This window comes from Ferrovibrio xuzhouensis (assembly GCF_042648965.1).
Taxonomy (GTDB): Bacteria; Pseudomonadota; Alphaproteobacteria; order Ferrovibrionales; family Ferrovibrionaceae; genus Ferrovibrio; species Ferrovibrio xuzhouensis.
This window is the reverse complement of sequence record NZ_JBHRYJ010000005.1, coordinates 168,547-223,861: the sequence shown is the minus strand read 5'-3', so window position 1 is coordinate 223,861 and position 55,315 is coordinate 168,547. Positions and strand designations below refer to the sequence as shown.

Genomic DNA, 55,315 nt, shown 5'->3' with positions numbered 1-55,315 from the left:
GCTGGCCCCGCCGGGCCCGCTCCGGCGCGGCCCTGTGGTGGTGCTGGTCGAACCGCAGCTCGGCGAGAATATCGGCGCCGCGGCGCGCGCCATGCTGAACTGCGGGATTACCGAACTGCGGCTGGTCAACCCGCGTGACGGCTGGCCCAACCCGGCGGCCTATGTGCTGGCCAGCAAGGCCGATCCGGTGCTCGATGCGGTCAGCGTGTTCGGCAGTACGGCCGAGGCCGTCGCCGACCTGCACCGGATCTATGCCACCACGGCGCGTCACCGCGACATGGTGAAAGAGGTCGTCACCCCGCGTGAGGCGGCGGCCCGCATGCGGGCGGAAGAGGCGGACGGCTTCCGCGTCGGGATTCTGTTCGGTCGTGAGCGCACCGGGCTGGACAACGAGGATGTCGCGCTGGCCCATACGGCGATTTCCGTGCCGCTCAATCCGGGTTTCTCGTCGCTCAACCTCGCCCAGGCCGTGCTGCTGCTCGGCTATGAATGGTTCACGGCCACCGACGACACGGCGCCGAGCCGCATGGACACGGTGCGCGGCGGCTTTGCCACCCAGGAGGAGCTGCAGGGTCTCTACGACCACCTGGCGGCGGAACTCGAGGCTTCGGGCTTTTTCCACAATGTCGAGCCGAAGCGCACCGCCATCCTGCGCAACCTGCGCAGCGTGCTGCAGCGGGTGCCGCTGGCGGCCCAGGAAGTGAACACCTTCCGCGGCATGCTGAAAGCCATTGCGCAGGGCCGGCCGTTGCGCGCACCATATTCGAAAAAGCGACAGCAGCCCCAGCCAACGGAGACGACAGATGTGCCAGTCAGATCAGAGTCCGGCAAATCACGGTCAGGCCGTGCCGACCCAGCAGGCGGATGACGAGCGGGTGCGCATCACCCGCTGGGATTTCGCGCCGGACGCCGCCACCGGCTTCCATGTCCACGAATACCCCTATGCGGTGACCTACCTGACCGATGCGACCATGAAGCTGATCGACAAGGACGGCCAGGAAAGCATCATCGAGATGAAGGCCGGCGGCAGCTATTCGCGGCCCAAGGGCGTGGCGCATGACGTGATCAACGCCGGCACGGCCGCCATGGCCTTCGTCGAGGTTGAGATCAAGCTGTAAGCTCTGTCATGCCCGGGCCTGACCCGGGCATCCCATTTAAATGGGGCCCGCGGATCAAGCCCGCGGGTGACACGGAACGGACTAACTCTTCCTCGCCAGCCCGATGCTGCGGCCGGCCTGTGCCGGCTGCGGCAGCCGGCCGTGGCCCGCCATCATGCGGGTGAACAGCGCCTGGTGTCCGGCCCCGAAGGGGCAGGAGCGGCGGGTGGCGAGATCGACATGCACCAGCACCTGCTCGGACGTCGCGGCAAGATAGCCTTTCGCCGCGTGATGCATTGCCATGAAATAATGGATGCGCTTGGCATCATGGCCGAGCAGCCGGAAGGTGAAGCGCAAGGCATCGCCCTCGACCACCTCCTGCAGATAGCAGACATGAGTCTCCAGCACGAAGGTCGACAGGTTGGTGCGCTGCACGTAAGACCAGTCGAGATCGAAGGGCTTGAAGAAGGCGTCGAGCGCCTGGTCGAAGATCACGTTGTAATAGCCGACATTCATATGCCCGTTGGCATCGATGAAGGCGGGCAGCACCGTCATGCCGGTCAGTTCCAGCGGGCGGCTGTAGTCGGCTTGAGACGCCTGATCTTGAGCAGGGTGCAAGGGGCTTTGAGAAGAATTCATCATTCCGGCCTTTGTCGTTGGCGGTTCTCCCGCTAGCCTTCCTTCCATGAGCTGGGACCCGACGCAATACCTGAAATTCGCCGGCGAACGCCTGCGGCCTGCCATCGACCTGCTGGGCCGGGTGCCGCTGGCCGATCCGGCCACCGTGGTCGACCTTGGCTGCGGCGCCGGCAACCTCTCGCCCCTGATCCTGCAGCGCTGGCCGGGCGCGACGCTCACCGGTGTCGATTCATCGCCCGCCATGCTGGCGAAGGCCCGTGCCGGGTATCCGCAGGCCGAATTCATCGAGGCCGATATCGCGACCTGGCGCCCGCCAGAAGAGATGGGTGGGCCCGTGGACCTGCTCTACACCAATGCCGCCCTGCACTGGCTGGATCATCACGAGACGCTGATCCCCGGCCTGCTGGATAGCGTGACGCCCGGCGGCTGGCTCGCCATCCAGATGCCGTGCAATTTCGCCGCCCCGTCGCATACCTGCATCGTCGACGCCATCGAGCAGGGGCCGTGGCGGGCGAAGCTGGAGCCCTACCTGCGCCGCCGGCCGGTCGCCGAACCCGGCGTCTACTGGCGCCTGCTGCAGGACCGCACGGCGGCGCTGGACATCTGGGAGACCGAATACCTGCAGGTATTGTCCGGCGACAACCCGGTGGCGGAATATACCAAGGGCACCTGGCTGAAGCAGTTCCTCGACCGCCTGGACGGCGCGGAGCGCGACGCCTTCGAGGCCGATTACCGGGCCCGCGTCGGCGCGGCTTACCCCAAGGAAGCCGACGGACGAACCTTGTTCCCGTTCCGCCGGCTGTTCATCCTGGCGCAGCGCAAGGCCTGATCACCCGCCCTTCGGCCTGAGCCCCAGCAGCCGGAAGGTCAGCGGCGCCAGCAGCACGACGATGGCGATGCGCAGCACATGCATGGTCGAGATGATGGCGACATCGACGCCGAGCGCCAGCGCGATCAGGCTCATCTCGGCCAGGCCACCCGGTGACAGGGTCAGCGCCAGCGTCTCGAACCGTGTGCCGATCAGGCCGGCAAAGGCAAACGTGCAGGCCACCGTGCAGCCGACCATGATCAGCGCCGAGACGACGCTGAGCCCGGCGATGCGGCGGATCTCGATGAGCGGCGTGCCGGCGAAGCGGGTGCCCAATGCCGCGCCCATCACCACCTGGGCGATGGCGACGATCTCCGGCGGCGGCTTGGCTTCGGAGAAGCCGGCCAGATGCACGGCGGCCGAGACCACCATCGGGCCGATCAGCCGTGAGGCCGGCATGCGCAGGAAATGCGCGCCGATCCAGCCGACCACGCCGCAGCCGGCCAGCAGGGCGAGTTCATGCAGCGGCATCTGGGTGACATGCAGGCCGGGTGCCATCGAGGGGACGTGATAGCCGGCGATGTAGCGGAAATAGACCGGGATGGTCATCACCGCGACGAAAATGCGGATCGCGTGGGTCAGCACGATATGGCGCGCATCGCCGCCATAATGCTCGCCGATCACCGTCATTTCCTGCAGGCCGCCCGGTGTCGCCGAGAAGAAGCTGGTGACCGGATCGAACTTGCCGACCTTGCGGAACAGCAGGTAGCCGAGCAGGGTGACGAAGGGGATATAGGCGAGCAGCAGGGCGACCAGGCCGGCCCATTCGACCAGGCGGTCGAGCATCGCCGGGCGGAAGGCACTGCCGAGCAGCACGCCGATCACCGTGACCATCAGCTCGCGCAGGCGACCCTCGATCTTCACCGGCAGGCTGTGGCGCAGGATGCGGCCGGTCTGGCCGCCGCTGTCGCTCATCAGGGCGAAGGCGGCGACGAAGACCATGCTGCCGAGCATCCAGGCCAGCGGCATATGCAGCAGGAAGAAGATGAAGCCGCCCAGCGTGCCGATCAGCAGCGCCGGCAGGTTGCCGGCAGCCTGGCGCAGCAGCGGACCGGCCATCGCCGCGCGCGCCTTTCGCTGCTCAGGCGGCGATGTAACGGCCGAGCCGGACCGCGGTCTGGCCGGGCTTGAGCCGCTTGGTCGGCATGATCAGCACGCAGTTGTCATAGGGCGTCAGCACCGGCTTGCCGCCGTCCCGCGCGATCTCGGTGCCGGCGGCCGGGATGCATTCGAGGCCGGTATAGGTCTGGGCGAAGACGAAGTCGTCGCTCTCGATGGTCACCGCATCGGTCACCGTGACGAATTTCTGTGCCGGCGGCGCGCCCGCGATTCCATGGGTGGCCAGCAGCGCGTCATCGGCCAGATGGGTGGCTTTCAGAAAGCGGAACATGGTCTCGATGGCGACCTTGCGGCTCGCCTGTTCCCAGTGCTGGCCGCATTCGACCAGCAGGGCGTTCTTCTGGCTCGACGGATCGCCGAAGCCGGCATAGTCGCGCATCCGCACGCCGGCCTTGTGGCCCTCGTCGGCGACCACGGTGGCCGGCACGCCGACCTTCGCCGCCAGTTCGCGGCCCTTCGCCAGCGGGCCCGACAGCATCAGCGGCGGCGAGAACTGCTGCATCGAATGCAGGTCGAGCAGCAGGTCGATCTCGCCGATCAGCGGCTCGATCTCGCGGGCGCGTTCCAGCTCGATGCTGTGGCGCTCGCCGTCCAGCGCGTTGGAGCCCCAGACGCGGTTCATGTCCTCGTCGACGAAGCGGGACGCGGTCGGCTCGTTCGGGTCGAAGCGCGAATAGGCGGCGACATTGCCGAAGATCAGGGTCAGCTTGCCGCGGGCAGGGCGGAATTTCTCGCGCAGCAGCAGGTCGAGTGCATGGGCGCCGCAGACCTCGTTGCCGTGGACCAGCGCGGTGATGCCGACGGTCGGGCCCGGCTTGCCGGAGTCGAACTGGAAGGCGTAGGGGACGCCGGTATTGCCTTCGCGGTACTGGTGGATCGGGATCGGCAGCAGGGGATTCTCGGGCAGGGCGCTCATCGTCGGATGCTGACTCTCTGTCTGGTGCTGTGGGCGGGGCTTGCAGGTTACCGGATACAGGCTGTCGTCCTGTGTCGCACCGACATCCTGTGTCGCCGTTTTTTGTCACAGGCGCCGGTGACTCGCGCGAATCAGGGAAAAGCGCGGAAATCGCCGACCGCACGGTTATATCCGGTCCGGCGCCCCGCGGGCCAGCCACAGGACGGCCATAATCGCGCCCATGATCGACCCCATGATCGACCCCATGATCGACAGTGGGATGCCGCAGGATTCGCCGGCCGCGCCCGTGACCGAGATATAGCCAGCCGGAGAATCCGCCATGCTGCCCAGCAGTCCAGTGTCCGGGGCCCCGCTGCCGAAGGATGCGGTGATCGCCGCCAACCGCTTCGGCTTCGGCGCGCGGCCGCAGGATGTCACGGCCATCGGTCCCGATCCGCAGGGCTGGCTGCGCCGCCAGCTGCCACCGCCGGGTCAGGCCGCACCGCTGCCGGCCGCCCTGCAGGGCCTGCCGCGCGCCGAGGATTACGCCGCGCGGTTTTTCGCCGCCCGCCAGGCCATGAAGCAGGGCGATGCCGGCGCGGCACAGGCGGCCCGCGAGATGCTGCAGCCTGCGATCCGCGAAGAGGCCGCCGCGCTGTTCCGCGCCCAGGCCGAGAGCGACACGCCCTTCGTCGAGCGCTGGGTGCAGTTCTGGGCCAACCATTTCACCGTGGCCGGGCGCCAGCAGATCGTCGCCGCCATGGCCGGCGCCTATGAGCGCGAGGCGATCCGTCCCCACGCCTTCGGCCGCTTCGGCGACATGCTGCTGGCGGCGACCCGGCATCCGGCCATGCTGCTGTATCTCGACAATGCCGCCTCGATCGGGCCGAATTCGCGCGCCGGCCAGCGCCGCCATGTCGGACTGAACGAGAATCACGGCCGCGAACTGCTTGAACTGCACACCGTCACCCCGGCCGCCGGCTATACCCAGGCCGATGTAATCGCGCTGGCGAAGCTGCTGACCGGCTGGTCGCTCGGCCGCACCGCTGCCGACGACTGCACCATCGGCGCCTTCTGCTTCCGGCCGGCCATCCACGAGCCGGGCCCGCAGGTGCTGCTCGGCCATGTCTTCGAGCCGCAGAATGGTGCAGGTCAGGGCGAGGCGGCGCTCGCCATGCTGGCGGTCCATCCGGCCACCGCGCAGCACATTGCCGAAAAGCTGGCCCGCCAGTTCATTGCCGACGATCCGCCGCCGGCCGCGGTGGCTGCGCTGGCCGATACCTTTCGTGACAGCGGCGGCGACCTGCGTGCCATGGCGCTCGCCGTGATCGCCCGGCCCGAGGCCTGGCAGCCGCAGAACCGCAAGCTGCGCACGCCGCGCGACTTTCTCGTTGCCGCCGCGCGGCTGACCGGGCTGGAGATGCAGCCGCAGCGTCTGCTGGCCCTGCTGCGCCAGTTCGGCCAGCCCGCCTTCATGCCGCCGTCGCCGGCCGGCTGGCCCGACCGCGCCAATGACTGGATGGCGCCCGATGCTTTGCGCCAGCGCATCGAGCTCGCCTATATCGCCGGCCAGAAGCTGCGGCCGCCGGAAGAGCCCGCTGAGCTGCTCGACGTCGCGCTCGGCGTCAGTGCCGGCAGCGACACGCGGCAGGCGGTAGCCCGTGCCGAAAGCCGCCAGGCCGCCGTTGCCACCGTGCTGGCGGCGCCGGAATTCCAATGGCGCTGATCGGGGCGCCGATATGAGACGCGGAGACATGCCATGACCGATCCGCACAATCTGCTCTCGCGCCGCCGCGCCCTGCATCTGCTGGGCGGTGCCGCCGCCGCCGGCAGCCTGGCGCCGCGCCTGAGCTTCGCCCGCACGAGTCCGGCCACTGCGCAGGGCGAGAAGCGCTTCGTGTTCCTGATCCTGCGCGGCGGTATGGACGGGCTGGCCGCGCTGCTGCCGGTCGGCGATCCGGCCTTTGCGGCCCTGCGGGAAGATTTCGCCGATGCCGGCGATGCCGTGCAACTGGACGGCACTTTCGCGCTGCATCGCGAGCTGGCGCCGCTGAAGGCGTATTACGACGCCGGCGAGTTGCTGCCGGTGCATGCGGTGGCGACCAGCCATCGCGGGCGCTCGCATTTCGAGGCGCAGGACGTGCTGGAGGCCGGCCTCGATCGGCCCACCGCGCATAGTGCCGGCTGGGTCAGCCGGCTGGCCGGTGCCGTCGAGCGCCGCAACGGTGCCAGCCGGCTCGGCCTCTCGGTCGGGCCGACGATCCCCTTTGCGCTGCGCGGGTCTGTGCCGGTGGCCTCGGTCGCCCCCGACCTGCTGCCCGGCGCGCCGGCGGTGTTCCTCGACCGCATGGCCGGCCTGTGGAACGACGACGCGCAGCTCGGGCCGGCACTGCATACCGCGCTCGGCGCGGGCGATGACGGCGACGAGATGATGCACGGCCTCGGCGGCGGCATCAAAGCCGCCACCGCGCTGGCCGGTCTGGCGGCCGACCGGCTGGTGCAGCCGATGGGCCCGCGCATCGCCGTGCTCGACCTCAACGGCTTCGACACCCACAGCGCCGAGACCAACCGCCTCGACCAGCAGTTCCGGGCACTGGCCGCCGTGCTGACCACGCTGGCCGAGGGGTTGCGACCGGTCTGGCACGATACGGCCATTCTCGCTGTCAGCGAGTTCGGCCGCACCGCGCGGCCGAACGGCTCGGGCGGCACGGATCATGGCACGGCGGGCGCCGCCTTCCTGCTCGGCGGCGCGGTCCAGGGCGGCCGCGTGCTGGCCGACTGGCCCGGCCTCGGCCAGTCACAGCTGTTCGAGGGCCGCGATGTCGCGCCGACCCTGCATGTGGCGGCCTTGTACAAGGGCATCGCCGCGCAGCATTTCGGCCTCGACGGCCGCGCCGGGCTGGCGACGCTGTTCCCCGACCAGGGCGCGCTGCCGCCGGCTGCCGTCATTCGCGCTTAGGAGACGAGTTCCCGCCGCATCGCCACCCGGTCGGCCATCGGGAAGCCGGCGGCCTGCTGGCGGGCCAGTTCCATGCGCAGGTCGGGGCCGTATTCGCCCGGCAGCATCTCGCGGAAGCCGAGCCGGGCGTAGTAGGGCGCGTTCCACGGCACGCTGCGAAACGTGGTCAGCGACAGCGCCGGCAGGCCGCGCGTCCGCGCGATGTCACCGGCGGCATCGAGCAGCCGGGCACCGAGGCGCCGGCCGGCATGGTCGGGGTGGACGTCGAGTTCCTGCACATGCAGGTCGCCGTCGAGGTCGCGGCACAGGATGAAACCTGCCGGGTGGTCCGCCGCGTCGATGATGACCAGCAGCCGGCCCGCCACGGCGGCGGCGCGCAGGGCCGGTACGGTCGTGTCCTCCTGTTCCGCGATATCGCCATAGCCGACCGCGACGAAAGCCTGGCCGGCGGCACTCTCGATGGCGCGCAGGATATCGGCCTCGGCAGGGCGGGCGGCGCGGATGCGATAGGTCGGTTGTTCGATCATGGCAGGCCTGACAAACGAAAACGGCCGGGAGTATGTCCCGGCCGCTGTGGCTTGTCCCGTCACGCCTGCGTTACGCGAAGGCGTCTTCCCATGACCCCTGCGTCGAGGCCTTGGAATATTCGGTGGCGCGGTTCTCGAAGAAGTTGGTGTGTTCGACGCCGTTCAGGATGGCATCGAGCCACGGCAGCGGGTTCTTCTCGATGCGGTACATCGGCTGCAGGCCGAGCTGCAGCAGGCGGCGGTCGGCGGTCCAGCGGATGTAGTCCTTCACTTCCTGACCGGTCAGTCCCTGCACGCCCTCGATCTCGAAGGCGAGGTCGATGAAGGCATCCTCGTGGTCGACGATGGTCGAGCAGGCGACATAAAGGTCGCGCTGGAACTCGTCGTTCCAGACTTCCGGATTCTCCTCGACGAAGGTGCGGAACAGCTTGATGATCGAATTGGTGTGCAGGCTCTCGTCGCGCACGCTCCACGAGATGATCTGGCCCATGCCCTTCATCTTGTTGAAGCGCGGGAAGTTCAGCAGGATGGCGAAGGAGGCGAAGAGCTGCAGGCCTTCGGTGAACGCGCCGAACACGGCCAGCGTCTTGGCGATGTCCGCCTTGGTCTCGACGCCGAACTGCTGCATGTAGTCGTATTTGTCCTTCATCTCCTTGTAGCGGAGGAAGGCGGAATACTCTTCTTCGGGCATGCCGATGGTGTCGAGCAGGTGCGAATAGGCGGCGATATGCACCGTCTCCATGTTGGAGAAGGCGGCCAGCATCATCTGCACTTCGGTCGGCTTGAACACCCGCGCATAGTGCTTCATGTAGCAGTTGTTCACTTCGACGTCGGCCTGGACGAAGAAGCGGAAGATCTGCGTCAGCAGGTTCTTCTCGCCGGGCGTCAGCTTCTTCTGCCAGTCCTTGACGTCGTCGGCCAAGGGCACTTCCTCGGGCAGCCAGTGGACGCGCTGCTGGGTCATCCAGGCTTCGTAGGCCCACGGATACTTGAAGGGCTTGTAGACCGGCTTGGAATCCAGAAGCGACATGACAGTTCCCCGCAGCAGAGCGATTCAATCAGGGGAGACTATCGCAACATCTGGTGGATGCAGCAAGCGTAAACCCCAGATTTGGGGTCGGAAGCCTGTGGATTATTCCGCCTGGCCGCCAGTCGCCTGGCCGGCATTCAGCCCGGCGGCCAGGCCCTGCAGTTCGCCGCGCAGCCGCACGATATCGGCCAGCGGCAGCGGCAGCCGGCAGGCCAGCTCCGCCTGCATGCGGGCGGCGGCCGGACGCATCGCCTGGCCGGCTTCGGTCAGGCTGACTGCGAGCTGGCGCTCGTCGGCCGGGTCGCGGCGGCGGCTGACCAGTCCGGCCTGCTCCATGCGCTTGAGCATGGGGGTCAGCGTGCCGGAATCGAGCTGCAGCCGGTCGCCCAGCGTCTTCACGTTGACCGGCGCCTGCTCCCACAGCACCAGCATGGCGAGATACTGCGGATAGGTGAGGCCGAGCGGCTCCAGCAGCTCGCGGTAGATGCGCGTCATCGCGTTCGACGCCGCATAGAGCGCGAAGCAGAGCTGGTCATCAAGGCCGCGAGGTGTGGTCTGGTCGGTCATGGTGATTCCGAGGGTAGGCGGCGCCGGAGGGACTGTCCATCCGGCGCCGCGAGCCTTGCCTCAGAGCGGATCAGACCACCGTCTCGAGGGCGACGTCGATATTGCCGCGGGTCGCCTTGGAATACGGGCAGACCTGGTGGGCGGCGGCGACCAGCGCCTCGGCGGCGGCCTTGTCCATGCCCGGCAGCTTGACCGAGATCCTGGCGTTGAGGCCGAAGCTGGTCTCGTCCTTGCCGATGCCGATGGTCACCGTGACGGTGTTGCCCTCGGGCAGGGTGACCTTCTGGTTGCGGGCGACGAGGCCGAGCGCGCCCTGGAAGCAGGCCGAATAGCCGCTGGCGAAGAAGGTCTCCGGATTGGCCGCATTGCCCGGGCCGCCCAGTTCCTTCGGCATCGCCAGCACGAGGTCGATGATGCCGTCGGCCGAGCTGACGCGGCCCGAACGGCCGCCGGTGGCGGTGGCGGTGGTGCTGTAGAGCGGGGTGATCGACATGGGAAACTCCGTTGGTTGGTTGGTTAGGGTGGTGAATTCGCTTACAGGCAAATAGATATCGCACGATCTAATTTGACACAAGCTAAATATTTGTGACGGGGGTCACCAGCAGCCGGGAAGTGCTGTGTAGTTCGCCACGGGGTTCGGATTTCCGCCACGAACATGGTCGTCTTTTGCCACAAAGTCTGACATCTCGGCAAAAAATCCTGATTTCAAATCAATGGCTTACGAACAGGGCAAATCGGCCCGCACGTAAAATGCCGGAAATCGGCCGTTTTCCTTGGCGCCCAATTTGTCTCCCTTGCCAGCCGATCAGCCATCCTCGGGCATCGCACACCGCAAGGACCGCGCCCATGTTCCAAGTAGACCAGTACCTGCTGCTAGCCAGCCCGGATGCCCCCATGGTGCCCGTCGAGTGCCTCAGGCTGCCAATGGTCTCGGGCGCCATCCGGAACGCCCTTGCAGCCTCTCTCGCTGCCGCGGCGGCCGAAGCGGCCAAGCCGGACGTCAGGGTCTATGGGGCTGTGGTTCCGGTCGTCTCGAAGGGGCCGCCCGACCCGAAGTTGGTTGGCGCGGTTGCCTGGCTGGCCGCCCAAGGGCGGTACCGCCCACTCGAGATGTTCGAGGTGATGCCAGGTGAGGACATCGAGCCGGTCATCCGGCTGATTGCGGCCATCCAGGCGGCCAATGCGGATCCGGGCGAAGCGGCACCTGAGTTGATGGCGGGCGGAATGAACATACAGATGTAGTCGCCCTGGCACGATTTCCGAGACGACAAGGTGCTGAGCGCCGAGCCAAGCTTGTGCCTGTTCTCTACGCGCAGGTAGGGGCGCGCGATGCCAAGACAGACCAAGGATTCGGACAGTGCGCGAGATTTTTGTATCGGTCGACATCGAGACATCGGGCCCGGTCCCGGCTGAATACAGCTTGCTCTCGATTGGGGCCTGTGCCGTCACCGACATCGACAACGGCTTCTACTGCGAGCTGAAGCCTACCGGCCTGAAGAACAAGAAAGCCTCGATGAAGGTCGCCAAGCCGACCCTCGATCACCTGGAAAAGAATGGTTTATAGCCGAAGGATGCGGCTGCACGTACTAGGTGATATCACGCGAAGGTTCAAGTGAAGAGCAGCTTTCCGCTTCGTCGGCCGATTGCGTCTGAAACTGTCACGCCACCGTTCCACTTGCCGCGGGGGTCTTGGTATCGGAACTGTAGATTACGGAGTGCGGTTCCGTATCGAATCTTCAGGTCTGCAAATTTTTCCTGCACGTGCACATTATCAATGTGACCCGAGCAGTATACGTGGCTGCTCATCGGGAACAGGAGGGCCGAACACAAGGTGTCGCACAGCTGAATACCAGCATGATTATCGCTATGCGCAAAAGTAGGCAGCTCGTAGATTCTGTCGTAAGAGTCGCCTACTGAGCGGAATTTTTGAGTAAAGATGGAATGCGAAACTGGAACGTTCAGACCCTTGGTTCGGCTATCGGCGATGACCATGCCGAATGACTGCCTTTGAGTTAGAAACGCTTGAAAGTAGGTATAAATCGCTTGAATTGACGAGGTATAGACCGGCAGGCCATCGAACGGCTCGCCGACACCTTTTATCCAGACGCGGGAAACCATGCTTGTGTAATGGGACTGCATGAGCCTGACCGACTCATCGAGAAAACGGATACCATGACGGTACTGCCGCGAATTTCCGCGCCCGACGTTGCGCCGGATTTCGGCTCCTTTAATTTCGGGAAGAATTCGGCTTAAATAGCGACTGCCCAAGCCTGTCATTAGCTTTGGGAAAAGACTTGCTTTCATTGCCATATAATCTTGGGTAAAAGCTTGCAAGCGGCTGTATTCTATGAATATCGCTGAAATCACCAATATCGGCTGCGTGCTGTCCGTTGCAGCTTTCACCGCGCCTGTATCACCTGCTTCATCAATATAGCAAATATACATTGTTTGGGTCCCCTCCCAAACAACTACGGCCGCCTTGCGGGCGGCCGTAGGATCTGCCGCCCAGTTTCCCGGTACGGCGTTTAGCTTTGCTATCAGCAATATGTCGTGCAGTGCGACGAAAATCAACAGGAGATGGACATTTTATTTTGATTACATTGAATTCGAATTTTATAGATTTTTAAATAACTTAGGTTCACATCGGCGCCTTCAAAGCAGAAAATACCTTCACATCGCCATAGCTCCCAAATCACTGATTTTATTGGAATAAACCGGTATGCTTCGAATTTGATAATTGACGGAGTGAGTCGAACGAAGTATGCTGTAAAGCACCCAAAGGGGTTTCGATCGGATGTTTGTGGCACAGCGATCATATCGCGCCGCCGTAAATAGAACCCGCCCGCCAGCCGTCAAAAAGTTGGTTCCCACCCGGAGTGGCCATACCTAGCAAACTAGGGAAGAGGTTCCGAGAAATTCCAGGAGAGATCCAAGGCCCCTCAAATTGAGGGGCCTTTTTTCTATAGCGATTTCCTTGCGAATACCATGAAGCGCATCGGATTGCCCCTCGGGAACCTGTCGGACGGTCGCATGTGAGCCGTTTCAACAATCATGCGCAGGCTGGTTGCGTCGATCCGCTTAAGACTGACGCATACCGCCAACACCGGTGCAGTTGACTTTGGCAAGGGCTGTGGATCGCCGGTCATCAGGTTACCGGATTTTTGCATGAAGCATCGACGGCGGTCGAGCGAGCGAACAATATCTCGAATTCTGAGCGACGTGTTCCACCTCAGTGGGTCGAACATTCGCGTATAACCATTCGCATCTGGAACTTTGTGTGACTGTAGTTGCGCGGGCCATGCAGCCGGATTGCGCCCGCTCAAGTGGGGATGAATCTTTGCGATGTCGACTGTGAAGCAGTGGCAGCTGAAGACAACATTTATCTTCCGTTGAAATTCAGGATAGGGACCTGAAGCGGGAATAGTGTAGTCGAAGGAGAAGGGCTGGACGTGCGCAAGAGAGTGCGTCGTACCATTGATAATAATATCGGGCCAATTCATCGGTCGCCAGCGCAGGGCGACAATACGCCCGAGATCAAGTTTAGCTGAAGGTTCAAATAAACAATATCTATTCTCAAGACTTAGCCAAGAGCTTTGCGAATTTTTTACTGGAATACAGATGTATTCGGTTCGATTTACTTGAGTTTAAATGAAATCGGCACCCGGCCACCCCACCACCGCCTCCCGATCGACCCCGATAACCCGGACACCGCCCGCGGTCTGGCCCTCATAGGCTTCGTGATGGTGGCCATGGATGATCACCGAGACCCCCATCGCCTCGGCCAGCTCACCCAGAGCCCTGAAGCCATGCCGGTGTGAGTCCGGTGCCTCGTGTGTCACCAGGATGTCGGCCCGCTGGTCCCACAGGGCCTCGTAGTCGGACCAGAAGATGGCCGATCGGTGCCGAAGCGGGATGCCGTTCCGGACGGGCCCTGGACTGGTCGACGGGCGCCAGCTCAATGCCTCAGCCAGGGCGTCAGGGGAACGGTGGGTTGGCTCGCCGTTGTTCAGGCCCGGGTGCCAGACCTTCGGGTCGAACACACCGCCCAGGCCAGCGATCCGCAGGCCACCGATGTCGATGACCCGGCCATTGAGGTCGAAGTCTGCCAATGCGGACCCGAACAGGAAATCGTGCCAGCTCCCGCGGTCCGCGTCGTGGTTGCCGCGGATCCACCAGACTTCGATGCCAGCCTCGATGACAGGCTTCATCTCCTGGTCGAGCGGCATCGCCAGGTCGTAGTCGCCGAGAAGGACGACAGCCTTCGGCTTATCCTTCAGGGCCGCGGTGACGATTGGGCGGAAGTTGCCGTGCGGGTCGCCAGCGAAAAGGAAGGATGACACGGTCTGAATACGATATCAGTCCGGGATGACCACGATGCCTTCGAGATCGGCCGAAATGCCGCCGGGCACGCTGGCAATCACGCAGTACACGTCGTCCTCGTTCAACCACGGGCTCGTGGGAATGGGTTTTCCCATTGTACTGGCTACGGCGATGCGAAATTGATTGCTGGCGATGCGCCGGGCCGCCCGTTCGTCCTTCGCAAACACTGTGCAACGCGACTTGTGGGTGCTGGCCGCCCAATTTGGGCGGGTCAGGTCGACAGGACGCAGGGTGAAGGCTTCTAGGGCGTGAGTCATGGAATCGGGTTCAGAGCGAATTTTAGCCGTTAGGGTTCCAATGGTCGAGAGCAGCTGCAGAAGCACTCTCTGCCGGAGTCCATTGGGCACGGTCGGCAATGTCGAACTGCAACTCGAGAGGCAGCCGCAATTATAGTTAGGAGCCTATGCCCCCTCAATCGCACTCAATATCTTTGCAATACACTTATCGCAGTCTCGCTCAATTTGATGTTCCCACAAGCGCACTACTCGCCAACCCATACGCCTCAAGCGTCTGCGGTTTCGAATATCACGACGTCGATTTGCTTCAATCTTCGCTTCCCAGGCTTCGGAAAGCTTGTCTCTCCACTGAGAAAACCTCCACCCGTGCCAAAAGTCGCCATCTACGAATACAGCTACCCTTTGCGCCATGAAGACAAGGTCCGGTCGGCCCGGAAGGTCCTTCGCGTGGGATTCCCACCTATAGCCGAGTGCGGAAAGCAATTCGGCTATTCGCCGCTCAGGTCCAGTATCTTTGCTTCGAATCTTTGACATGACGGCGCTGCGAACTTCCGGCGACATAAAGTCCCCCCGATGTCGTCTTGCCCCGCCTCGATCTGATGAGCTGCGCTTTGCCATGTGGACTACAGATAACATGTTGTCGAGGTGTACAATTCTTGCTGGAAAGGATGGCTGTCGAAGATTTAAGCGGAATACAATTTTATTCACCAGGTAAAAATAAAAAATACCCTGGTGATTTTTTTCTTGTGCCAGGACAAAAAAATCCTTACTCCTGGATTTCTAATCCTTGGGGGAACGCAAATCATGAACAATCCGTCGCATCCTCAGACCTTGGCCGACCTCGCTGGCGCACTCGATAGTCAAACTCGAACCTATGTCGCCCTTGTGGGGGAGAATTTGGGAAGTTTGACACTCAAGCTGTCTCTCTCGTTGCGCCAGTTCATTGATATCTCCTGGGTGGCCAACCGAACAAACAACGCCGCAAATGCACAATTTGCAGACGAAGCGGTAGCGCAAAGATCGTTGATACCCGGCCATGCAAAGGCTCTGGCACAGTACACACTGATGGGCTTGGTGAATGCGCAGCTGCGAGAAATGAAAAGCGGGGGTGCACAGATCTCACCCGCACTGGAGAAATTGGCAAGTTATTTGCCAAGCGGTCCATATGCTGCATTGCAGCCCATCGTCTGCAACATCCGCCAATGCCGATTCGGTGGTGGTGATATTGCGATTGACCCAATTAAAGACCGCAACGACACGCAGACTGGTGTCTATCGCGTGTCCCTGGGTCAGAAGCACCTTCTTTATGTCGTTGATGGGCAGCATCGACGGGAGGGTTTCGATTACGTCCTGGAATTCTTGAAGGACGTTACGCGAACTTACAAATATCCGAAGAAGGGTATCTTCGCCCCCCCTCACTATTCAGATGAATTAATCAGCGAGAGTGAGCACGACTTCTGGCAAAAAATTCTTGAGGCGGCTCTTATTAAGTCGACTGTAGCCGTTGAAGTTCATTTAGGATTAAGCGCCGAACAAGAGCAGCAGATGTTCGTTGATCTGAATGCTAGGGCGAAGCCTCTACAAGTTTCATTTGTAAACAGCTTTGATCATTCGGACCCGCTTAATAAATATATCAATGAAGTACTTGTTCGTGAGGAAATCATTCAGCATCCGTCCGATGCCGATCAATCGGATTGGCACCACGATACAGGGCAATTGAAGAGGAAAGATCTCCTGCAAATCTGCTCTCTATTGTTCAACGGCAAGACGTCGTCTTCCCTGGTCACGCCAGCCCTAGTGAGCGAGCGCGCTGAATTCGGCAGGAAGTTTTGGAAGTCTATTGCAGCGGTTCCTGGCTTTGGAACCAAGGGAGCTCGATCAGTAACAGTGCTCCAACAAACTGTGGTTCAGAAAGCGATCGCCAAGTTAGCCTATGATTTAGGATACGGCACGAAAACAGTGCAAAATCACCAGCATTTGGCAGATTTATTTACCGCCATTGCCGCAGGAAGACTGGATTTCAACCACACAAACGAAATTTGGCAGGCTTTGTTCATGACAAAGTCGGCAAGAGCTGAAAAGTTCCCAGGCATCGAGAACTACGTATTTGTTCCGGAAGGCACAAATTTAGACGCCGGAAACTGGGATGAGGCAAACAAGTGGGTCCGCTTTGGCTCCAGGCACAACGATGTCTACCCGCGAATCGGAGACTTAATACGCTATCAACTCGGGTTCAGTCCTCGTCCGACCGTTGCAAATGCTATCGCGGACGCAGACGAATTCGAGCACAAACAAAATAGCTTCAACTAAGAATGAGCGAAGTAGGGAGGCCAATCACAGGTGTTGTTTCCTGGGCTCTAGCCAAGATGGGCTTCCCTTATCGCCAAAATGGTTTCATCACGATCCAATTTCGGAATGTTAGCTAAATCGATAATATATTTTATCGACACAACACCGCTCGGCTGCTCGAAATCGTCAGGGATACGAGGGAAATCTGAGTCCACTTCATAGACGTCGGCAGCCCTTACGTTAAATTTAAGCATTTCCCCAGATTCTCGCATTTCCTCAGCCCAGCCGAGGTCATAGAGCTTGCTCATAAAGAGATCGAGCGCAGCGGCATCCATCCGAATAAATTCGACTACAGAATCGATTTGGGTCGCGAGGGAATGCTCTCCAGTGATCGATTCTTCAACTTGGATAGACGCGAGAAGTAATCGTCGACCGTCGGGCACTCGAAGCTGGTCGAGTCTCGAAATTTCGTGCTCAGATCGACCTTTCCTTGTCGTCTTCACTTCAACGTGAATCTGCTCACCCGAAAAATCATGGCGCTCTTGATTCGGGCCGCTCCATTCATCGATCGAAGTTGTGCCAATGCTTGGGAGCATTATGCTATTCAGGAAAAGTAGCTCGCCGAACAGACCTACTTGAGCTGTTTTCTCCATGTGTTGGCGCATGGGCTTCCAGGCTGACTGCCAGGCTCGCACCGTCGCTGCTGCAGCGGCCCAAGGTTCGCGGCTATGCACTACTACAGCGTCAATGATGTCGCGGCAGAAAGGAGTAAAGACCCGCTCATGTGACGGTGGTGCGGACAGGTCCAATACTTCACCGCTTTCCAAAATCGAGTGGCGAAGCCTCAGCCCATTCAAATCCGCCGGTTTGGGGCCAACTGGGCCGCTTTGCACAGGTATCATTAAATGTAAAAATCCTGAGCTGTCCATCGCCACACTTAAAGGGGTGGGAGAGCCGTCAATCACAATTGGAGCGGTGACTAGTGATCCTTCAGATCGCGGCCTGTTGGCGCGCAGTGTTGACCAAAGAGCCGGGTTGGGTGTCTCAGTCACGAGTCACCTCAGAATTTACAACCCAATTCGCGCCCTCATCTGAAGTGCGTGGCAGGCTCAAGGCGATTGCAATGACGGCGTTGATGTTCGATACGCGAAGGATTTCGGGGTCAAGCGGGTAAACGATCAGTAGCCCCTGCGACGCAGGTCGTGCAGCCCTCATAGCTTCCGCGTCATACGCTCCACTTTCGCGCTTAAATCCTTCTGGTCCTTCAGGCAGGTCCACTCCCTCATGTGCGGGGTCAGTGAGGATTCCTATCCCTTCACTGCTGAGTGGGCTGCGTTTCACCAAGCCTACTTCCAGGTCCCCCAATTTAGTCGGATTGCCGCTCGATGGCGACGGAACGAATACCGTCCAGTCAACCAACTCGTCGACAGTGCTTCTGGCGGCTATCCAATCCGCGAGGAGATTGGGCCGAAGTGCTACTATGTCATCATGAGTTTGGTAGTTACGCAGGAACTCGATAATCACTGCCGCGCTAACGTCGCGCGCAATATAGCCGCCATGAAAGCGCTCGCTTGGACGAAGTGCAGATAGAAGATTAGTTGTGAGTTCCAAATTTGCAGTCAGCTTGGATGGCTCAGAGAGCGGAAGCATGACGGTTTGGGGGTGCTCGCCTGACCACGAGTCAGCTTGTGTTGCGGCAGTCCTGGATTTGTTTCTGGCAGTCAGCAATAGCTCGCTGTGTGCTCGCAATCTGAGAGCCATTTGATTCGGGCGCCGTCCGGCCTGGCCAAGTGAAACAATAGCGTCCCTGAGGGATTGTTCGACAAGGGCGAGTTCGGCGAACCATCGAGCAATACCATCGGTCGTCCAGATGCGAATCAAATCTTCGTATCCGTGCCGAAACCCATACCAGCGCGCCATCTGCAGCAGAGTGTCTGCCATAGAGGTGGTGCGAAGGAAATACGACACTGTAAGCCCTTCAAGTGTCAGGCCGCGCGACAGTCTATTCCCGCCAACCGCGACGATATGACGTCCGGGCTTAGTATCGTATTCTAGGTTCTGATTCGAATCGCTATTCAGCGTGACTACATCCAGCTGTCGCAGAACAGAGATAGCGGCTCGAATAATTGTCTGCTCATCTGCTGGTGCCGCTACACCGCCTTTGAATTCGTTCCATACAGGTCGAAAAATTCCTTCGAGATTTTGTTGTTGTGCGTCAGCGGCGCGCCACAATTCAACCTGCTCCCGAATACTTGCCGCAATACGCTCTTGATCCGGAATCCGCTGGCTTACATGCACCAACATGGTGTGCGGTGCATCTTCGAACTGAGGGCGCAGGGATCGAATCGACCCGGCAAGACAGAAGGAGATAAGTGCATTAGATAAAGAAAGTGGGAGGCTATCCGGCTTCCTATCAATGACGATTTGAGTGCTTTTCTTCCTGCGCGCAGAGCGGAGGGATTTTATGTCTTCTTCGGGGACGGGCTGCAGCACGTTCCGGTCGCGGGCCGTCGATCCGAACAGCTCTTCAGTCCCAGTATAGCCGTCTGGCCGCGGAAGTTGGATTACGAAGTCGCGTGGGAATAGATCTTCGCCGACTCGCCGGTCAACGGCAGTCGGGTCGATAAAAATGTTGGCGAACGGCGTCGCTGTATATGCGATATATGATGCTTTTGGCGCGCGTCCAAGGATAGATCTGATGAGCGCGTTCGTTTTCGATGGTGCAGATGTTGTGTCTTCGTCATCCCCGTCATCAATTGAAGGGTCCGGTGGTCTGTTTCCTTTGGTATTGATGGAGGCTTGGTCGGCTTCGTCATCGATTATGAGAACAGGCATGTCGAACAAATATCGCGAAGCAGAGTCCAGCCACTTGTCCAGCTTTCCCAGTATGACCGTGTGCTTTTTCACAATTGCGAGAAAGGGTGCAGGAGACTGCAAAATCCTGACGTCGGGCTCCTGAAAGTCGTCGGTCGGTGTGGTAAGGCAAATCCACTCCCGTCCCAGCTCAGCGGGGGCTACGCCGTCCGATTGATGTCCGGTTAGTTCACGCTCGAGCCGGTTCTGGGTCTGGTTGCGCAGCGAGTCATGAATGCCAGAAAGGACAACGACTATCCGGTAGCCCGCGTCTACGGCTCGGGCGGCTACGGCAGTGTAATTTGCAGTTTTTCCGCTTTGGACGTACCCCACTACGAGGCCGCGACCTTGAAATGGAAAGTCGCTCTTTGGATCAGGCAGGTGCCGGAGAACGCGAAGTGACTCTGCGGATAAAGAAGCAATCTGGTCTCTAGTCCACTTCCCATCATTCTTTAGTAGCGCTTCCAGGCGGGACCAGTGATACCAGCCGCTAAGCTGAATTCTATCCGTCCAGGCGGCTTTGGGCGGTATGCCTCCTAAGATGCGAACCGCTTCCATCAGGCAATCTTCCGCTCCAATAACAATCTTTGGACGCCTATGTCGTCTAGCTTGCGGAGAAAATTTGTTAAATATTCAACGGCTATTTCATCATCCTGAATCTGCTTGATCAGGCCTGAAAGGTCAGTACTTACCGCACTAAATTGCAGGTCAACTAAACCAGTGAGGCCGGTCGACACCTTCCACAAGAACTTATCCGTGGACACGTCGGTAACCGATACGCTTGGGGGGATTGAAGCAGAGGCGGGTGATGAGCCCGTCGGCGTTTGAAGCGTGCGAGGTTGGGCTGGTTGCGAACTGCCTGGAACATGGCGATTGCCAGCACTACCAGCTGATGGTCCTGGATTAGACGACTGCTTTGGCTTTCTGTATTTTTGCTGGCTCGCCTTTCTCGCAACGTCGGAGAGCTTCTTAACTTCAATTTGGAGTGATTGGGGCAGCTGTACAATCTGCTTGCTGATGTTGATCTTGAACGCATCGTCTAAAACGTCGTCAAAATCTACGATTACTCGAGCAAGTTTGGTTTTTTCGTCATTCGTTTCCCACATTTGGTGCCAACCACCCCATTTAATCAAACGGTCGTGGCGGTATATGAAGAGCCCTTGAGTGTCATTCCGTTTTCCGTACAGGCCAATGCGGTCAAGATCTCTCTTTGCTGCTTCAGAATCGGCTCCGTGGAACTTTGTGACCTCTTCCTCAGACGGCAATACATTGGCTCGGACAAGAACCTTTCCATCTTCGGTTTCAGTCGGAACTCGAATCGTTTTGGCATCAAATGGTTCAACCAGTGCATGACCAACCGGGTTGTTCGGCGCAATTGGTTTGCCATTTATGGCAATTGTGACTTTCTGACGGCCCTTGGCGTCACCTTCGAGGAAACGATGAAACACGAGCTCAAGGTGGCGCTCTAGCTGAAGAATTTCACCGGTAAACGGGTCCAATCCGCGAAGTCCAGGGCCGGTTTGGGGAGGCTTCATATTTTTCCAAAGGACGGCAGTTCCATGATTCTCAAGTTTGGCTGCATCACGCTCCCAGGATTCAAGTGGATCCGATTTCGCGGTCCAATCCTGCATGTCGTTCACATCCCAGGTCAGGTGGTGAACAGGTTTACCTTCTTGTTTGGTAATGACAGTAAAGACCTTGGCTTGCGACCATGATGCCCCCTTCAGCCCGTAACCATACTTCCCCAGGCTGTTTGATTGGTACTCCAGGGCACTACCAATCCTCATTGCTTCAGCAAGTGTGTCTTCATCCATTCCGGTTCCGTTGTCGGCAATAGCCATCCAGCGCCCATGTCCAGTATCAGGGCGGCCGAATGTTATGTCGATCCGTGTCGCATTTGCCGTAATGGCATTGTCGACAATATCCGCGACAGCAGAAGGTAGAGTGTGGCCAACAGCTGCCAGAATCTGCACCAGCCGGGCCGGATTCGGATCAAGTTTCTTACCCTTAGACGGGATCTCGCCTGTCATGTCCTTTGCTCCATTGCCGCGAAAGGAAAAGAGTTTCGGTCTGGCATTGGATAGAATCTCCCAAATATGCCGCCCCTCATCATCATGCAGTGCAATCATTGATGATTTTGCCAGCCCGCGGCTCTCACCATCATTGAGGATGGCTCTGGTCGCGTCATCAGATCGAGAAAATACGGCCCAAGAACCAGAGGCAGGGCTCTTACTCGCGTCAACTTCCATTGCAAACAGACAGCCCGGTTCGACGAAATGGTAACACTTGTCTGTCGGGCAGTTTCCTTCCAGGCGCCAATTCTTATCTTGCCGTTTCAACCATTGGCGGGCGCTTCCTGTACCCGAATCTGTTTCGTACTCGAGGTCCATGTCGATACGGTCGTCGTCTTTAGCGGCCGGGAATACACGATCTACGACATCCCAATCAAAATTGATTGCGCGTTGCTTGGAGCCTTCTTTACCTTGGCGTCTGTACTCGTGAAATACACCGAGTTCGCTGTGGGTTAGAATTCGCAATATTAGGAAGCGCATCGCCTTATATTTCCGCCAGCTGTAGATCGTGGGCGGCCGTTTAGGCCAAGAAGATCAGTCCGCATATCTGTGAGCCGCCGACATCCGATCATAGTTCGCAAGGTCATGGCGATCGCATAGGCGACCAAGGGGGGGACTGCATTGCCTATTTGTTTAAATGCGGGGTTCATGCTGCCGCGCAGAATAAATCCATCGGGGAATGATTGTAGTCGTGCTGCTTCACGAACGGAAATTGTTCGAGCCTGTTCCCGATCGAAGTGAATATGACTGTATGAGTCTTTGCCAAGATGGGCCATCAACGTTCGCGACGGCTTGTGCTCATAGAGCTTCCACCACTTGTTTGGAAATTTCCCCGGGTCATAAGGAAGCGTCCAATCTTTGATCAATGCTTCGTGGCGGCTTTTTGCACTCTCATTCTGAACGTTTCTCTTCCAATGACGATTGAGGAGCTGTTCACGCTTGGCTTCGACAAAGTGCCAGATATCTGGATACTGCCACCCTTCTTCCATCAGCTTAAAAATTTTGTAGTCGCGAGGCAGGTATCGAATGATATGTCCTGTGGTGTGGCCCTCTGTTTTAAATCCGGGCCAGTTCCGCATGAGGTTCGACCATTTTGTTGACGCCATCGAAGAAGTGTAGTGAACCGGGTCGGCGGGGTCCTTCCGGCCTCTGGCGATCTCTCCTGCCTTAAGAAGTTCAAGTGCAAAGATAGGCGGGAGGTCCGCCAATGCCTCGCCTGATGTTGTGGTCGGGGGAAGGCGGTCAGCCTCTGAAGGATCACTGATCCAGCAATGACTATGCTCAGCTCCAAGGTCGAGGCTTGGCGCGCTAGAAATGAGTTTTCTTGCTGCAGCCCTTGTGCCTTCGTAGCCCGGAGGGAGAATCGAAAAATGAGTGGGAGCGGGAAATATTACGTCGACATCTAAATCTTCGTGAACACCGATCAAAAACATCCGTTCACGAATTTGGGGGACGCCAAACCATGACGCATTTAATAGCGTGTACCGAACTCGGTAACCTTCCTTCTGCAAGTGAGACGCGATGGTTTCCGCGACATTGTTGCCGCCGTGGTTCAACACGTCGGGAACATTCTCCATAAGCAGTGCAAGGGGCTTGGTCTCTCGAACGTAATGCAAGTATCGCTGCCATAGATTCACGCGACCATCGACGAGGAAGGCTATGTCAGCATTATCCAATTCACGCTTATGAGCTTCTGCGCGAAGTTTGGCTCGGCCCACCCTGGAAAATGCTTGGCATGGAGGGCCTCCAACAAGGACGTCTATTTGTTCATCGGCGGGTCCCCGAAGCCCCAAATCTTTGAAGACTGAAGCCGGACTTTCCTTCGTAATATCTCGCGCTTTGAAATGACCAGCCGTGTTCGGTCCATGGCTAGCGGCTGCGAAGTTTACTCCATGCGATTCGGCAGCCCAGGGGTCCGATTCGACTGATGCAACCAACTCAAAGCCCGCCGTCACAAAACCCAATGATATGCCGCCGCAACCCGCAAAAAGGTCCATAAATCGCGGCGGATTATTGGATTTTAGCCGAGCGAGTTTTCGGCGTATGGCAAGTGACGCGGCCATTTTCCCCGTGCCAGAACATAAAAATTAAGGTCTAGCCACACCCGAAAAGCATCGGAGAGCCCCCTGTTAAAAGGTTACTTGTGGCCGGTCCATGAAGCAATGCCAACGACCTCTAAGGGTTGAAAAAATAGCCGCTGGCCCCACCCTTAAATGGCGGAACAATGTGTTAGGGGGCACTGCTCAGGTTTCCCACACCCTGTTCAGCACCTCTGCCGCAATCGCCGCCTTGTCCTGTGGCAGGAACCTTCCGTAGTGCGCCTTGACCATTTCCGGCGTGTCCTGGATGGCGTAGCTGGCCTGCTCATAGGAGCCGGTCTGCTTCAGGATGTGGGTGGCGAGGACGTCCCGGATTTTGTGTGGCCCGTGCGGTAGGAGCCCCTTGATGGCGCCGTTACCCGTGTAGGGATTGTAGATACCGTACCGTTGGATGGTCAGGCGCCAAGCCTCATAGAAGGTATTCTGGTTATAAGCCGCTTCGGCCGACGTGCTCTTCGCCGTCTTCACGAAAAAGGTACCAGGGTCTTCGGCAGACATCAGGAGGCGCTGCCGGTGCCGGTTCAGGTAAGCGTCAATCATCTCGTAGAGCCCAGCCATGTCTGGCAGGACCAGCCGAAATGGCTTGGACCCAAAGAACGATGACCCGGCATTCTTGAATGCTACGGATGGGATGAAGACCTCCCAGCCAGCGTCACGGTCGCTCCACCGTAGCTCACCCCGTTTTAGCTCCTCCAGTCGCCGCTCTGACCGCGGGGTGTCGCCGGGCAGGCAGACCAGAAGCTCGCGCATATTGCGTTGCCGGAGCCCTAAGTGCAGGCCCAGCCTCAGGAGCAGGAAGGAGCGGACGGCTTCGGCATGGGGTACCGGATAGGCAGCTTCATCTGGCATCAGTCGTAGGATTTCGTCGGTGATTTTGCGATACTCGGCAACCGGCTTATCGGCCTCCAGGACGACCAGGATGGGCTCAAAGGGGTCACGGTGGATGCGAGCCACCCGTTCGATTTCCCGGTTCCGCATCCTGGTATGCTCGTGCAGGACATCGCACGCCAGGCTCCAATCGCCCTGGGCCTGCGCAATGTCCTCTTCGGAAATGAGCCCCGGAATGGGTGTCAGGTGCCCGGCGATGTGAGGGGATTGGCGTAGCCAGCCGGTGTCCTTTCTGGTTAGCGCCGTGCCCAGAATCAACATGTCGCATTCCCACTTGGTGTAGAAGCCGCGCTTCTGCTCCCGCCAGGTCAGGTACCAGTCCCAGACCTTGGGAAAGACCAGCATCCCGAATGTCAGGCTCTCCAGGCTGACGCCATAGCCTTTGACCGCGGATTTCGGGGATGCGGCAAAGGCGCCGAACATCAGCCCGAAATGCTCGATACGCTGGGACGCCGTTTCGCTGTTCCAGACGCCGTTCCGCTGCTGACCCAATGCAGTCAGCGTCGAGGTTTTAAACCGGACCAGCTCGTTCATCTCGGCCTCCAGGCGCTCCGGGGCTGTGAAGGCCGTATTACGGACGTCGGCGGCCAATTCAGCCTCGGCGTCATCCACGCTGGCGGAACCCTTGCGCCGGACCTTCCCTTGCAGACTGTTGAAACGCACCGCGTACGGGACCCGTGCAGCCGAGGCCTGAAATCGCCGATACTCGGTGAAACCCGAAATGATGTTGGTCTGCACCCAGGTCATGATTTCGGCCTGCTCGGCGCGGGAGCGCAGGTTGAAATCCTCGGGCAGGTGCCATGCGAGGCGCCGCGCTCTTGCGGCGGTTACCCCGGGCATCTGATGACCGGTCGGTGCGCGGCTCGGATGCAGCAGGCGCGCCTTGAAGTAGCCGATCGGCAGCCTATACCGGCGCTCGATACGGTTCAGGGCCTCAAAGCTCTGGATGGTTCGCGGCGCACGCCTGCCGTCGCACCATGGCCGGATGGTATGGCAGTCGATAAGGTCGTCTTGCCAGCAGATGGCCCGATATAGGCTGGCATAGTTGTCGCCATGCCGCTTCATCTCGGTCCGCAATGCATCGGCGAACGCCATCCGACTGGTATCGGCTTCCCACAGCGGTGTAGGGAATTCGACGGCAGGCCGCGCTCTAGAGGCACGCTTTCTCGGCTTGGGACCATTGGCACTGGATGTCGAAACCCTGGTGGGTTCGGCCATTGGTTTGGGGGTACGGTCAATAACTTGCCGCGGAGGATGATACGGCTGGGCACCGACGGTGAACAATGTGCGGCAGATGCTATCCGCGATGGGCACCAACTGTTTCCGCATCGCCTTCATCACATCGGGCGGGATGCCGCAGAGCTTGGCGGCGGCTGCCAGATTGATGGAATTTCCGCGCATGGGAGGAAGGACTTTGCGCTCCAGAAGCCCTTTCATGTAAAGGCGCAGGCGGTCAGCATCCTCGATACTGGCAACCGGTTCGACGCGGGCAGCGAAGTAGGCATCGACCATTGCAGGTGTTGTGAGTGACAGAGTAACTGACATTCCTACATCTTTCGTGTGGCGCGAAAATTGTTAGAGATGCTGCTGAATCGCTTCAAAGTCCAAGCCCCAGATAATTGCCGAGCAGCACCATCGCCAGCCACAAGACCAAGGCGACAAGCAAGATGAACAGCGCTCGATGGAACTTTCCTGCAGGCGAATTCCCGAACGCTTCCTTTTCTTCTTTCGTGTAGCCAAGGCACTCATCGATGTAGTTCACCACCGCCCATGCTCGTTTTGCGCCCAACCGCAATAACGAGAGTGCCCAGGCACCGACGGCGTACCGTTGCCTGTCGCGCCGCAGCGAGTGCTTGTGTTCGTCCGCCTCAGCATATTCGCGGTCGCATTCCTCCATCTCATGGTCCCACCGCCATTCGATGCGAGCCTCAGGGATGGTATGGCGGACAGCGGCCTCGGCCTCGGCGATGACCGCATACAGGTCCGCCCCATGCCGGATGAAGTGAATCTGTAGACTGGTGTCACCGATGCCGATGGTCGTGTCGTCGCAGCCTGCCTCGTATAAGGCATCCAGATATGACATCGGCTCCGGAGAACCGGGCGGCAGTTGTACGAGGAGCTTGAAATAGAACCTGGTCATTGGCACCTCCTCGACCGCTTCAGGCCTCGATGATGAGGCGAACCCACCGGAAAGATTAGGCAGGCTCCGGTGGCGACTTTTCGTTGACTTTTCATGATGTCAAATTTGACGACTTCTCCATCCTCGACGTCCAATTTTAGGCCTGCCCGCAGAATTGCGATGATTGCCGCTTCGGCTGATTCAGCAACGGCAACGCGTCGACAATCCGCCTGCTGGAGAAACGACAGTTCGAGGGTGCTCCGGCGGCGGCTTACCGAGGCAATGCCTAGACGTGGGGCGGCTTCGAGCACTTCCGTGTATGCCGCGATTTTCTGGGCGCCCGGAGGCAACTTGAAAGTCAGCGTGAAATAGCGCCTTGTCATTGCCGACCATCTTCATCCAGCACGGACGACAGCAGCTTCATCGCCACGGCACGCCCAGGCGAGGTCGTCAGGAGGGCAAAGGGCGCCCGACCATCAGGGGCACTCCGGCTGCCAGATTTTTCGAGTTGCACAGGGGTGGCCAGCCACCTTTCTGCCTCTACGCGGCTGCCCAGCGCCTTTGCGGTCAGTGCCAGCATCTCCGCCATGACCCACAGATTGTCGCTCTCGTAGCTGGTCAGCTTGTGAGGCAGGTGCCGGTATTGCCGAAGTCGACGGTCTGAGCCTCGGATGCCTAGCTGTGTCAACGCGACGTCCGGCGACAATGCTTCGAGGCCATCAAGGAACACTGGCAGGGCATCGAACCGCATTCCGACGACAAGGGCCCTGTGCAGGTCCAGGAAGGTCCTGACGCGGCCGCCGACATTCCGGGGGCCGCCGAGCAGCTTCATGACCTCGGAAAATGTCACTGTGTAATCCGAGAGGGGCATGGCTACTGCACCTCCCGGCAGACTTCGCGTGCGAGCAGCACGCGCTCGAGGTAGCGCCGGAGCTTCCGAATGGAGCCGCCTTGCCAAACCTGGGCGACGGCGCACAGCTCCTCGCCGGTCAGCGGCAACGCCCATTCCGGGCGCATGCCGAATTCCCTGACGATGTCGGCCATCAGGGATGGCGCCAGGACTGGCAGGTGGACGGCAGTGGGCTCCGGGAAACGCAGGATCCGGCAGCGGTCCTGCAGTGGGCCGCGCCAGCCATCCAGTGCGTTGGCCGTCCCGAACCACAGGACACCACTCAGGTTCACGGGCGCCTCGATGTAACGGTCGAACCACTGCGTCGAGGTTTCCGGCTCCAGCATGCTCAGCAGGGCATCGAGAAGGTTGCCGTTGTTGCGGCTGGTGCCGACCTTTTCGATTTCATCGAGAATAATGCCGGGGCTGGCTGTCCGGCGTGCTGCCATCATCTGGAGCGGCAATGCCGCCTCGCCACTGGACCAACGTCGTGCCGTTCCGGCCAGGGAGGCATCCTCAATACCGCCACAGGAATAGACGACGTGGTAGACGCCCAGCAGCTCGAGGTATCGGCGGCAGAACCGGGATTTCCCGGAGCCGGGCGTGCCGACAAGGATGGTCGGGCGGTGGCGTACCGGCTTGGCGGGCTGCAGCTCCGATGTCAGCAGGGCGATGATTTCGGCGGCGTGCGGGAATTCTGCGGCCAGAGCCTTCAGGACCGGTCGCAGGTCATCCGGCGCCAGGACCTGGGGCAGCGGCTTCCCGGCGATGCCCTTGAACTGCTCGTTGACGGCCCTGAACTCGTTGTTCTTGTTGCCGCCAATGTCCGGTACGACGACCAGGGTGCCTTCCGGCGCGGCCTCCTGCACCAGAACAGCCATCGGATCGTCCGAACCGGCACTTTTGGCGTCATCCGATTGCTTGGCGATGCCTTGCTCGTAGAACCAGCGCCGATAGGTCCGAAGAATATGGTCGGCTCGCACTTCAATCCTGTCCGAGCGAAGTGGCGACCAGGACATTCCGTAGCCTTGAGATCCAGTCGAGCATGCCAGCCAGCCCAGGGCGCTCCGCAGCAGGTCAACGGCAATGGCATCGGAATGCTCTTTCTCGCAGCGCCTCAGAATGCGCTGGGCGAGTTCGGCGGCCGACGCCTCGTCCCCCAGGGCCGCGGCATAGAAGCGGCACCGTTCGACGAAGGCCGCAGCGACACCGCTACGGAGAACCGATTTCCCCTCGGCCCGCGCCAGGCATCTGGACAAACGAAAGACCTCGTCCAGCCCGGGCTCCACAGTCAGGGCCTTCAGTGCCTTCCTAAGGTCGTTGGCAACCCTGGAAGTGCCTTTCACCCTGGGCAGCAGCCGCTCGGCGAAGGCCTGCATGTCCTCTTGGGGGCTGTCGCACATGAACGGCGACAGGCGCCGCAGGTCCGCCAAGGTCGGCAGGTGATAGCCGTCGTAGGCGCGCTTGCAGCGTCGCTCGAAGGCCTCGTCGCGGTGGATGACGTAGTTGGTGTCGGCCCTCGACATGACGCACCTCACCGGCTCGGGGCTGACCGCGGCGCCAGCCGGTAGAACCGGTCCAGCGTCCGTGCCCAGCCCGCGTCCCAGTTCACCGCCCAGAGCTGCTGGGTCTGCACCAACTGGGTGACACCGTTATCCAGGGTCAGATGTCCGACGAGGCACGGCACCTTGCGGTCGGCCAGGGCGCCGCCGAGCAGGACGGGCGCCTCGGTCAGGTTCGACATCGGTGGCGCATTGCCCTCGGCCAGCAAGGTCAGATCGGCCTGCAGGGCGGCCAGGCAGGCGATTGTGGTGGTCAGGTCGCCATGGATGTGGCGACGCCGGTCAATCCGGATCATGGAGATACCTCGGAGGGAAGAGCCGAACGGGGAGAAGGCGGCAGTCAGGCCGCTATTCGGTCGTCCGGAGGTATCTTGTTGGCGGGGGCGCTCATTGCAGGCCGTCCTGAATGATCAGGTCATCCGTCTCGAGCGCCGTACCCAGCCGATAGAAGCGGCTGTAGGTGCGCGCCCAGCCCAGTTCCGGTGCCAGCACCCAAAGTTGGCTGGTGGTCACCATGGGGTCGAAAACCAGCGGGTGGTCGGCCACCGACCCACACATGCTCAGAAACTGGCGGGGTGTGAACCAATAGCCATCCAGGAAAGGCGCGCTGGCCAACGCATCGGGTGCAGGCAAGGTGCCGTTGGCGATGGCCTCGAGGTCATCGGCCAGGGCACGAAGTTTACGCACGTCGTCGAAGACGGCCTGAGGCAGGCCTTTATTCGGGGTGTACCGAAACATGGGGATGCTCCCTGAGATCGCGAATACGGTGTCTGCCCACCGTCCTCAGACGGCGGGGGTAGCCGAAGCGCGCCTCGGGATGGGCCCTAATATTGACCCGGGTCCCCAAGCCCGCTCAGCGGCGTCTTCGGGGCGTGAATATCTCCGCCACGTGGACCGCCGATCGCGGCGTGCCCACTGGCTCGAAGTCATCCGGAAGGAGAAGCTCGTTCATGGCGAGAACAGAAGCAGAATATGAGCGCTCGGTCAAGCCAAAATATGGCAGTCAGTGCCATATTTTGGCATCCCAGGCTCAATTTGGCGTTGCCTTCCGCCAGTATCAGATGGGCAGCTCTTAGATTTGCAAATCTATCTCTTGAAACATTCGCCAGCGAATTCCGTTCGGAAAATAGCGAATCAGAACTCCATATTTGCCGTTGCACCATCACTTCAATTTGGAATCTGACTAATTATACCGCTTGCGGTGTTGGATTGCGGTGTCTACCCATCCGGCAATATTTTGAGCGATGTGGGCATAAGCGTCAGTGCTACGTGGGCCTGGAGGGTCATAAACGGCGATGATGTCCGAAAACGGACTCGGACCAGCGACGCAAGGATTTCCCGCTGCATCAAGCAACTTGTGAATCCGAATGCCAAAGACTCCGATCCGGTTTGCCCATGCTTTTTTGATCTCATATGTGATCCACGGTCGGCTGGCCGTTTCGGCGCCAATCAAGACCACTAAGCAATCTCGATCAGCCATTTGCGCATCAATCCATCTCTGGATGGCTGCATCGCCGCCACGCTTTACCTCTTCCCATTTGTTCTGATTAACAGGCTCTCGCCCTTCGACAGAGCCAATGTTGCGAACCTGCGAGGTGCGCCAAACGTCCCGATCAAAATGAAAGCTATAGAAAAGTTTTTTCGGCATTGGGAATTCCCATCGTTTTTTCTGTTCATTTGCGGGCTTTAATTGCGGCCGTTACCCAGGCTTCTATGTTTCCGGAGATGGTTTCATATACCGCTTTGCCCGTCTGACCAGCCGGGCTCTTTAGGTCAACAAGTTTATCGAAGGGTTTGTCACCAACCGTGAATCTGGTGAACGGATTTGTGCCAGCGGTCGATGGATTTCCATTGCTATCAAGAAGCTTATGTATCCGGATTCCTAAGATGCCTTTGTTCAGCGCCCAGGCTCTCTTGATTTCGTGTTGAATCCAAGGGCGCGAGTCCGTGTTCTCCCCGACAAGTACGACCAGACAGTCACTCTTCTTCATCTGGCCTTCAATCCACTTCTCAATCTCCGTGGCTCCTCCCTTCTTCACCTTTTCCCAGTCATTTTTTGACACAGGCTCGTCCTTTTCGATCGCGCCAATGTTGCGCACCTGCTGTGTGCGCCAGCAGTCTTCGTCGAAGTAAAAGCTGAAAAATACTTTAGCCACGTTTAGTCCCCCCCAAACTATGTGAGTCCGCTCGAGCGCTCCTCGTTAGGCCGAATCTTCAATAGGTCATGGAACAGTCGGTTGAAGTCATAGTCCATAGGACCCCCGAACGCTTTTGGGCTTCTTCTGTCTTTGTCTTTTTCTTCTGCTGGTACTAAATCCAGGGTAGCCCCACCGGGGGGCTTGACTAGAATCACTCGCGCATCCGGATGAGCCTGTCTAAACATCTCGTGCTCTTCGAAAATCCCTTCCATGCCGCCGATGAATATGGCGGCTTCAAACTTGTTGCCGCCTATCATCCTGCGCCGCATTTCCGTTAGGCTTAGATCCAAGCTGTCTTGGATATTCGGCGTTAATTCGACGTTCGCAAATTCAGTATTCTCGGGTGGGAAGCGGCCTTCGAAATATCGGGATTGATACAGCTTGACCGTTTTCGCATAGTCGAGTCCTAAGTCCGCACAAACTGCCCAGATCATTGGAGTGATCGAAGGGTGGCCGCCCCAAATTAGCTTCCTCCGTCCAAGTACGGTCCATACGAACTCGCGGACGCTCGCTTGTATCAGGAATGGATTGGCTGTTTCGAAGAAATGCTTTCGCCCCGGTACCGGAATGCTTGCAGAGAGGAAAACTGCGCTCATGTCTTGTCCTCCCAGTCCGCGAATGACCAGGCAGCCCTTTCCAGTTTAAGCCAACGAACTGCTTGAACTTGGTCTCCCAACCAGTCCAAGTGACCTTGCCATGCCGGGTCTAAGCCTAGGTGGTCATATACTACGGCGGGGACCAGTGTTGTCCTTGAGATGGCGTATCCATGAGCCTCTTGTAGGGACCTGGAAGTTGGAACCCCTACCTGTGGGTATACGATAATCTCGCCTCCTCCGCTTGGTAGCTCGATGTGGACAGCAGAATTTCTACCAACGGCTTTGAGTTGTCCGCCGACACATTCTGCTGCCTTCTTAAGATGACTCACGATATTTAGATTTCGGACTGCATGGCTCAAGCATCGTAAACGCTCAACTGCATTACATATTTCGGTTACTTTGGTCAGAGAGATATTGCCGCCAGCATCGAGATCAATTCCGTCGAGTGCGATCGATGATGAGGTTTGTGCAATGCGCGCTGTGGCTACAGAAGGCCACCCCACTCTGAGAATCGGAATCCCCTTCGCCAGCGCGCGACCAAACTCGGCTTTTGTCCATCGGCTTCCGAAGTAGTCTGCAGTGTCGAGCATTACCAAGACGTCGCAGTCGCAGAGGTTATGCCATAGGGCCTGCTGGAAATGCACTCCTGGAGATATTTCATGAGTGTCCAAGAAAACGTTAAATTGTCGAGCCGACAGAGTGTCGAATAATTGTAGCGCCGCTGATCGGGATTCAATTCGCCTATAGCTGAGGAATACGCGTCGTTGGCGAGGTAATAGGCTGACGCACTCTAGGAGTGCTGAGGCAATCCTTTCTAGTGGGTTTTGCTTTAGGCCAAGAGCGTTCAGGGGCTGGATTGATGGCGGTAACTGGCCAGTTGCGTGCTCTAAATCGTCGACGACTGGCAGGATCGGAACGCTTTGGGACACCATGCTCTCGACCTCGGCATCATCGGCGCCCAAGTGTCCGAAGTATATCGCAGCCGCGGCTTGATCGGGGGGTATGTCTATTGGACCTGCGGCAACCGTCCATGTCACCTGTGTGCCAAAGTCCAATTGAAAGTTTTGGATCGCGCGTCTGATTTCGGCTTCTAAGTCCGCAAGTATGTTTGCGCCGGGTTTCCCCAGAACTATTAATTGGTACAAGGCGGAATCGGGTGTTGTCATCGGATGTTCTCTACAAACATCCCGTTGACTTCGGTGGGGTTAAATGCGCCGAGCCGGTTGTTGACGTTGGTAAGGTCGATCCGTCGATAGAGATCGAGATACTCGTTACCGTGTGTGATTCCATTGTCGTCGGCTGTGGGGATTACAAAAATGTTCTCGATGCTCTTCGTTCCGTCAGCGTAGCCAATTTCCCACGGGCACCAGCGTGAATTCATGGAATTTTGTGTGGCTAGGAAAAGGAAGTAGGTAGTCTCCAGAATTTTATCTTTTATTTTTTTTGCCGTTTCTCGGTTCGGCCTGTTGGGCATCGTGTGGTCAGCCCAATCGACATATATAAGCCAGCCACTCTCTTGGAGCTTGGCAACAAGGCCTTTGACTAGTTCCTGGTCTAAATGGCTGTGAGATAGGAACGCAGACTTCGCACCGGCAGTCCGCGCTTCATATAGCGATCTGTATCTTTGTTGAATACGAGGTGCTGCAGCGCGCAAATCGCGATATGAGATCGGCATAGGTCTCCTCGATTTCTTTTTATTTTTGCCTTAGAGTCAGGAATCTGTTCGGACTTTGGTATGCTGCGTTGCCGAAAAAACTGCTGGCGCTGACCGCTTAGACAAACGACATCAATGTCGAGTCGACCTCGACGCTCCAGTGGCCTATTGGCAGGTTGCGTCGCTTGCCTCTACCCAAGCCCCTCGAGATTCCTACATCAACCAACAGGTGCGCAAAAGGGAATTAATCTGTTCGGCTTGGCATACGTTTGTAGGCGATCAGGAATCGTAGGCGGTCTGCGGGATAGGCAAGTTCATCACCTAAAATTCCGCCCCTCCGGAAAGCTCCCCACCACATCCTTCACCGGCTTCAGCTCCCTAGGCGGCTTCTTCATTTCGTCCGCCCGCGACAGCACGCCATTGAAGTCCTCATCCAGGTCGATGTCGCCAAGACCGCTTAGCAGATGCGTGCCGTCCATGATTCTGTCGGCTACGACATGGATGACGATGCCCTCCCGCTGTAGCTTGCCTTCGACAATCATCAGCCGGGCGGCCAGCACCTGCTTGCGATAGGCCTCAAAGGTCCGCGGCCAGATAATGATGTTGGCTGTTCCGGTCTCGTCCTCGATGGTGGAAAAGATGACGCCGGAGGCAGTCCCTGGCCGCTGACGCACCAGCACCAGGCCGCCGACGCGGACCTTCTTTCCGTCAGGCAAGGTCATCAGGTCGCGCGCCTGGACGAGCTTCTGGTCCTTGAGCTGTGGCCGCAGCAGGCCGAGAGGATGCGGGCGGAGCGTTAGCGAGGTCTCCCGGTAGTCCTGGACCACGTTCTCGCCCGTCGTCAGCCGCGGCAGCTGGATCTCGGGCTCTGGCCCGGTCTCGACCGGCGGCAGGTTGCTGTTGGCCGAGATGGCGGTCTCGGCGAAGTCAAACAGCGGCAGCGGTGCGTCACTGAGACCTTTGATGTTCCAAAGCGCCGAGCGTCGGTCGAGGCCGAGTGAGCCGAAGGCATCGGCTCGGGCCAGCCGCTCTAGGACGGCCGGTGGCAGGCCAGCCCGCCGCCAGATGTCCCGGATGGCACCGTAGCTGTCGCCGCGGGCATCGGTCAGTCGCTCAGCGTCATCCTGCCGGAAGCCCTTTATCTGCCGGAAGCCGAGCCGTAGCGCATGGCCATGGCGTCCGGCCGTCGGCTCCAGGGTGTTGTCCCAGTAGCTGTAGTTGACGTCGATGGGCCGCACCTCGACGCCATGGTCCCTGGCGTCGATGACCAGGCGGCTCGATGAATAGAAGCCCATGGGCTGAGCGTTCAGGATGGCGGCGGTGAAAGCGGCCGGGTAATGGCACTTCAGCCAGCTCGATGCATAGGCCAGCAGGGCGAAGCTGGCGGCATGGCTCTCGGGGAAGCCATATTCGCCGAAGCCCTCAATCTGGCAGAAGACCTGTTCAGCGAATTCGGGCTTGTAGCCGCGTTCGGTCATGCCGTTGATGAGGCGGTCCCGGAAAGTGCCGATGGTGCCGGTTCGCTTGAAGGTCGCCATGGCGCGCCGGAGCTGGTCGGCCTCACCGGCACTGAAGCCCGCGCTGACCATGGCAATCTTCATCACCTGCTCTTGGAAGAGCGGTACGCCCAGTGTTTTGCCCAGCACCTCCCTGAGGGCCTCGGAGGGGTAGCTGACCGGCTCCTTGCCCTGGCGGCGCAGCAGGTAGGGATTGACCATGTCGCCCTGGATGGGGCCGGGCCGCACAATGGCCACCTCAATGACCAGGTCATAGAAGGTCCGGGGCTGCAGCCGCGGCAGCATGGTCATCTGCGCCCGGCTCTCGATCTGGAAGACGCCCACGGTGTCGGCCTGGCAGATCATGTCATAGGTGACTTTGTCATCCTGGGGGATGGTGGCGAGGTCGTATGACCTACCGTAATGGCGCTCCAGCAGGCCGAAGCACTTGGCGATGCAGGTCAGCATGCCCAGCGCCAGGACGTCGATTTTCAGAAGCCCCAGGGCGTCCAGGTCATCCTTGTCCCATTGGACAATGGTCCGGTCGACCATGCGGGCATTCTCGACGGGGACCAGGTCGGCCAGCGGCCCGTTGGTGATGACGAAACCTCCCACATGCTGGCTGATATGGCGCGGGAAGCTGATGAGCTCATTGGCCAGCTCCACCACGGTCCGGATCAGGGCTGAATCCGGGTCGATACCGGCATCCCGGAGCGAGTCTGGCGAATACCGTTCCTTGGACCACCAGTGCATGGTTCGTGAAATGCGATTGATGGCATCCACGGACAGGCCGAGCGCCCGGCCGACGGTACGGATGGCGAGCTTGGACCGGAAGCTGATGATGGTGGCGGCAATACCTGCCCGGTCCCGGCCGTACTTCTCATAGATATGCTGGATGACCTCTTCACGGCGCTCATGCTCGAAGTCGACATCGATGTCAGGCGGCTCGGCCCGCTCGGCCGAGATGAAGCGCTCGAACAGGACATCCTGGGTGGCCGGGTCGACCGAGGTGACGCCCAGGCAGAAGCAGACCGCCGAATTGGCGGCCGAACCGCGGCCCTGGCAAAGGATGCCGCGGTCCCGGGCGAAGCTGACCATCTCGTAGACGGTCAGGAAGTAGGCCGGATAGTTGAGCTGCTCGATGAGCCGGAGCTCATGCTCGAGCTGGGCCTGTACCTTGGCCGGTATGCCATCGGGGTAGCGTGTTTGGGCGCCCAACCAGGCCAGACGCTCGAGTTCCGCCTGTGGTGTCGCGCTCTCGCCCCGGCTTTCCTCGGGGTAGACGTAAGCGAGCTCGGACAGCGAGAAGCGGCAGCGGCTGGCAATCTCTACGCTGCGGGCCAGGGCCTCCGGGTGGTCCCGGAAAAGCTTGGCCATCTGCGCGGGCGATTTCAGGTATCGCTCGGCATTGGGCTCGGCGCGCAGACCCAGCTCGTCGACCGTGCAGCGATGCCGGGTCGCCGTCAGCACGTCCTGCAGGCGGGCGCGGGTCGGGTGGTGATAAATGACGTCGTTGATGGCGGCCATGGCAACGCCAGACTTGGCCGCGACCTTGGCCCAGCGGTCGATGCGCTGGCGGTCACGACCGCGCATCAGGTTGGAGACGCCCAGTGACAGGTTGTCGCCAATCAGGTCCCGCAGGGCCTCCATCCGGCTGATGAAGGCCTGCTCGACCCGTTTGGGCGCCAGCAGGACGATCTGCTGGCCGTCCAGCCGCTCCATGAGGTCAGCCCAGTAGAGCTCGGCCTCTCCCTTGGGCGCGCGGCGGCGGCCGAGCGAGATGAGCTGGCTGAGGCGGCTGTAGGCAGCCAGATCCATCGGCAGGCAGATGACGCTCGGGGCGTCCCGGAAATCGAGCCTGGCGCCGATGATGAGCTGGATGGCGGCATTCCTGGCGGCCACGTGGGCGCGCACGACACCGGCCAGCGTGTTGCGGTCGGTGATGGCGATGGCAGACAGCCCCAGCAAGGCGGCCTGTTGGACCAGCTCCTCGGCATGGCTGGCACCTTCGAGGAAGGAGAAGTTGGTCAGGCAGTGGAGCTCGGCGTAGGCGGTTGTTGCCGATGCATCGTTGCCATGTCTGTCGACTTGGTGTGGAGCGGACATGGCCACTGGACATAGCCCAGAGTGGCATATGTTCGCAATATGTTCTTGTTCCTATGTTCGACGCCCGGCTTGGCTATAAATGTTGGAAAACGGCCGAATATAGCCTTCGTCAGAAAGCTAAGGCGTTGTCGCCTAGGCGTCCACGAAGGCCCCGAAGTCAGCCCGTGCATATGCCGGGCGCGCCTGGAGAGCAGCCCACCAGGCGGCAACTTTGGGCCGCTGAACCGGCGACAGGGCTTCCGGAGCGATCTCTTCGTCGATCCGCCTGACGAACGGCGCGACAGCGATATCGGCAAGTGAATAGCGGCCGCCGATCAGCCAGCCCCCGGAAATCATGTCTTCCATCTGATCGAGAAGGCCAATGAGCTTGGACCGGGCCTCACCGAGTTCTTCCTCGGTATAGGGACTCCGGGCGACGCGCATCCAGGCTTCGCGCCGTTCCGCGCTGGGGATCTTTGTCAGCATGGCCTGGAGCTCATCCTCCGACATCTTCTCGGCCTTCTTCTGCAAATGGTGTCGCCAGTTGAAGCGGATGAGGTTGCCGATGAGGCCGTCGACATGGCGGACCCAGTTCCGCATCAGGGCGAGGTCGTAGGGGTCATCAGGGCGTAGCCGAGGCTCCGGGAAGATGGTGTCGAGGTATTCGCAAATGGTACCGCTCTCATGTAGCGGCCGCCCGTCATGCAGGATTGTCGGCACCACCCCCAGCGGATTGATCGCCAGATATTCCGGCTGGTGCTGCTGCTGGCGGGACAGGTCTATCTCGTGGGCTTCATAGGCCAGTCCCTTTTCTTCAAGGAAAAGGCGGACCCGTCGGGACGCGCTCGACTTCGGTGAATGGTAGAGAACGATGCTCATTGGCCCTCCCCAGGGACACTGCAGGCCCTGGCCTTATGACTGGCCAGCTAGCGCTCGTTTGGACGCGTTCCGGAGAAGCTATGCCGCTGCCTGAGAGACCTCGGCATTGGCTGATTTCAGGCTGCGGCTGATTTCAGCAGCTGCTTTGGAGACCAAAGCGCCGTATTTCGGGATCAGCTCGACCGGCAACCGGGAGGCAGGGCAGGATATCGACATCGTTGCTATCGGCTTGCCTTCGGAATTCAGAATGGCCGCCGCAACGGCATGCACTTCCGGATCCAGTTCGCCGAAGCTGACCGCATATCCGAGCTCCCGGACCTTGGCGACTTCTTGCCGCAAGCGGTCGGCATCTGTGATGGTCCGCTTGGTCCACGAGACCAGCGGATTTCGGATGTAGGCCTCGCGCTCAGCCTCTTCCATGGCTGCCAGGGCGGCCTTGCCGTTGGAGGCCACATGCAGCGGCGCATGTGCACCAAGCTGACGAACGGTGCGAACCGGCTGTGGTGAATCAAGGCGGTCGATGAGAACGACCTCACCGCCTTCCGGCACCATAAGGTGAATGGTCTCGCGCGTTTCGTCGCGCAGCCATCGCATTACCGGCAGAGCAATCTCGCGTAGCCGCGGCTCCGGATCTGCAGACTTGCTGAGGAGCAGCAGACGGTTTGTGACGGCCCATCGACGACGAGTGCCGTCCACCGGGCGAACGTATCCCGCGTCGTGCAGCGTCGTCAGGCAACGCTGAATCGTGGTCTTGGGTTCCTGTAGTCGGCGAGCAAGTTCGCTGACGCCAATCAGCTGGCTCTCAACGACAGCTTCCAGAACACGCAGGGCAGTTTTGACGCTTTCCACGGCCGGGACCCCAAAAACGGGTTTACAGCCCATGCGATATGCAGATAGCATGGACCACAATACGGAACTAAATGTGCCACAATGCGGAACGAAGGTCAAGCCCTTACGGATCCGTTTCGGGAGAGAGACGAATGAGCGATGCCGCGGTGAAGGCTGCGAAGCCTGCTGATGTCGACGATGTGGGAACCGAGCCTCTCTATACGGTCAACGACGGCTGCGCGACGATCAGGCTGAACCGTCCGAAGCACCTGAACCGCATCCAGGCCGACGATCTCGAGATTCTCCTCGGCTATCTCGACCGCGCGGAAGCCGACCAGAGTGTTCGGGTTGTCGTCTTGACCGGCACCGGCCGGGTTTTCAGCGCCGGGTACAATCTCGGAGACATTGCTGCGGGCCGTAGAGGCAAGGGCGCCCCGGGCGTAGAAGACCAGAGCCCCTTCGAGCAACTGACCAACCGCCTCGAGAATCTTTCCCGCCCGACAATCTGTCGGCTGAATGGTCCCGTATATGGCGGCGCGACGGACCTGGCGCTGTGCTGCGATTTCCGCGTCGGAACCGATGGCTGCGAGATGTTCATGCCCGCCAGCCGCCTCGGTCTGCACTACTACCCGTCAGGCATGGTGCGCTACATAACCAGACTCGGCGTCAATGCCGCCAAAAAGCTGTTTCTCACCGCGCAGACCATCAAATCCGACGAGATGCTGCGCATCGGTTACCTGACCGATGTCGTCAGCCAGGACCAGTTGGATGCCAGAGTGGCCGAGTTAAGCAAAATCCTGGTGGCTCAGGCGCCGGTAGCAACCCAGAACATGAAGAAGAGTGTCAACGAAATTGCACGTGACGCTACCGACCTGGCCGCGGTAGCTGAAAGATTCCACCTCAGCCTTGCCAGCGAAGACATCAAGGAGGGCGTATCGGCCTTCTTCGAGAAGCGTAAGCCGGTCTTTACCGGACGATAAAATCACCGAGCGGCCACCAAAGGCCGCCGGATAAACGGAGGAAACACAATGAAACTCGACCGCCGCCAGTTCCTGGGGACGACCGCCGTTGGCATTTTCCTGCCAAGCCTGGCGCTCGCGCAAAGCAAAGCCTCCGGTGCGCTCTATGAAGCAGCCAAGAAAGAAGGCGAACTGACCTGGTACATCGTCCACATCACGTCGGAGACCGCCGAGAAAATCGGCAGGGCCTTCACCGAGAAGTATCCCGGAGTGAAGGTGAATGTGGTTCGGACCACCGCTCAGGTGGCCTTCCAGCGCCTGAATCAGGACCTGCAGTCGAAAGTCGCGAACTGTGATGTCTTCGCGTCTACAGACCTGGGGCACTATGTCGACCTGAAGAAGCGTAAGCTTCTGATGTCATATGAACCATCCAATGCCAGCGAAATCGATCCGCGGTTCCGCAATGTCGACCCGGACAACCAGTTCATCATTACGTCCGCGACCTTCATCGCCATCCTCTACAACACCGACAAGGTGAAGGCTGCGGATGCTCCGAAGTCGTGGAAGGACCTGATCGACCCGAAATGGACCAATCAGGTGTCCGTCGGCCACCCAGGCTTCTCTGGGTTCGTCGGTACCTGGGTCGTGCAGATGAAGAAGCTCTACGGCTGGGACTATTTCAAGAAGCTGGCGGCCATCAAGCCGCAGGTAGGCCGCTCCATCATCGACACGGTGACGGCAACCGCCTCCGGAGAGCGTAGTGTGGCGGCGGGGCCGGGCGCATTGGCGCAGTATCAGGCTTCCCGCGGCAATCCGATCGGTGTCTCGTACCCCTCCGAGGGGTCAGTCCTGATGGCATCGCCGTCGTCAATTATGGCGAATGCGCCACATCCCAATGCTTCCAAGCTGTTTCTGGAGTTCCTGTGGGGTCCTGAAGTGGCAGATATCACTGCTGCGGAATTCGGAACGCCTCTGCGGCCCGATACCAAGGTGCTCCCGGGCGTCCTGCCACTCGACCAGATGAAGACCATCCGGCCTTCTGTTGAAGAAGTGGTCACGGGCATCCCGGAGGTCACGGAAGACTGGCGCGATCTGTTCGGTATCTGAGGTACGCCAAATGGCAACCGACCTTGGCGTAGATGGAATGAGAAGCGCCGCGCCCAAAGCGCGGCGCTTCTTCCTGGACCCTATGGTCCTGGTATGGATTGCCGTAGCAGTCATTCTGGTTGGTCTCGTTGCCAACCCTTTGGCGCGGCTGCTCATCGACAGTCTCCAGGTTCCCAGGGGCGGCGGATGGACATTTGCCAACTTTGTCGCCGCTTTCGGGCGGGCGCGGCATATTCAGGCGTTCACTAATACACTTCAGCTCGCCACGGCGGTGGCCGTCATTTCCGGCGCTATGGGTGTACCACTGGCCTGGGCTGTGTCCCGAACAGACATGCCATTGCGTGGCTTCATGCATGTTAATGTCCTGGCGGCCTTCATCATTCCTCCGTTTCTCGGCGCCATTGGCTGGATTTTGCTGGCCGGTCCCAATGCGGGCTGGCTGAACCGTGCGTGGATGCTAGTCACCGGAATGGATGCGGGACCCTTCAACGTCTTCAGCTTCTGGGGCCTGGCATTCGTAATTGCCATCTACGTCTACCCCCTGGTCTACATTTTCACCTCGTCGGCATTGGACCTCATCTCTTCGGAGATGGAAGAGGCCGCGGCCATACACGGCGCGGGGACTCTGCGTACAACCCTCCAGGTGACGTTGCCCCTGGCGCTTCCTGCCATACTGGGCGCGCTGATTATCGTGTTTCTGGAGGCGATGGCGCTCTATGGGACGCCCGCACTGATTGCCATCCCCGCCCGCTTTAACGTCGTCACAACCCAGCTCAGCGTGTTCTTCCAATACCCGCTGCGTATTGAGGTCGCTGCCGCATTCTCTATGCCATTGGTAGGCATCACGGTGGTTCTGCTTGTGCTCCAGCGTCTCATGCTGGCGCGCCGCGGGTACGTTTCCGTCAGCGGAAAAGGTGGGGAGCGTCGCCGGGTTCGTCTCGGCTTCTGGCGCTGGCCGATATTCGCCTATGCGTCCTTCATATCCCTTGTCTCGGTCATCCTGCCGCTCTTCGTTCTACTTCAGACATCCTTTGCACGGGCATGGGGCCAAGGCTTGTCCCTGGATAACCTGACGCTAGCCAATTTTCACTACATCCTGTTCGAGCAGATGACGGTCAGGCAGTCCATCTGGAATACCTTCAGCTACTCGGCGGTGACTGCGACGGCATGCTGCGCCCTCGGCTTTTCCATCGCATATATCGTCCATCGCCGCTTGCTGCCGGGCGGGGCAATCCTCGCAGGTCTGACGATGGCGCCATTTGCCGTCCCCGGCATTGTTCTGGCCATCTGTTTCTACGCCGCATATGCGGGGCCACCGTTTCAGCTCTACGGCACCGGTACCCTTATCGTTGTGGCGTTCATTACCCGCTTCCTGCCGATTGCGTTCGCAACCGCAGCTTCAGGCGTGCGGGGGCTACATCCGGAGCTGGAAGAGGCCGTCCGGATTCTCGGCGGCGGACGGTTCACCGTTGTCACCAAAGTGGTGCTTCCGCTCCTGAAGAAGACGCTTCTGGGCGCCTGGATTCTTGTCTTCATCATCTGCACCCGCGAGCTATCGACTGCGATATTCCTGTCTGGGCCGGAGAGCCGAGTCATCTCGGTGCTCACTCTCGACCTCAGTGAGCAGGGTCACTACGAAATTCTGGCGGCGATGGGTGTCGTCCTGCTGATTGTCACGACCGCAGTTGTTGGTGTGGGCATGAAGCTGCTGGGTCGCGATTTTATGCTCCGGAGAAACTGATGGAAAAGCTTGCCCTAAACAAGCTGACGAAATCGTATGCATCGTTCACGGCGGTGAATGGTATTGACCTTCACCTGCGCAAGGGCGAATTCGTTTCGCTGCTGGGGCCGTCTGGCTGCGGCAAGACGACGACGCTCCGAATGATTGCGGGGTTCATTGAGCCAACGGCTGGCGAGATTGTGATGAACGGCCGTGTCCTGTCTGCGGGCAGCAGAATTGTGCCGCCCGAGCATCGCGGCATGTCAATGATTTTCCAGAGCTACGCCATCTGGCCGAATATGACGGTTTACGAGAACGTCGCGTTCGGATTGAAGATGCGGAAGATTGATGCCGCCTCGATGAGGGAACGGATTGGGAAAATCCTCGAGATTGTGCATCTCGAGAAGCTGGCAGACCGGTATCCGAACGAGCTTTCAGGCGGTCAGCAGCAGCGGGTTGCGCTCGCCCGCTCAATTGTTGTGGAGCCAGAGGTTCTCCTCCTGGACGAGCCGCTATCCAATCTTGATGCGAATCTCCGTGAAGAGATGCGAAACGAGATCCGCCGCCTGCACGATGAATTCCATATGACCACCGTTTATGTCACCCACGACCAGTCGGAGGCCATGGCCATATCCGACCGGGTGGCCGTGATGAACCAGGGGCGCATCGAACAGGTCGCGGACCCGTTCACGGTCTATACGAAACCGCAGACCAAGTTCGTCGCCAATTTCATCGGGCGGACCAATATGGTGGAAGGGCGGCTCGAGGGAGAACGGGCTACGTTCGACGGCTTCTCGTTGCCCGTCTGCGCCCTTGCCGACAGGCCCTCGGCTGCAGAATTCACGGCATCGTTGCGGCCACAGAATATCGATGTCGTGAAGACGGTCCCGACTGGAACCGATGACCTTGTTCTTGAGAGCGATGTCGTCAGTCGCTGCTTCCTCGGCGAGAGCTGGGACTATGTCATCAAGCCCAAAGGAAGCTGCCTGAAGCTGAGGGTGTCGGCTCCGGCCGTCAAAGTCTTTGATGTCAACGAGTCGGTTTGGCTGACCATTCAGCCGAGCCGCATTGTGCCAATTCCGAATTGATTAGGTGAGCAGAATGCACGCAAAAGCTCTGGAGCGCTTTACCGTTATCGACCTAAGCCGCATTCGGTCCGGGCCGACCGCTGTACGGCAACTCGCCGACTGGGGCGCCAAGGTCATCAAGGTGGAGGCGATTGAAGAGGACGGGATGTTCGGGACCCGTGCCAGCTCGGATTTCCAAAATCTGCACCGGAACAAGCGCAGTCTGACGCTCAACCTGAAAGACCCGAAGGCCGCTGAAATCATGCGGCGTCTCATCGAGAAAGCGGATGTTCTCGTCGAGAATTTCCGGCCGGACGTAAAGGAGCGCCTCGGTATCGGATATGAGGCGGCCCGGGCGATAAATCCGCGTCTTGTCTATGCGAGCATCTCCGGGTTCGGCCAGACCGGACCCTATGCAAAGCTCCCCGGCTTTGACCAGGTCGCCCAGGGCATGGGTGGCCTGATGTCGGTGACTGGCCTGCCAGGCCAGGGGCCGGTCCGCGTTGGCATTCCGATCGCGGATTTGGGTGCGGGGCTGTATTGCGCCCTCGGCATCCTGACGGCGCTGCTGGAGCGTGAGGTGTCGGGCGAAGGTCAATGGGTGCAGACGTCTTTGCTTCAGGCGCAGGTGGCTCTGCTGGACTTCCAGGCGACCCGCTGGCTGATGGACAAGGAAGTCCCCCAGCAGGCCGGAAACGACCATCCGACCGCTATTCCGACCGGAGTGTTCCAGACCGCGAATGGCTACATCAATATCGCCGTGGCGGGCCAGCCGATGTGGAAGAAGTTCTGCAAGGCAATCGATGCCGAGCACCTGGCGGAAGACCCCAGGTTCGCCGATAGCAAGTCGCGGTCGGAGAACCGCAAAGCTCTGAATGATGCCATCGGCGATAAGACCAAGGGCAAATCATCAGCGGAGTGGATGAAGATATTCGCGGTGGCAGGTGTGCCCTGCGGTCCAATTTACGCAGTGGACGAGGTCTTTGCCGACCCGCAGGTGCAGCACCTCAACCTTGCCCAGCCGGTCATGCATCCCGAGCTTGGCGAGATACATCTGGTAGGGCAGCCCATCATCATGTCGCGGTCCAAGAGTGCCATAGAGACGCCTACGCCCGCCAAAGGACAGCATACCGAAGAGGTGCTGCTGGAACTCGGATATGACAAGGCGGCCATTGAGCAGCTGAAAGGCGGCGGGGTAGTCTGATGCCTTCAATGGGAAGGGTGCTTCGATGACGACAGTCGAGCTTAAGACGACCAAGATACTCGCCGAAATCCGGGGCGGGGTTGGCTGGCTAACCATAAACCAGCCCGAGCGCCGGAATGCCGTGTCCCTTGAGATGTGGGATGGCATTGCGGATGCTGCGGAGACCTTCGAGCGGAATACCGACGTTCGTGTCGTTGTCATTCATGGCGCAGGCGGCAAGGCCTTCGCGTCCGGCGCGGACATATCGGAGTTCGAAAAGAGCCGGGCGAATGCCGAGCAGCAGATTCAGTATGGCGTGGTATCCAGCCGGGGGCGCAAAGCTTTGCAGAGCCTTTCGAAGCCGCTCATCGCGATGATTGAGGGGTTTTGCGTGGGCGGCGGGCTAGCCATTGCCCTGACGGCGGACATTCGTTTCGCGACCCCGGACTCGAAGTTTGCGATACCGGCAGCCAAGCTGGGTCTTGGCTATGAGTATGAAGGACTGGCCGCTCTCGCCCGCCTGGTCGGACCATCAACGGCGAAAGACATGTTGTTCAGCGGCCGCAAGCTGGAGGCCGATGAAGCGCTGCGTGTTGGCCTGATTAACCAGATTGTTGCTTCCGATGCTCTGCAGGCCTTTGTGTCGGATTATGCGGGGACTGTGGCGAACAACGCGCCGCTGACAGTGCATGCCGCAAAGGCTGCCATCCGAGTCTTTGAGCAGTATTCCGCGGACCCGCAATCGAGCGAGGTCGCAAAGCTCGTCGAACGCTGCTTCGACAGCGCGGATTACCAGGAAGGTCGGCGGGCCTTCATGGAAAAGCGCAAGCCCCAATTCCAGGGCAAATAGCCAATACCCCGATACTCTGGAGCTCGCATGTCTGCATTGAAGTCGTCTGCTGTCGTGGCCCACCGTCATGGTGGGCCCGAAGTCCTGGAGCTGGAAAGCATCGACGTCCAGGACCCCGGCCCCGGTGAGATTCGCATCGCTCAGGAAGCGATCGGCCTCAACTATGCCGACATTTACCAGCGGCAGGGCGCGCATGGGCCGACGCAGACCGACAGTTTTCCGGTCATCCTGGGGTCGCAGGGTGCCGGTATCGTGGAGGTGGTCGGCCCTGGGGTTTCGGATTTCAAGGTCGGTCAGGCTGTTACCTACCTCATGCCCGGAGCATATGCTGGTGTCCGGAACGTTCCGGCGGCGCGTGCCCTGCAGATTCCTGACGGGCTGAATGTCGAGCAGGCGGCCGGAACGCTTCTGCGCGGCATGACGGCAGAATATCTGCTGCACCGGCTGTACAAGGTTCAACCCGGCCAAAAGATACTGGTTCATGCCGCTGCGGGCGGAATGGGGCTGATTCTCAGTGCCTGGGGCCGGGCTTTGGGTGCCGAAGTCATCGGTACGGTCGGCAGCGACGAAAAGGTCAGAGTTGCCAAGGATGCCGGATGTCATCACGTCATCAACTACCGGACGGAGCGCTTTGAAGAGCGCGTTCTGGAGCTGACCGCGGGTGAAGGCGTGCATGTGGTCTATGATGCCGTTGGCAAGGATGTGTTCCTGCCATCCCTGAAATGCCTGCGGGTCCGGGGCATGGCAATCAATTACGGCACGGCATCGGGCGATGTTGAGGCCTTCAATTTGCAAATCCTGCACGCCAAAAGTCACTCGATCTGCCGTCCGACGCTACGCAGCTTCACGATCACGACAGAGGAACTCCGGACTTCTGCTGAGACCTATGCTGCAGCAGTCCGGCGTGGGGATGTAAAGGCAGATATCAATAGGCGATATAAGCTGGCAGACGTCCGTCAGGCCCATATCGATCTCGAAAGCCGCAAAACTGTGGGCGCTGCCGTCCTTCTGCCGTGACGAGCTGGTTGGGATGAGCTGGTTATGGCGAGCGGAATTCCGTCTCTACGCACGGAATTCCGTGTTTGAGGGAGATGAGTGGGTTCAAGCAAACATCCCCTGGATGAACCAGCCGTCGAGTGAGCGATACACCCAGTACCGGCGCCCGGCCTCGTCCTCGATGCGGAAATAGTCGCGCGAGACCACATCCAGCCCACCAGGCGTCCATTCGCCGCGGATGCGCTCGGGGCCGTCCACCGATGCTATCCGCCGCCGGATGCGCCGCCAGGTGAAGGCCTCGCCGGTGTTGTCCATCTCGACGATTTCTGGCTGATACATCAGTCGCTGCGGCCGGGGCTCGAGGTCGGGCATCTCTTCATGGGAGCGCGCCGTCGGCGACAGCCGGACAACCGAGGCCTCGGGGGTGCGCCGCTGCACCGGCTCGTAGCGGAAGACGGCTCTGTCGCCGAGGCGGGCCTGCAGCCGGTCGATGAGCTGGGTGAAGTCGCTGCCGGTCTGGTGCGTGCCTTCAAGGTTCGCCTGCTCGGCCGAGAACGGATCGGCCGCCGTTGCCTCGAGGACAAAGGTCTCGAAGCCGAAGCCCGGCATAATGCCGTCCAGAGGGTCTCTGAACAGCCGCGCCAGGTGTTTCGGGTTGCGGCTTGGGGCCGAGGTGCCGATGCGGATGGTCTGGACGTCCCCGTCGACCCGGTAGGCATGCAGGGCCAGCTGTCGGGCGCCGAGATGCTCTTTCTCCAGCAACGGGCAAAGGGTCTCGAGCAGCTGGTCCAGCACCTGCTCGATGGCCTCGCGGGTGGAGATGGGTTCGGCGAGATGCGCCCGGCTGCGCCATGGCGCCGGTTGCTGCCGCGGTGAGATGGGCTCGTCCCGCCGGATGAGCAGGCAGTCGAGCCTTTCGAGCAGCTGCGGGCCGAAGCGCTTGGTCAGCGGCGCTCGCGGCAGGTTGGCAATGGCGCCGACCGTCTTCAGGCCCAGCGTGTTCAGGCTGTCGGCGAGCCTTGCGTCGATACGCAGCGCAGCCACAGGAAGCTGGCCAAGAGGCTCCAGGCAGTCCGGACGGCCGGGCAACACGCCTCCGCCGCCATGGCGCGCCCAGGCCCAGGCTGCGGCCGGGCTGTCGGCGATGGCGCAGCGGGCAATCACATGCATGCGCCGGAAGGATCCCTGCGCGTTGTTGAGCATGGCCTCCTCGCCACCGAAGAGATGCGGGACGCCGGTCACGTCGAGGATGAGGCCGTCGGGGCCGTCCGTGGCGACCCAGGGGGAATAGCGGCCGCACCAGTCGGCCAGCCGTTCCAGGGCCGCCTGGTCGCCTTGTGGGTCGGCCGGGCCGGTGCCGAGGGCCGGGACTAAGGCCATGGCGTCGGCGAGAGTCATGTTTGGCGCCAGCCCCATCCGGGCCGCCATGGTGTTCACGGCATAGAGCCGTGTCGTGTTGGCCGTCGTCTGGATCAGGGCCAGCGGCCCGTACGGCTGGCTACTCAGCCGCCTCCGCAAACGGTCGGTTGGCCATCTGGGCAGCCAGACGGAAAGAAAGCGACGCATGGTCCCATCCCAGTTGCCAGGTTCCTCCGGTCTCGGCGCCGCGGCAGCGCTCCAGGGTCAGCTTCCAGCTCGGGCTGCAGTCCTGGCTGCGGGCCGGTTCGACCAGCCAGCGGGTCAGGGCGGCCGATGGCTGCCGGTCCCTGCGGATGATGAAGCCGATGCCGCCTGAGGCCTCGGCAGCCAGCTGCAGGCGGCGGCTCTCGGTCAGGTCGACTGTTTCGGCCTCAAGCACCACGGCGCCATAGCTGAGCTCCCTGAGGCCTTCCTCGGCCGCCCAGAGGCGATCGTCGCGATGGCGTGCCCAGGCGATAGTCAGGCGCCGGTGGTCCAGCCCGAGTTGGCTCAGGCCCGGGGCGAACAGGCTGGCTTCAGGCGTCACCCACAGGATCTGCCGGAAGGCCTTGTGGCGGCCCAGCAGCGCGGCCAGGAAGCCGGTGGTGGCGGTCAGGTCGCCGATGAGCTCATGGATGCCGCCGAGCCCCAGCCCGAGGCCGGGCAGTCGGGCATCGATCTCGGCCACCCCGATCGGGCAGGCCGCCGTGGACCGCGGACGGGACAGGCCGGTCATGCGCGCGACCTGGCTGCGGAGCTGCTGGAGGGCGGGCGGTTGAATCATGCCAGCATGAATACCCTTGCTGGCCATAAGTTCGCAATATGTTCTTTTTCCTAGACAGAAAGCCTATATTGTGTAGTGCAGATACTTCTGCGCGCAATATGTGGCAGGCGGCGACAGTACGAGGGCAGTGCTCAAAGTTAAGCATCGCCCCCACCCGCTTAGGACGGGGGCGATGAAACAGGGGCACTAAAGGCTAAGCCAAATACCCGCCATCCACGGCAAGAACGGCGCCGGTCGTGAACGAAGCTTCCGGGCTGGCGACATAGGCGACCAGATTTGCGACTTCATCATCTTTGCCCATGCGGTTCAGCGCCGTGAGCGGCGCCGCCAGCTCATGAATGCCTGGGATGTCATTCATATCCGTGTCAATCGGACCCGGTGCGACGACGTTGACGGTGATGCCGCGGGGGCCGAGGTCGCGCGCCAGGCCGCGCGTCAGACCCGTGATCGCGGCCTTGGTCATGCTGTAGACCGATGACCCCGGGAACGCGCTGCGGGCACCTGCGGCACTGCCGATCGTGATGATCCGGCCTCCCGTCTTCATGTACGGGAGTGCGGCCTGTGTTCCAATGAAAACGGCCCGCAGGTTTATTGCGACCACTCTGTCGAAATCAGCCATGCTGAACACGTCGACGACGGCGCGCAGCAGGATGCCCGCGTTGTGGACCAGAATGTCGATCCCGCCGAAACGCTCTGCCGCGGAGTCGATGGCCTTCTTGAGTTCGGCCGCATCGGCGCTGTCGGCTTTGATTGCGAGCGCCTTGCCGCCAGCAGATTCCACCTCGGCCACCAAGGCCGCCGCCTTTGCTTCGGCGGATGCATAGGTGAAGGCCACGGATGCCCCTTCCCGAGCGAACCGGCGGACAATGGCAGCGCCAATGCCGCGCGAGCCACCTGTCACGAAAGCAATCCGTTTATCGAGCATAGTCATTTCAATTCCTCTCTGGGCCATTCATCAGCCCCGCTCTCAATGTTCCAGCAGACCCAGCGGTCAGCAGGGGAGTTCCGTCTCTTGATTGTAGGGTGCGTGGGGCGGGACCGTCGTTAGAAGCCGTTAGTTTTCGCCGGTACATCGACGCGGCATGAGAGCCCTGTGCACAGCACGGCACTCCTCACTAATGCCAACTAACATCGTCTAACTCGCCACGCCGGTTATTCGGATGGATGGTCTCGTTGTCACTCATTGGCGACCCACGAAGCGGCCGTCTATCCGAAAGGAACCAAGAAATGCGCCTCTCAACTCTCGCAGTCATTGCTGCCGTATCGTTTTCGGCTTCCATGCTTGCAACCGTGACAATGGCTGGGACGCAAGTGTGTCGTCAGCCCGTCGATGGCTACGAAACCTACACCGACTGTTATGGCAACCAGCTCAGCGGCACCTCTCTGCGCGCGGCACAGATCGGTGAACTCGTCGACGAAAAGAAGACGCCTGGCGAGATCCAGATGGCTCTGGGTGCGACGATTGTGACCGTCCGTTCGGCTGCCGACACATGCCCCCGAAACACCGTCTGGGTCGGCAGCATGGCGGTGCCAGTGGGAACGTCGGTCCCGCTCTACGATGTCCAGTGCGCCTACTAAGTGCATTCCTGGCATACGACCACTCAGACCTAAACATCGGAGATAACCGAATGAAACGGCTCTTTCTTGCCGCCGCACTGCTCTTCGCCAGCATGGTGGCACCTGTTTACGCACAGCAGAAGCCCACCATTGTGCTGGTGCATGGCGCTTTTGCCGGGTCATCCAGCTGGAATGGGGTGGTGAGCAGGCTGACAGCGAAAGGCTACCACGTCATTGCCGCGGCGAATCCGCTGCGAGGGCCAGGCTTTGACGGCTCCTACGTCAGGGAAATTCTCAAGAGCATCGATGGGCCGGTGGTACTCGTCGGTCATTCCTACGGCGGAAACGTGATCACCAATGCGGCGAACGGTGCCACCCACGTGAAGGCTCTGGTGTACGTGTCGGCATTCGCACCAGATGCCGGGGAATCGGCAGCCGATTTGGCGGGTAAGTTCCCTGGCAGCACGCTGGGTGCTGCACTGGCCCCTGCAGTCGAGCTGCCGGGTGGCGGAAAGGACCTCTATATCCGTCAGGACAAATTTCGTGCCCAGTTCGCCGCTGACGTTTCGGAGAAAGAAGCGCGGTTGATGGCCGTTACTCAGCGTCCGATCGCGGAAGCTGCGCTAACCGAGGCGGCCGGGAATCCAGCATGGAAGAAAATCCCGTCCTGGTTCGCCTACGGCACCAGTGATCGCAACATCCCTGCGGCGGCGATGACGTTCATGGCGGAGCGGGCAGCGGCAAAAGAGACCGTCGTCATCAAGGGAGCCTCGCATGTTCTGATGGTTTCGCACCCAGAGGCGATCGCAAAGCTCATCGAGCGCGCCGCGAACTCAAAATAACTGCCCACGCATCTCACGTTAACCGGATTGGAGACTCCAATGCCTAAACTGCCAGACCACAATCGCCGCCATTTCCTCGGAGTTGCCGCCGCGACGGTCGCGGTTGCCGGAACCGGACTTATCGGCAGCGCACAGGCTCAGCCCGGCGCTATCTCCGCAGCGGGAAGTGACAGATCCATTGGTCCGCTGAAGCAGATCAACGCGGGCCCGCTCAGTGTGAGCTATGTGGATGCTGGCCCGGCAAGCGGGTATCCCATCATCCTCCTGCATGGCTGGCCCTATGACATCCACAGCTATGTCGAGGTGGCCCCATTGCTGGTGGCCGCGGGCTACCGGGTGATTATTCCCTACCTACGTGGCTATGGGCCGACCCGATTCCTCTCCCCAGCCACCTTCCGCAATGGTCAGCCAGCCGCCCTCGCGCTCGATATCATTGCCCTGATGGATGCTCTGAAGATCGAGAAGGCGGTTATCGCCGGTTATGACTGGGGCGGCCGGACGGCGGATATCATCGCTGCACTCTGGCCGGAACGCTGCAAGGCCCTGGTGTCGGTCAGTGGATATCTGATCGGCAGCCAGGAAGGCAACCGGATGCCGCTACCACCGAGGAATGAACTCCAATGGTGGTACCAGTTCTACTTCACGACCGAGCGTGGCCGCGTGGGCTACGACAAGAATCGCTACGAATTCAACAAGCTGATTTGGCAGCTGGCGTCTCCGCAATGGAAATTCAGTGAGGCCACTTATGCGCAGACGGCGGCAGCCTTCGACAATCCGGACCACGTCGCGATTGTGATCCACAACTATCGTTGGCGCCTGGAGCTGGCCGATGGCGAGCGACAATACGATGCCGTGGAGAAGCAGCTCGCTGCCTATCCGGCAGTGACGGTTCCGACTATCACCATGGAAGGCGACGCCAACGGAGCGCCGCATCCAGAACCGGCCGCTTACGCCAAGAGGTTCACCGGCAAGTACGAGCATCGACTGGTCACGGGCGGCATTGGCCACAACCTGCCGCAGGAGGCACCCAAGGCCTTTGCCAAGGCGGTGCTCGACGTCGCGGCGTCCTGATCTGTCGGTGACGAGGTATGGATGAAGAGTTCAACGCTTTCGCGGCATATGGCGGTGGGGCTGAGGCCTCTCGCCAGAGCTCGGCGAACCAGCAATCATCCCTGGAGGAGAAGCCAATGAACAATATGGCTCCTGTCGGCAAGGTTCTCTATACGGGCAAGACGCGCACCACGGGTGGGCGCGCCGGGACAGCGCGCAGCTCGGACGACCGCCTCGACATCAAACTGTCCCCGCCCGGCAGTGTAGGCGCGGGCACCAATCCGGAGCAGCTGTTCGCCGCTGGTTGGTCGGCCTGCTTTGAAGGCGCCATAGCGAATGCAGCGCGCAGCATGCGCGTCGCGATTCCGAAGGAACTCGCCATCGATGCCGAAGTCGACCTGGTGAAGACTGGCGACGAATATTCCCTGCAGGCGCGACTTAACGTCGACCTTCCCGGAATGAACCGCAATATCGCGCAGGCATTGCTGGATCGGGCTCATCAGACCTGCCCGTACTCCAGGGCAACCCGCGGCAACATCGCCGTTCAGATCACCCTGATCTGACGCGACCTGGCCGGACTGCTCCGTCCGCCTCAGTCCCCCTCCGCCCCAGGTCGGGGCAGACCGGCCAGGAAAGTGCATCAATGGAAGGTCTTAACGGCCTACGCTCTGCTGCACCCGCTGCGCAGCAACATTGGAGATATCATGCAAAAGGCACTCAATTATCTGGCCGCCATGCTCGTCGTCGGCGCATCGGCCGGGCTGGCCGTGACCCTGCTACCGACAGGCAGCAACGGTCAGGTCGCTAATGACGGGAACCTGTCTCCGATATATGGCGTGAGCATTCCGGATGGATATCGCCAGTGGCAGTTGGTATCAGTGGCTCACGAGCCGGGATTTGACGAGCTTCGGGCGGTCCTCGGAAACCCGACCGCCATGGATGCCTACGAACGTGATGCGCTCCCATTTCCCGACGGTACCACGCTTGTCAAGCTTGCCTGGAAGCATGAGATGTCTGTCGATTTCCCGGCCGCCTATGTCGCTGGAATGCCAACGACCGTCCAGGTCATGGTCAAAGACACCAAGAAATATGCTTCGACCGGTGGCTGGGGGTTCGGGAAATTCATCGACGGAAAGCCTGCTGGCGTGGAGGAGCACGAAGCCTGCTTCGCCTGCCACGAAGCTCATGTGAAGAATCATGACTTCGTCTTCACGCGATTCTCTAAGTAGGTAATTATTTCACCAACAGGATATAGCCACGACCGGGAATGGTCTTGATAACATCCCGGTCGTCTGACAACGCTTTCCGCAGTTCGCTCATCTGGAAGCGAAGGTTGCCTTCCACTACATGTGTGGTCGGCCAGACGGACTTCACAATCTCGTCTTTCGAAACGATTGTGCCGGGAGATCGCAGAAGCGCGACCAGGATGTCGAATGCTCTGTTGCCGATTTCTACCGGCTGGCCATCACGCAGGACAAGTCGGGCCTGCGGGAATACCTGATAGCGGCCAAAGCAGAAGCCCGAGGCGGCCGCCGCAGCGGCAGTCCCAGCGCCGTCGTCAGCTTCATGTGCTGGCGAACCTTTACGGAGCGACCGATGAACCGCCAGCAGGCGGGCAATTGCCTGCTCTAGCCCCACCAAGCTCAAAGTGTCAGGAGAAATACCGGGAATCCGGGAGAAACCCTCATCGCTAGGGCCGTGGGCGTGCTGTTCTTGAGCCTCGACTTCATGGGGCATGGCAGCGGCCTTTCGGTATACGTCAAATCGAACATATGTATACTTATGAATAATGACCGGTATGCCAATTGTACTTAGGTATCGTCACCACAAAGCGCCAAACCGACACCTAAGTATCATGGACCTCGCCCCTGGCTGGGCGGCATAGTTTCGACACGGACTGAGTCCGGAAGGAAGCATGATGGATAGCGAGCTCGGCCGCATCGTCGATGCGCTTCCAGGACTGATCTGGACAGCGCTGCCCGACGGGACGGTCAAATTCGTCAATAAAAGATGGTCCGAGTATACCGGACTTGCATTTGAAGAAACCGCTTCAGGCGGTTGGCAGGCTGTTGCGCATCCCGACGATCTGCTTCAGTTGGCGGCGAAATGGGAAGCCCTGGTGAATTCCGGGAAGGCGGGGGGAATGGAAGGTCGCCTGCGGCGACATGATGGCGAATACCGAAATTTCCTGTTCCGCATCAGTCCGGTTTCCGACGCGTCAGGCATGGCTGTCGAATGGTGCGGCTTGGCTACCGACATCGAAGAGCGTTTCGAGTTAATCCAGAGCCTGAGAGCGAGTGAAGCGCAGTTCCGACTGACGGTGGATGGCCTCCCGGCCATGGTGACGCTTCATGCGCCCGATGGAAGCGTGGTGTACGCAAATCGCCATGCTCTTGAATTCAGCGGGACGACACTCACTGAAATCCAGAAGCTGCCCCAGGGGTTTTCATTCCATCCGGATGATCGACAAAGATTTCTAGAATGTTGGGCCGAAGCGCGGTCCTCCGGAGAAACCTACAAATTTGAGGGGCGCAGGCTCCAAGGTGATGGCTCCGTCCGATGGTACAGTACCATCGGCTATCCGCTACGCGGTGCGGACGGACAAATTGTCGTCTGGTATCTAATTCATAACGACGTTAACGAGAAGCGCATTGCCGAAGCGCGGTTCGCTGGCGAAATGAAGCTTCTCGAAATGATGGCGTCTGGCGCTCCAATGTCGCAGGTATTGGAAGCGATTTGCCGTGTTGTCGAGGAAATATGCTCGGACTGCACCTGCAGCGTCACTCTGGTCAATGGAGATCGGCTCCTCGATGGCGCCTCACCCAGTCTTCCTCCGGAATTCACCAAGTCAATCAATGGCAGGCCGATAAGTGTTGAAAACGGCCCCTGTGCCATGGCGGCATGCCTGAGAGAGCAGGTTATTTCCGCAGATATCGCCAAAGAAACGCGCTGGCATACCTATGGCTGGCCAGACTTGG

General features: G+C 60.0%; 56 protein-coding genes (2 of these 56 running past the window's edge). 21 read left to right on the top strand and 35 right to left on the bottom strand.

Features of this window, described 5'->3' with window-relative positions:
• A protein-coding gene (locus ACFOOQ_RS19755; RefSeq protein WP_379729397.1) for an RNA methyltransferase crosses the window boundary here: on the top strand, positions 1–868 show its 3' portion. The gene continues 32 nt to the left of window position 1, outside the view; 868 of the gene's 900 nt are visible here — the last part of the coding sequence; its start codon lies beyond the left edge, outside the window; the stop codon is at positions 866–868.
• Positions 846–1,118 carry a cupin domain-containing protein gene (locus tag ACFOOQ_RS19750; protein ID WP_379729396.1) on the top strand — a complete coding sequence of 91 codons (273 nt, stop codon included), beginning with the start codon at positions 846–848 and terminating at the stop codon, positions 1,116–1,118. The genes ACFOOQ_RS19755 and ACFOOQ_RS19750 overlap by 23 nt, the downstream gene beginning before the upstream one ends.
• Positions 1,119–1,199: 81 nt before the next feature.
• Here ACFOOQ_RS19750 and ACFOOQ_RS19745 read toward each other — a convergent pair whose 3' ends face one another.
• Positions 1,200–1,652 (bottom strand): thioesterase family protein, encoded by a 453-nt coding sequence (locus ACFOOQ_RS19745; RefSeq protein WP_379729395.1) that lies wholly within the window; start codon positions 1,650–1,652, stop codon positions 1,200–1,202.
• Positions 1,653–1,782: 130 nt separating this feature from the next.
• On the opposite strand from ACFOOQ_RS19745, the gene ACFOOQ_RS19740 reads away from it, so the two are divergent.
• Positions 1,783–2,565: a methyltransferase domain-containing protein gene (locus ACFOOQ_RS19740; protein ID WP_379729394.1), complete on the top strand. Its 783-nt coding sequence runs from the start codon at positions 1,783–1,785 to the stop codon at positions 2,563–2,565.
• Here the strand turns inward: ACFOOQ_RS19740 and ACFOOQ_RS19735 are convergent, their stop codons facing one another.
• The 3 genes from ACFOOQ_RS19735 to ACFOOQ_RS19725 all read right to left on the bottom strand — a co-directional run bounded on the left by ACFOOQ_RS19735 (position 2,566) and on the right by ACFOOQ_RS19725 (position 4,960).
• The gene (locus ACFOOQ_RS19735) at positions 2,566–3,663 is read right to left on the bottom strand and encodes an AbrB family transcriptional regulator (RefSeq protein WP_379729393.1); all 1,098 of its coding nucleotides are present in this window, start codon (positions 3,661–3,663) and stop codon (positions 2,566–2,568) included.
• A gap of 22 nt (positions 3,664–3,685) precedes the next feature.
• Complete coding sequence (locus ACFOOQ_RS19730; RefSeq protein WP_379729392.1) at positions 3,686–4,639, bottom strand: succinylglutamate desuccinylase/aspartoacylase domain-containing protein; 954 nt, start codon at positions 4,637–4,639, stop codon at positions 3,686–3,688.
• A gap of 165 nt (positions 4,640–4,804) precedes the next feature.
• Positions 4,805–4,960 (bottom strand): hypothetical protein, encoded by a 156-nt coding sequence (locus ACFOOQ_RS19725; protein WP_379729391.1) that lies wholly within the window; start codon positions 4,958–4,960, stop codon positions 4,805–4,807.
• Here ACFOOQ_RS19725 and ACFOOQ_RS19720 point away from each other — a divergent pair.
• Together ACFOOQ_RS19720 and ACFOOQ_RS19715 are read left to right on the top strand one after the other, a co-directional pair.
• Positions 4,959–6,344 carry a DUF1800 domain-containing protein gene (locus ACFOOQ_RS19720; protein WP_379729390.1) on the top strand — a complete coding sequence of 462 codons (1,386 nt, stop codon included), beginning with the start codon at positions 4,959–4,961 and terminating at the stop codon, positions 6,342–6,344. The two genes, ACFOOQ_RS19725 and ACFOOQ_RS19720, sit on opposite strands and share 2 nt — an antisense overlap.
• Before the next feature lie 33 nt (positions 6,345–6,377).
• A complete protein-coding gene (locus ACFOOQ_RS19715) occupies positions 6,378–7,577 on the top strand; it encodes a DUF1501 domain-containing protein (protein ID WP_379729389.1) in 1,200 nt (399 codons plus the stop codon).
• Here ACFOOQ_RS19715 and ACFOOQ_RS19710 read toward each other — a convergent pair.
• The 4 genes from ACFOOQ_RS19710 to ACFOOQ_RS19695 form a co-directional block, all read right to left on the bottom strand.
• The gene (locus tag ACFOOQ_RS19710; protein WP_379729388.1) at positions 7,574–8,104 is read right to left on the bottom strand and encodes a GNAT family N-acetyltransferase; all 531 of its coding nucleotides are present in this window, start codon (positions 8,102–8,104) and stop codon (positions 7,574–7,576) included. The genes ACFOOQ_RS19715 and ACFOOQ_RS19710 overlap by 4 nt on opposite strands.
• 70 nt (positions 8,105–8,174) lie before the next feature.
• Positions 8,175–9,134 carry a ribonucleotide-diphosphate reductase subunit beta gene (locus ACFOOQ_RS19705; protein WP_379729387.1) on the bottom strand — a complete coding sequence of 320 codons (960 nt, stop codon included), beginning with the start codon at positions 9,132–9,134 and terminating at the stop codon, positions 8,175–8,177.
• 102 nt (positions 9,135–9,236) lie between these two features.
• Positions 9,237–9,701 carry a MarR family winged helix-turn-helix transcriptional regulator gene (locus ACFOOQ_RS19700; RefSeq protein WP_379729384.1) on the bottom strand — a complete coding sequence of 155 codons (465 nt, stop codon included), beginning with the start codon at positions 9,699–9,701 and terminating at the stop codon, positions 9,237–9,239.
• 70 nt (positions 9,702–9,771) lie between these two features.
• Positions 9,772–10,194 carry an organic hydroperoxide resistance protein gene (locus tag ACFOOQ_RS19695; RefSeq protein WP_379729383.1) on the bottom strand — a complete coding sequence of 141 codons (423 nt, stop codon included), beginning with the start codon at positions 10,192–10,194 and terminating at the stop codon, positions 9,772–9,774.
• 353 nt (positions 10,195–10,547) lie between these two features.
• Between ACFOOQ_RS19695 and ACFOOQ_RS19690 the strand changes: the two genes are divergently transcribed.
• Positions 10,548–10,943, top strand: coding sequence for a hypothetical protein (locus tag ACFOOQ_RS19690; protein WP_379729381.1), 396 nt, complete (start codon positions 10,548–10,550; stop codon positions 10,941–10,943).
• 115 nt (positions 10,944–11,058) lie between these two features.
• On the top strand, positions 11,059–11,265 hold the full coding sequence (locus ACFOOQ_RS19685; protein WP_379729379.1) for a hypothetical protein: 207 nt from the start codon (positions 11,059–11,061) through the stop codon (positions 11,263–11,265).
• Between the two features lie 44 nt (positions 11,266–11,309).
• Here ACFOOQ_RS19685 and ACFOOQ_RS19680 read toward each other — a convergent pair whose 3' ends face one another.
• The 4 genes from ACFOOQ_RS19680 to ACFOOQ_RS19665 all read right to left on the bottom strand — a co-directional run bounded on the left by ACFOOQ_RS19680 (position 11,310) and on the right by ACFOOQ_RS19665 (position 14,878).
• A complete protein-coding gene (locus ACFOOQ_RS19680) occupies positions 11,310–12,272 on the bottom strand; it encodes a DUF3800 domain-containing protein (RefSeq protein WP_379729378.1) in 963 nt (320 codons plus the stop codon).
• A 1,073-nt stretch (positions 12,273–13,345) separates the two neighbouring features.
• Entirely contained in the window at positions 13,346–14,041 is a 696-nt protein-coding gene (locus ACFOOQ_RS19675) for a metallophosphoesterase family protein (protein WP_379729377.1), read from the bottom strand.
• Between the two features lie 15 nt (positions 14,042–14,056).
• Positions 14,057–14,404: a hypothetical protein gene (locus ACFOOQ_RS19670; RefSeq protein WP_379729376.1), complete on the bottom strand. Its 348-nt coding sequence runs from the start codon at positions 14,402–14,404 to the stop codon at positions 14,057–14,059.
• 78 nt (positions 14,405–14,482) lie between these two features.
• A complete protein-coding gene (locus ACFOOQ_RS19665) occupies positions 14,483–14,878 on the bottom strand; it encodes a very short patch repair endonuclease (protein ID WP_379729375.1) in 396 nt (131 codons plus the stop codon).
• Between the two features lie 243 nt (positions 14,879–15,121).
• Between ACFOOQ_RS19665 and ACFOOQ_RS19660 the strand changes: the two genes are divergently transcribed.
• Positions 15,122–16,627 (top strand): DNA sulfur modification protein DndB, encoded by a 1,506-nt coding sequence (locus ACFOOQ_RS19660; protein ID WP_379729374.1) that lies wholly within the window; start codon positions 15,122–15,124, stop codon positions 16,625–16,627.
• A 47-nt stretch (positions 16,628–16,674) separates the two neighbouring features.
• Here ACFOOQ_RS19660 and ACFOOQ_RS19655 read toward each other — a convergent pair whose 3' ends face one another.
• The 19 genes from ACFOOQ_RS19655 to ACFOOQ_RS19565 form a co-directional block, all read right to left on the bottom strand.
• The gene (locus tag ACFOOQ_RS19655; protein WP_379729373.1) at positions 16,675–17,658 is read right to left on the bottom strand and encodes a PD-(D/E)XK motif protein; all 984 of its coding nucleotides are present in this window, start codon (positions 17,656–17,658) and stop codon (positions 16,675–16,677) included.
• Complete coding sequence (locus ACFOOQ_RS19650) at positions 17,651–20,017, bottom strand: Z1 domain-containing protein (RefSeq protein ID WP_379729372.1); 2,367 nt, start codon at positions 20,015–20,017, stop codon at positions 17,651–17,653. The genes ACFOOQ_RS19655 and ACFOOQ_RS19650 overlap by 8 nt, the downstream gene beginning before the upstream one ends.
• A complete protein-coding gene (locus ACFOOQ_RS19645; RefSeq protein ID WP_379729371.1) occupies positions 20,017–22,011 on the bottom strand; it encodes an ATP-binding protein in 1,995 nt (664 codons plus the stop codon). Before ACFOOQ_RS19645 ends, ACFOOQ_RS19650 begins: the two co-directional genes overlap by 1 nt.
• The gene (locus tag ACFOOQ_RS19640; RefSeq protein WP_379729369.1) at positions 21,999–23,594 is read right to left on the bottom strand and encodes a DNA cytosine methyltransferase; all 1,596 of its coding nucleotides are present in this window, start codon (positions 23,592–23,594) and stop codon (positions 21,999–22,001) included. The genes ACFOOQ_RS19645 and ACFOOQ_RS19640 overlap by 13 nt, the downstream gene beginning before the upstream one ends.
• Before the next feature lie 180 nt (positions 23,595–23,774).
• A complete protein-coding gene (locus tag ACFOOQ_RS19635) occupies positions 23,775–26,030 on the bottom strand; it encodes a hypothetical protein (protein WP_379729367.1) in 2,256 nt (751 codons plus the stop codon).
• A gap of 85 nt (positions 26,031–26,115) precedes the next feature.
• The gene (locus ACFOOQ_RS19630) at positions 26,116–26,658 is read right to left on the bottom strand and encodes a hypothetical protein (RefSeq protein WP_379729366.1); all 543 of its coding nucleotides are present in this window, start codon (positions 26,656–26,658) and stop codon (positions 26,116–26,118) included.
• Positions 26,655–27,020, bottom strand: a complete 366-nt coding sequence (locus ACFOOQ_RS19625; RefSeq protein ID WP_379729365.1) for a hypothetical protein — start codon at positions 27,018–27,020, stop codon at positions 26,655–26,657. The genes ACFOOQ_RS19630 and ACFOOQ_RS19625 overlap by 4 nt, the downstream gene beginning before the upstream one ends.
• A complete protein-coding gene (locus ACFOOQ_RS19620; RefSeq protein WP_379729363.1) occupies positions 27,017–27,508 on the bottom strand; it encodes a hypothetical protein in 492 nt (163 codons plus the stop codon). The genes ACFOOQ_RS19625 and ACFOOQ_RS19620 overlap by 4 nt, the downstream gene beginning before the upstream one ends.
• Before the next feature lie 2 nt (positions 27,509–27,510).
• Positions 27,511–29,052 carry an AAA family ATPase gene (locus ACFOOQ_RS19615; protein WP_379729362.1) on the bottom strand — a complete coding sequence of 514 codons (1,542 nt, stop codon included), beginning with the start codon at positions 29,050–29,052 and terminating at the stop codon, positions 27,511–27,513.
• Positions 29,053–29,060: 8 nt separating this feature from the next.
• Positions 29,061–29,384, bottom strand: coding sequence for a hypothetical protein (locus ACFOOQ_RS19610; RefSeq protein ID WP_379729361.1), 324 nt, complete (start codon positions 29,382–29,384; stop codon positions 29,061–29,063).
• A 91-nt stretch (positions 29,385–29,475) separates the two neighbouring features.
• Positions 29,476–29,826, bottom strand: a complete 351-nt coding sequence (locus tag ACFOOQ_RS19605; protein WP_379729360.1) for a DUF6634 family protein — start codon at positions 29,824–29,826, stop codon at positions 29,476–29,478.
• Between the two features lie 445 nt (positions 29,827–30,271).
• Positions 30,272–30,736: a TIR domain-containing protein gene (locus ACFOOQ_RS19600; RefSeq protein ID WP_379729359.1), complete on the bottom strand. Its 465-nt coding sequence runs from the start codon at positions 30,734–30,736 to the stop codon at positions 30,272–30,274.
• A 25-nt stretch (positions 30,737–30,761) separates the two neighbouring features.
• The gene (locus ACFOOQ_RS19595; RefSeq protein ID WP_379729358.1) at positions 30,762–31,244 is read right to left on the bottom strand and encodes a TIR domain-containing protein; all 483 of its coding nucleotides are present in this window, start codon (positions 31,242–31,244) and stop codon (positions 30,762–30,764) included.
• Positions 31,245–31,261: 17 nt separating this feature from the next.
• Complete coding sequence (locus tag ACFOOQ_RS19590) at positions 31,262–31,882, bottom strand: SLOG domain-containing protein (RefSeq protein WP_379729357.1); 621 nt, start codon at positions 31,880–31,882, stop codon at positions 31,262–31,264.
• The gene (locus ACFOOQ_RS19585) at positions 31,879–33,048 is read right to left on the bottom strand and encodes a toll/interleukin-1 receptor domain-containing protein (protein ID WP_379729356.1); all 1,170 of its coding nucleotides are present in this window, start codon (positions 33,046–33,048) and stop codon (positions 31,879–31,881) included. Before ACFOOQ_RS19585 ends, ACFOOQ_RS19590 begins: the two co-directional genes overlap by 4 nt.
• A complete protein-coding gene (locus ACFOOQ_RS19580) occupies positions 33,045–33,557 on the bottom strand; it encodes a toll/interleukin-1 receptor domain-containing protein (RefSeq protein WP_379729355.1) in 513 nt (170 codons plus the stop codon). The genes ACFOOQ_RS19585 and ACFOOQ_RS19580 overlap by 4 nt, the downstream gene beginning before the upstream one ends.
• Positions 33,558–33,853: 296 nt before the next feature.
• Positions 33,854–37,138 carry an error-prone DNA polymerase gene (locus ACFOOQ_RS19575; RefSeq protein WP_379729454.1) on the bottom strand — a complete coding sequence of 1,095 codons (3,285 nt, stop codon included), beginning with the start codon at positions 37,136–37,138 and terminating at the stop codon, positions 33,854–33,856.
• A 132-nt stretch (positions 37,139–37,270) separates the two neighbouring features.
• Positions 37,271–37,996, bottom strand: coding sequence for a glutathione S-transferase family protein (locus ACFOOQ_RS19570; RefSeq protein ID WP_379729354.1), 726 nt, complete (start codon positions 37,994–37,996; stop codon positions 37,271–37,273).
• Positions 37,997–38,074: 78 nt separating this feature from the next.
• Positions 38,075–38,845, bottom strand: a complete 771-nt coding sequence (locus ACFOOQ_RS19565; RefSeq protein ID WP_379729353.1) for an IclR family transcriptional regulator — start codon at positions 38,843–38,845, stop codon at positions 38,075–38,077.
• 131 nt (positions 38,846–38,976) lie between these two features.
• On the opposite strand from ACFOOQ_RS19565, the gene ACFOOQ_RS19560 reads away from it, so the two are divergent.
• From ACFOOQ_RS19560 to ACFOOQ_RS19530, 7 genes are read left to right on the top strand one after another with little or no spacing between them, the layout of a single operon-like run.
• The gene (locus ACFOOQ_RS19560) at positions 38,977–39,804 is read left to right on the top strand and encodes an enoyl-CoA hydratase/isomerase family protein (protein ID WP_379729352.1); all 828 of its coding nucleotides are present in this window, start codon (positions 38,977–38,979) and stop codon (positions 39,802–39,804) included.
• A gap of 48 nt (positions 39,805–39,852) precedes the next feature.
• Positions 39,853–40,890: an ABC transporter substrate-binding protein gene (locus ACFOOQ_RS19555; RefSeq protein ID WP_379729351.1), complete on the top strand. Its 1,038-nt coding sequence runs from the start codon at positions 39,853–39,855 to the stop codon at positions 40,888–40,890.
• 10 nt (positions 40,891–40,900) lie between these two features.
• Positions 40,901–42,631: an ABC transporter permease gene (locus tag ACFOOQ_RS19550; RefSeq protein WP_379729350.1), complete on the top strand. Its 1,731-nt coding sequence runs from the start codon at positions 40,901–40,903 to the stop codon at positions 42,629–42,631.
• Entirely contained in the window at positions 42,631–43,698 is a 1,068-nt protein-coding gene (locus ACFOOQ_RS19545; protein ID WP_379729349.1) for an ABC transporter ATP-binding protein, read from the top strand. The genes ACFOOQ_RS19550 and ACFOOQ_RS19545 overlap by 1 nt, the downstream gene beginning before the upstream one ends.
• 13 nt (positions 43,699–43,711) lie before the next feature.
• The gene (locus ACFOOQ_RS19540) at positions 43,712–44,881 is read left to right on the top strand and encodes a CaiB/BaiF CoA transferase family protein (RefSeq protein WP_379729348.1); all 1,170 of its coding nucleotides are present in this window, start codon (positions 43,712–43,714) and stop codon (positions 44,879–44,881) included.
• 25 nt (positions 44,882–44,906) lie between these two features.
• Positions 44,907–45,710, top strand: a complete 804-nt coding sequence (locus ACFOOQ_RS19535) for an enoyl-CoA hydratase (RefSeq protein ID WP_379729347.1) — start codon at positions 44,907–44,909, stop codon at positions 45,708–45,710.
• Positions 45,711–45,737: 27 nt separating this feature from the next.
• A complete protein-coding gene (locus tag ACFOOQ_RS19530) occupies positions 45,738–46,727 on the top strand; it encodes a quinone oxidoreductase family protein (RefSeq protein ID WP_379729346.1) in 990 nt (329 codons plus the stop codon).
• A gap of 84 nt (positions 46,728–46,811) precedes the next feature.
• Here ACFOOQ_RS19530 and ACFOOQ_RS19525 read toward each other — a convergent pair whose 3' ends face one another.
• The 3 genes from ACFOOQ_RS19525 to ACFOOQ_RS19515 form a co-directional block, all read right to left on the bottom strand.
• Positions 46,812–48,272 (bottom strand): Y-family DNA polymerase, encoded by a 1,461-nt coding sequence (locus ACFOOQ_RS19525; RefSeq protein ID WP_379729345.1) that lies wholly within the window; start codon positions 48,270–48,272, stop codon positions 46,812–46,814.
• Positions 48,205–48,888 (bottom strand): ImuA family protein, encoded by a 684-nt coding sequence (locus tag ACFOOQ_RS19520; RefSeq protein ID WP_379729344.1) that lies wholly within the window; start codon positions 48,886–48,888, stop codon positions 48,205–48,207. Before ACFOOQ_RS19520 ends, ACFOOQ_RS19525 begins: the two co-directional genes overlap by 68 nt.
• A gap of 193 nt (positions 48,889–49,081) precedes the next feature.
• Entirely contained in the window at positions 49,082–49,819 is a 738-nt protein-coding gene (locus tag ACFOOQ_RS19515; protein WP_379729343.1) for a 3-oxoacyl-ACP reductase family protein, read from the bottom strand.
• A 296-nt stretch (positions 49,820–50,115) separates the two neighbouring features.
• On the opposite strand from ACFOOQ_RS19515, the gene ACFOOQ_RS19510 reads away from it, so the two are divergent.
• From ACFOOQ_RS19510 to ACFOOQ_RS19490, 5 genes are all read left to right on the top strand, one after another.
• Positions 50,116–50,466, top strand: coding sequence for a hypothetical protein (locus ACFOOQ_RS19510; RefSeq protein WP_379729342.1), 351 nt, complete (start codon positions 50,116–50,118; stop codon positions 50,464–50,466).
• 50 nt (positions 50,467–50,516) lie between these two features.
• Positions 50,517–51,287: an alpha/beta fold hydrolase gene (locus tag ACFOOQ_RS19505; protein ID WP_379729341.1), complete on the top strand. Its 771-nt coding sequence runs from the start codon at positions 50,517–50,519 to the stop codon at positions 51,285–51,287.
• A 39-nt stretch (positions 51,288–51,326) separates the two neighbouring features.
• Positions 51,327–52,358 (top strand): alpha/beta fold hydrolase, encoded by a 1,032-nt coding sequence (locus ACFOOQ_RS19500; protein ID WP_379729339.1) that lies wholly within the window; start codon positions 51,327–51,329, stop codon positions 52,356–52,358.
• Positions 52,359–52,375: 17 nt separating this feature from the next.
• Positions 52,376–52,900, top strand: a complete 525-nt coding sequence (locus ACFOOQ_RS19495) for an organic hydroperoxide resistance protein (protein ID WP_379729338.1) — start codon at positions 52,376–52,378, stop codon at positions 52,898–52,900.
• 141 nt (positions 52,901–53,041) lie between these two features.
• Entirely contained in the window at positions 53,042–53,566 is a 525-nt protein-coding gene (locus ACFOOQ_RS19490) for a cytochrome P460 family protein (RefSeq protein ID WP_379729337.1), read from the top strand.
• 4 nt (positions 53,567–53,570) lie between these two features.
• On the opposite strand, the gene ACFOOQ_RS19485 is transcribed toward ACFOOQ_RS19490, so the two are convergent.
• The gene (locus tag ACFOOQ_RS19485) at positions 53,571–54,074 is read right to left on the bottom strand and encodes a winged helix-turn-helix domain-containing protein (RefSeq protein WP_379729336.1); all 504 of its coding nucleotides are present in this window, start codon (positions 54,072–54,074) and stop codon (positions 53,571–53,573) included.
• Positions 54,075–54,252: 178 nt separating this feature from the next.
• Here ACFOOQ_RS19485 and ACFOOQ_RS19480 point away from each other — a divergent pair, with 178 nt between their 5' ends.
• On the top strand, positions 54,253–55,315 hold the start of the coding sequence (locus ACFOOQ_RS19480; RefSeq protein WP_379729335.1) for a PAS domain S-box protein. It continues 1,367 nt past the right edge of the window; the window shows 1,063 of its 2,430 coding nt (coding positions 1–1,063); its start codon is at positions 54,253–54,255; the stop codon falls past the right edge of the window.

Excerpts from the sequence above, each read along its gene's own strand:
- ACFOOQ_RS19745 (WP_379729395.1), bottom strand. The coding sequence starts at position 1,652 with ATGACGGTGCTGCCCGCCTTCATCGATGCCAACGGGCATATGAATGTC.
- ACFOOQ_RS19740 (WP_379729394.1), top strand. The coding sequence starts at position 1,783 with ATGAGCTGGGACCCGACGCAATACCTGAAATTCGCCGGCGAACGCCTG.
- ACFOOQ_RS19735 (WP_379729393.1), bottom strand. The coding sequence starts at position 3,663 with ATGGCCGGTCCGCTGCTGCGCCAGGCTGCCGGCAACCTGCCGGCGCTG.
- ACFOOQ_RS19730 (WP_379729392.1), bottom strand. The coding sequence starts at position 4,639 with ATGAGCGCCCTGCCCGAGAATCCCCTGCTGCCGATCCCGATCCACCAG.
- ACFOOQ_RS19720 (WP_379729390.1), top strand. The coding sequence starts at position 4,959 with ATGCTGCCCAGCAGTCCAGTGTCCGGGGCCCCGCTGCCGAAGGATGCG.
- ACFOOQ_RS19725 (WP_379729391.1), bottom strand. The coding sequence starts at position 4,960 with ATGGCGGATTCTCCGGCTGGCTATATCTCGGTCACGGGCGCGGCCGGC.
- ACFOOQ_RS19715 (WP_379729389.1), top strand. The coding sequence starts at position 6,378 with ATGACCGATCCGCACAATCTGCTCTCGCGCCGCCGCGCCCTGCATCTG.
- ACFOOQ_RS19710 (WP_379729388.1), bottom strand. The coding sequence starts at position 8,104 with ATGATCGAACAACCGACCTATCGCATCCGCGCCGCCCGCCCTGCCGAG.
- ACFOOQ_RS19705 (WP_379729387.1), bottom strand. The coding sequence starts at position 9,134 with ATGTCGCTTCTGGATTCCAAGCCGGTCTACAAGCCCTTCAAGTATCCG.
- ACFOOQ_RS19700 (WP_379729384.1), bottom strand. The coding sequence starts at position 9,701 with ATGACCGACCAGACCACACCTCGCGGCCTTGATGACCAGCTCTGCTTC.
- ACFOOQ_RS19695 (WP_379729383.1), bottom strand. The coding sequence starts at position 10,194 with ATGTCGATCACCCCGCTCTACAGCACCACCGCCACCGCCACCGGCGGC.
- ACFOOQ_RS19690 (WP_379729381.1), top strand. The coding sequence starts at position 10,548 with ATGTTCCAAGTAGACCAGTACCTGCTGCTAGCCAGCCCGGATGCCCCC.
- ACFOOQ_RS19665 (WP_379729375.1), bottom strand. The coding sequence starts at position 14,878 with ATGTCGCCGGAAGTTCGCAGCGCCGTCATGTCAAAGATTCGAAGCAAA.
- ACFOOQ_RS19660 (WP_379729374.1), top strand. The coding sequence starts at position 15,122 with ATGAACAATCCGTCGCATCCTCAGACCTTGGCCGACCTCGCTGGCGCA.
- ACFOOQ_RS19650 (WP_379729372.1), bottom strand. The coding sequence starts at position 20,017 with ATGGAAGCGGTTCGCATCTTAGGAGGCATACCGCCCAAAGCCGCCTGG.
- ACFOOQ_RS19645 (WP_379729371.1), bottom strand. The coding sequence starts at position 22,011 with ATGCGCTTCCTAATATTGCGAATTCTAACCCACAGCGAACTCGGTGTA.
- ACFOOQ_RS19640 (WP_379729369.1), bottom strand. The coding sequence starts at position 23,594 with ATGGCCGCGTCACTTGCCATACGCCGAAAACTCGCTCGGCTAAAATCC.
- ACFOOQ_RS19635 (WP_379729367.1), bottom strand. The coding sequence starts at position 26,030 with ATGGTCGATGCCTACTTCGCTGCCCGCGTCGAACCGGTTGCCAGTATC.
- ACFOOQ_RS19630 (WP_379729366.1), bottom strand. The coding sequence starts at position 26,658 with ATGACCAGGTTCTATTTCAAGCTCCTCGTACAACTGCCGCCCGGTTCT.
- ACFOOQ_RS19625 (WP_379729365.1), bottom strand. The coding sequence starts at position 27,020 with ATGACAAGGCGCTATTTCACGCTGACTTTCAAGTTGCCTCCGGGCGCC.
- ACFOOQ_RS19620 (WP_379729363.1), bottom strand. The coding sequence starts at position 27,508 with ATGCCCCTCTCGGATTACACAGTGACATTTTCCGAGGTCATGAAGCTG.
- ACFOOQ_RS19615 (WP_379729362.1), bottom strand. The coding sequence starts at position 29,052 with ATGTCGAGGGCCGACACCAACTACGTCATCCACCGCGACGAGGCCTTC.
- ACFOOQ_RS19610 (WP_379729361.1), bottom strand. The coding sequence starts at position 29,384 with ATGATCCGGATTGACCGGCGTCGCCACATCCATGGCGACCTGACCACC.
- ACFOOQ_RS19605 (WP_379729360.1), bottom strand. The coding sequence starts at position 29,826 with ATGTTTCGGTACACCCCGAATAAAGGCCTGCCTCAGGCCGTCTTCGAC.
- ACFOOQ_RS19600 (WP_379729359.1), bottom strand. The coding sequence starts at position 30,736 with ATGCCGAAAAAACTTTTCTATAGCTTTCATTTTGATCGGGACGTTTGG.
- ACFOOQ_RS19590 (WP_379729357.1), bottom strand. The coding sequence starts at position 31,882 with ATGAGCGCAGTTTTCCTCTCTGCAAGCATTCCGGTACCGGGGCGAAAG.
- ACFOOQ_RS19585 (WP_379729356.1), bottom strand. The coding sequence starts at position 33,048 with ATGACAACACCCGATTCCGCCTTGTACCAATTAATAGTTCTGGGGAAA.
- ACFOOQ_RS19580 (WP_379729355.1), bottom strand. The coding sequence starts at position 33,557 with ATGCCGATCTCATATCGCGATTTGCGCGCTGCAGCACCTCGTATTCAA.
- ACFOOQ_RS19575 (WP_379729454.1), bottom strand. The coding sequence starts at position 37,138 with ATGTCCGCTCCACACCAAGTCGACAGACATGGCAACGATGCATCGGCA.
- ACFOOQ_RS19570 (WP_379729354.1), bottom strand. The coding sequence starts at position 37,996 with ATGAGCATCGTTCTCTACCATTCACCGAAGTCGAGCGCGTCCCGACGG.
- ACFOOQ_RS19560 (WP_379729352.1), top strand. The coding sequence starts at position 38,977 with ATGAGCGATGCCGCGGTGAAGGCTGCGAAGCCTGCTGATGTCGACGAT.
- ACFOOQ_RS19555 (WP_379729351.1), top strand. The coding sequence starts at position 39,853 with ATGAAACTCGACCGCCGCCAGTTCCTGGGGACGACCGCCGTTGGCATT.
- ACFOOQ_RS19550 (WP_379729350.1), top strand. The coding sequence starts at position 40,901 with ATGGCAACCGACCTTGGCGTAGATGGAATGAGAAGCGCCGCGCCCAAA.
- ACFOOQ_RS19545 (WP_379729349.1), top strand. The coding sequence starts at position 42,631 with ATGGAAAAGCTTGCCCTAAACAAGCTGACGAAATCGTATGCATCGTTC.
- ACFOOQ_RS19540 (WP_379729348.1), top strand. The coding sequence starts at position 43,712 with ATGCACGCAAAAGCTCTGGAGCGCTTTACCGTTATCGACCTAAGCCGC.
- ACFOOQ_RS19535 (WP_379729347.1), top strand. The coding sequence starts at position 44,907 with ATGACGACAGTCGAGCTTAAGACGACCAAGATACTCGCCGAAATCCGG.
- ACFOOQ_RS19530 (WP_379729346.1), top strand. The coding sequence starts at position 45,738 with ATGTCTGCATTGAAGTCGTCTGCTGTCGTGGCCCACCGTCATGGTGGG.
- ACFOOQ_RS19525 (WP_379729345.1), bottom strand. The coding sequence starts at position 48,272 with ATGCGTCGCTTTCTTTCCGTCTGGCTGCCCAGATGGCCAACCGACCGT.
- ACFOOQ_RS19520 (WP_379729344.1), bottom strand. The coding sequence starts at position 48,888 with ATGATTCAACCGCCCGCCCTCCAGCAGCTCCGCAGCCAGGTCGCGCGC.
- ACFOOQ_RS19515 (WP_379729343.1), bottom strand. The coding sequence starts at position 49,819 with ATGACTATGCTCGATAAACGGATTGCTTTCGTGACAGGTGGCTCGCGC.
- ACFOOQ_RS19510 (WP_379729342.1), top strand. The coding sequence starts at position 50,116 with ATGCGCCTCTCAACTCTCGCAGTCATTGCTGCCGTATCGTTTTCGGCT.
- ACFOOQ_RS19505 (WP_379729341.1), top strand. The coding sequence starts at position 50,517 with ATGAAACGGCTCTTTCTTGCCGCCGCACTGCTCTTCGCCAGCATGGTG.
- ACFOOQ_RS19500 (WP_379729339.1), top strand. The coding sequence starts at position 51,327 with ATGCCTAAACTGCCAGACCACAATCGCCGCCATTTCCTCGGAGTTGCC.
- ACFOOQ_RS19495 (WP_379729338.1), top strand. The coding sequence starts at position 52,376 with ATGGATGAAGAGTTCAACGCTTTCGCGGCATATGGCGGTGGGGCTGAG.
- ACFOOQ_RS19490 (WP_379729337.1), top strand. The coding sequence starts at position 53,042 with ATGCAAAAGGCACTCAATTATCTGGCCGCCATGCTCGTCGTCGGCGCA.
- ACFOOQ_RS19485 (WP_379729336.1), bottom strand. The coding sequence starts at position 54,074 with ATGCCCCATGAAGTCGAGGCTCAAGAACAGCACGCCCACGGCCCTAGC.